Source organism: Streptomyces sp. NPDC057137, from assembly GCF_042670825.1.
Taxonomy (GTDB): Bacteria; Actinomycetota; Actinomycetes; order Streptomycetales; family Streptomycetaceae; genus Streptomyces.
Genome location: NZ_JBHUUW010000014.1, coordinates 56,059 through 113,729, shown reverse-complemented (window position 1 = coordinate 113,729; position 57,671 = coordinate 56,059). Strand labels below are relative to the sequence as shown.

Below are 57,671 nucleotides of genomic sequence, written 5' to 3'. Positions count from 1 at the left end.
AGGTCTTCACCGACGCGCAGTGGGAAGTCCCCCGCATGCTGGCCGCGATGCGCGACGCGGACGACGTGTTCTACGACGGGGTCAGCCAGATCCGCATGCCCCGCTGGTCCAGCGGCCGGGTCGCGCTGGTGGGCGACGCCGCGTACGCCCCCTCGTTCCTCACCGGCCAGGGCACCAGCCTCGCGCTGGTCGGCGCGTACATGCTCGCCGCCTCCCTGCCCGACCGGGACCACACCGCGGGCTTCGCCGCCTACGAACACGACACCCGCGAGTTCGTGACCCTGAACCAGGACCTGGTCGGCGAGGGCGGCGCCACCCTCTTCCCGACCACGGCCGAGGCCCTGGACCAGCGCAACGAAAAGCTCCGCAACCTCCGCACCATCCCCACGCCGCCGGGCCGCCCGGCCCACTCGGCCCTCACCCTGCCGCAACTGACGCCGAGTTGAGCAGCGGGACAGATCGACCCGAGATGGCGCCGTCGGCACCGCACTGCCCCCGCACCCCACTGCCCCCGCACCGCACCGCCCCGCACCGCGCGAGGCGTCATCCCGGCGCAGGTCGCTTCAGGGCTTTCTGGCAACCGCCCCGTACATGGCGATGTCGCGGCCGTCGATGCCGGCCTGTTCAGGGCCGGGGTGCCAGGTGTGCACCTGGGTGACTCCTGGCTCCTGTAGTTCCAGTCCCTCGAAGAACGACGTGGCGGTGGGGAGATCGCGTAGCGCCATGGGCATGTTCTGCTGCCGGTATTCCTCTGCCACCCGGTTGACCTCCTCGGGTGCGAAGTCGGCGGTGCCGATGGTCATCGCCAGATAGCTGCCGGACGGCAGCGGTTCCAGCAGCCGCTTGACCAGGCGCCGGTCGTCCGGAGGCATGATGAAGTGCAGGATGCCGATCAGCATCAGGCCGACGGGCCGGTTCAGATCGATGAGGTCACGGAACTCGGGGCTGTCCAGAATGGTGTCGGGGTCGTGCATGTCGGCGTCCACGTACGCGGTCGCCCCTTCGGCCGAGCTCTGCAGCAGCGCGCGGGCGTGGGCGAGGACGACGGGGTCGTTGTCGACGTAGACCACATGTGATTCCGGCGCGACCTCCTGCACGATCTCATGCAGGTTGGGCGAGGTCGGCAGACCGGTCCCGACGTCGAGGAACTGGCGGATGCCGCGCTCCTCGGCGAGGAAGCGGCCGGCGCGGTGCATGAATCGGCGGTTCTCCATCATGTGGACGGGCAGGGCGGGCCAGTGCCGGCACATGGCGTCACCCGCTTCGACATCAACGGGATAGTGATCCTTGCCGCCCAGAATGTAGTCGTACACCCGGGCGGAGTGGGCGCGCGAGGTGGCAAGTCCGCTCTGTCGGTCGTGCGGAGCATTCATACGGCGCCTCTTTCGGTCAAGGACGGCTCGTCAACGGTATGAACGTGGTGTTCCGGCCGCAAGCCAAACAGCGGGAACAACGGGTACAGCGGGAACAGCGGGATGAGGACGCGTTCGGCGAGCCGGCCAGGCCGACCGGCCGCTCTGCGTATCCCTGTATCCCTGGAACCGGAGGCAAGGCCCTCGGTAGGGCGGGGTATCACCGCTCCCTCCGGGCTTGCAGAGCGATGACGGCGATGTCGTCCCAGCGGTTCTGGACGGGCGGCAGGAGCCCTCGGATCAGGGTCAGCTGGGATACCCCCTTTCGGACCAGTGCGTCGGTCTGCTCACGCAGGCGCCGGAGACCGTCACCGATGTCCGTGCCCGGCACTTCCACGAGTCCGTCGGTGTAGAGCACCAGGGTGTCGCCCTCCCGGATGACCGCGTGGAGGTCGGTACGGGGGAGGGCCTCGCCGACGCAGAGCGGCGGGTCCGCGGCCGTGAGGTCGTGCAGGTACCGCGATGGCGCGTCGGCCGGGATCAGCAGGGGCGGAGGGTGGCCGGCGTTGGACAGAGCGATGTGCCAGGCATCGTCCGCCTGCCGGTGCAGGACCGCGTGCACCGCCGTGACCATCGACGGGCTGTCGAGCGCCTGCACGATGCGGTCGAGTCGGCTCAAGGTGGCCGCCGGGCTGGCGGCCGGGCCGCTGTCGTAGGCGAGCCCCCTCAGCATGCTGTTGACACGCCCCATCGCGGTGGCCGCGTCCAAGTCGTGACCCGCGATGTCGCCGATGGACAGGGCGAGTGAGTCGGCCGAGAGCCGGACGGCGTCGTACCAGTCCCCGCCGACCTCGGCGGCCGAGTCGGCCGGATGGTAGAGCGCCGTGATGACGAGACCTTCGACGGACGGCGGGACGGCCAGGAAGGACTGCTGCAGTACGAGGGCCATGTCGCGGATGCTCTGCAGTTCCATCGTCCGGCGCAGGGGTCCGCTCATCTGCTGGAAGACATCCTGCAGCAGGTAGAGGTCGGCCTCGTCCGAGGGCGGGTTGCCCCGGCAGGTCGCTGTGGTCGCCAGCGCGACAGTCCGGCCGTCCACCACGACGGGCAGCAGCGCCACGCTTGTCGCGTCAGCCTCCCGCAGCCACCGGACGGAGACCTTGGAAAGACTGTCTTCGGGCGGCCCTCCAGGCGGGAAGGTCAGCAGCCCTGCCTCCTGACTCTCGATGGCCTTTCGCACGGCCGGCCCCAGCAGGAAGTCCTTGTCCAACGGATGCATGGGAGGCAGCCCGGGGGCAAGCCCCACCCGCTCTGCCGTCGCCGCGGCCGGTACGCCCTCGGAAGTCCGAAACGCAGCTTCGGCGTCGCCCCGTACCTGGAAGACGGCGACGGCGTCGGCAAGTTCAGGCACGACGGCCGCCGCGGTGGTCAGAAAGGCCTCGGACAGGTTGTGCGCGGCCGGTACCGGTGCCATACGAGCCAGCAGCTTCTCCCGCATGCGGGCGCGCCAGTGGGCCTCGGCGTCGGCGGCGGTACCGACCCACTCCACTCCCCCGGCCCGGTCCAGGACAGGTGTGGCGATGATCTTGATGTGACGGAAACGGTCGGGGGCGTCCTCAAGCCGTACTCGTACGATCGTGTCGAGGGGGGACCGCTGCTGAGTGGCCTTGCGCCACGCCCGCTGGAACCAGTCCCGGTCCTTCGGATGCACCGCGTCCATCCATGAGCTCTCACCGTCGGGGTGCCACAGCCTCTCCGGCATCCCGCTGCCCATCAACAGAGTGACGACCCCGTCGGGCGACATCGTCCAGACCGACTGCGGTACGGCGCCCAGGAGCGCTTCGTACCGTCTGAGGAGAGATCCTTCATTCACCGCCCCCTCCCCGCTGCCGGGCCGACGACCGCACGGAGCCGCCATGATCGGCGGCTCCTTCGGCCCGGACCCGCCGGACAGGACCCGGCACCGACACGGCTGCCCCCCGTCACCGCCTCGTGACAGCCCTGCAGGCCCGGCTCCGCACCGAACACCAGCGGATCATCGCCTCTCATGCTTCGATCATCCCCCGCATGCGGGACAACAGCACGCCCTGGCCCCTCGCTCACATGGCCATGCCTTCGTGGCCAGGCGCGGCCCTCCGGTGCCCTGGTGCCCCGGATGCGACCGGGCAGATCGAACTCGGGTCTGTCGCAATCACAGAGCCGCCCTGCGCCGCGAGACGCTCACGAAGCGCCGCGGTCACCTGTACCGGACCACGAGGGATACGGGGTGCGGGGAGAGCCGGCCGCCGGAGGGGGAGTGACACCGCCCGTCACCGGCTCCGTGACCTGCACGGATGGCTCGGCCGCGAAGCCCAGACGGCCCCGGGTGACGGCCAGCACGATGAGCGCCGCCGTGACGGCGGCCATCAGGAACGCCTGGGAACCCTGCTTGTCCGTCAGCGTCGGGAACATGTCGGCCCAGGCCATGGAGAAGAAGTTGTTGACGCTGGTGTGCAGCAGCATGACCAGCGGCATGCTCTCGCCCGAGCGGTTGAACACCCACGTCATGACGGCGCTGAAGGCGAGCGCGGTGACCATGAACTCCACCACGCTCATCGGGTCGTGCCGCCCGCCGCCCCAGTCGGTCAGGAACAGCGGCAGGTGCCACGCGCCCCACAGGACGCCGACGACGAGGGTCGCGACCAGCGGGCCGTAGCGGTTCTGCATCCGGGGCATGGCGAACTCGCGCCAGCCGGGCTCCTCTGCGAGGCCGGTCGTGATCATCTGGACCAGCAGGCCGGGCAGGTACATGGCGAACACCATGGCGCCGGGGAGTACGGGTGCGGTGTCCGTCAGCGCGGCGGAGGCGAGGGTCAGCGCGGCGGGGACCGAGACCATCACCAGCAGATACCACTGCCAGCCGACCCGGAGCTTGGTCATCCGGGCCCGCCAGTTCCGCAGCCCCTGACGGCCCTCGGTCAGGGAGGTGATCAGCAGGGCCGAGCAGATCGGGCCGAGGTACGCGCCCGGCAGGACGCCCAGGATCTGGCCCGAGCCGCCGGAGCCGAAGTCGTGGTGCCAGACACCCAGCCCGTTCTCCGACAGGATGTACGGCGCCCAGGCCAGCCAGCTCAGTGCGTACGCGAGGATGAAGAACCAGGTCAGCGGGGCGCGTTGGAAGGCGCCTCGGATGCCTGAGGTGGTCTGGACGGTCACCGCGTGTCCTCTCGGATGGGGCTGGTGTGGTGCGTCCAGCACACCAGCCCCGGGGCCGCGGATCATTCCCGTCGGCACCCTGAAAGGGGGTACAGCAGGCTGTACTCAGACCGGGCTCCGGGTGTCCTGGCGGGAGCGCGTGAACAGCCGCGCGAGGACCTTGCACGGACACGCTGGAGCATCCCGGATGCCGAGGGGCTCACCGGCCTTCAGCGCGTGGCGATCCCCGGGGCGGGTGCCCGGCCGGGCCGCGGGACGGTCGGGCCGCGGGACGGTCGGGCCGAGGCCCGCGCTGGTAAGGTTGGGTCACGCTTGCAGAGAGCCTGGGCCCGTGCCGGACAAGGCACGGGCCCAGGTCCGTTCAGGGCGCCGAGACGAGGAACCCCCAATGAAGGCGAAGCAGTCGGCCTCCGGTCGCTCCGGACCAGGCAGGTCCGACCAGGGGAGGGCCCCGCGGGGCGAGCTCTCGGTGCCGGGGACACCGGTGCCCGGCCTCCCGCCGGCCGGCTCCTTCGCGGAGCTGGAACTGCCGGTCGAGCTGATGGGGGTGCTGGCGGGGCTCGGGATACGGGAGCCGTTCCCGATCCAGGCGGCCACCCTGCCGAGCGCGCTGGCCGGCCGGGATGTCCTCGGCCGCGCGCGGACCGGCTCGGGGAAGACCCTCGCCTTCGGGCTCGCGCTCCTCGCACGTACGGCGGGGCGGCGCGCCGAACCGAAGCACCCTCTCGCGCTGGTCCTGGTGCCGACGAGGGAACTCGCGCAGCAGGTGAGCGAGGCGCTGGCTCCCTTCGCGGAGGCCCTCGGGCTGCGCTCGGCGACTGTGGTCGGCGGGCTGGCGATCAACCGGCAGGTGGCGGCGCTCCGGGCGGGTGTCGAGGTCCTGGTGGCGACGCCGGGACGGCTGGCCGATCTCGTCGCCCGGCGGGACTGTCACCTGGACCGGGTGCGGATCGCGGTGCTGGACGAGGCGGACCAGATGTGCGACATGGGTTTCCTGCCGCAGGTCACGGAGACCCTGGACCGGACGCCCCCCGGCGGGCAGCGGATGCTGTTCTCCGCGACGCTCGACCGCAACGTCGATCAACTGGTCAGGCAGTATCTGAGTGACCCGGTGTTCGCCGCGGTCGACCGGGCGGAGGGCTCGGTCGCGACGATGGAGCACCACGTACTGAACGTCCATCCCGCCGACAAGTACGTGACAGCCACCGAGATCGCGGCTCGGGACGGGCGGGTGCTGATGTTCCTGGACACCAAGCACGGTGTGGACCAGTTCACCCGCCACTTGCGGAGCAGCGGCATACGGGCGGGTGCTCTGCACAGCGGGAAGTCACAGCCGCAGCGCACGCACACGCTGGCCCAGTTCAAGGACGGGGAGATCACGGTGCTGGTGGCCACCAACGTCGCTGCCCGTGGCATCGACGTCGAGCACCTGGACCTCGTCGTCAACGTGGATCCGCCCTCCGATCCCAAGGACTACCTCCACCGCGGCGGACGCACCGCGCGTGCCGGGGAGTCCGGCAGCGTGGTCACGCTGGTCACGCCCGGCCAGCGCCGGGACGTGAACCGGATGATGTCGGATGCCGGGATCCGGCCCACGGTCGCGCAGGTTCGCTCCGGCGAGGAGAGGCTGACCAGCATCACAGGCGCGAAGCGCCCGCCGGTGCAGGACGGGGCGAAGACCGGCAACGCGGCGTTCCGGGGTCTGGGTACCCGCGCGGGCCGCCCGCCGAAGGAATCCCGCAAGGCCGCGGAGGCGCGCACGATGGCGGAGGCCCGCAAGGCGGCCCGAGCGCGCAGGGCGCACTGACGGGCGGTACGGCCGTCGCGGTCGGGAGACACGTCGGGAGACACAAGGAGGCACCCGCTGCCTCGCATCGAGTGGAGCGTCAAGGAGTGCCGATGGCGAGCAGGGTCCAACGCCCCCATGAGGAAGCCGAGTTCGAGTTCATCCTGGCGAGGGCGGACGTGCCGGTGCTCGCGTACTTCCACGGGGTGTGGCCCAAGGCCGCGGCAGCCTGCAAGGAAATGGATGCCCTGGTGCGGGAGGTGGCCGACGTCTACCAGGGCCGACTGATCGTCGTGCGGGCCGACATCGCAAGGTGCCCCGGCCCCGTACGGCGTTACGGCGTCACCGGCGCGCCCTCCTTCGTGCTGATCCACCGGGGCGAGGCGATGGCGGCGGCCGGGAGCGGTCCGATGTCGAGGGCAGCGCTCGGGGAGTTCCTGGACGCCCACCTGTGAGCAGGCCGCACACCGGCCGGCGAGCACTCGACGCTGGAGCGGCAGAAGGAGGTCGCGGCCGCACTCGACGCCCGCGTGCGCGCGGAGCGGCATGACGTGGCCGACGGCGAGGCAGGTGGTGCGGAAGTGGTGCGCCGGGCCTGACGCTGGATTGACCGATCGTTCTGGACTGACGTGACGTGACGTGGCGTCAGCTCACGAACCGGCGAATCGCCACGTAGAGTGCTCGGTTCTGTCCGCTCGGCGGCGGGGTTGGAGCGACCCCAGAATAGCTTCCCAGCAGCGGTGTTGGGTGCATGCGGATGCTTGTGCCGCGATCAACAGTCGCGACGTTCAGTGATTTCGGAACGGCCGAAGGTATGGCGCACGTCACACGGAGTTGACCGCTGTTCTCGGCACTTACCGGCACGTTGTGGCACAAGGTTCCCTCAGTCGTCTCCGCCAGTTGCCGGTGCCCGCCCCACGATGTCGGACAGGGGTCCTCGGTAGGTGGTGCCGAGCTTGTTGACCACGCCCACCGTGGGGCCTGGGCCGTTCTTGAGGCGGCTCACGTAGTTCTCGGGCAGCAGTACGCGGTCGCCGACTTCGAGCGGGTCGTTCCCGCGCCGGCGGAATCCGTACCCACCGACCTCGACAGCCTGGCAGCCGTTGACCTCGTACGCGCGCTGCGCCCCGATCTCCGGCGTAGCAGTCCCCTCGGTTGTTCCTACTGTGTGGCGTCGCAGGTCTCGCAGCGGCTTACGGCCGCCCGCTGGGTGTTGCCCTGCGTGGCACAGGGCTCGTAGGAGGGCGAGAGACGGCGCCATGCTCCCGGTGAAGGGGTGAGCACCCAGCCGTAAACGGGTGGCCGGATGTCGGTCGGGACGATGTGCGTACAGCCGGGAAGGTGGGCCTTGCCACTGGCGTGGATGATGATCGCGGCCGCCGGCCACTCGTCCCATTCGCCGGTGGACGCACTGCTGCGAGTCGCGCGCGGAGCGCAGTCCGCGCAGTTGTGCATCTCATGGCGTTCGCAGTACCGCATCGTCCTCACCCTGCTCGGTCCGGCAATACAGACTAGGGCGCTTGGCCAATCGCCGAGGCGTTAAGCCGGAATTGCTACGCCCGGCCCCTTGTGTTCGCCTTGTGCTTCGCCCGTCACGGCCCGTCAGGCTGGTGCCGGTGCGAGTCACCAGGGTCCGGCGGCCGCCCGCAGGGTGAGCCCGACGCCGACGAGCAGGACGAGGGTGGAGGTCGCCACCGGGCCCCAACGGGCCAGTTTCCGCAGCCCCTTCCACCGGGTGGCGGCAGCGGCGCGCGTGCTGCGCTCGACGCGGTCGCGCAGGCGGACCAGGAGGAGTCCGGCCAGGGTGAGCGTGCCGGCCATGCCGAGCCCGTAGCCGAGGACGAGCAGCACGCCGAAGGCGGTACGGCCCAGGGCGACGGCGCCGAGGAGGACGACGAGGGCCGAGGGGCTGGGGACGAGGCCGCCGGCGATGCCCATGCCGATGAGTCCACCACGGGTCGCGGTGGCGGGGTGGGAGTGGTCGTGGCCGTGCTCGTGGGCGTCGTGAGCGGGGTGGGTGTGGGTGTGCGGTTCGGTCTGGACGGGGCTGAGTACGGCGACGGTGGACGAACCGTCACCGTGCGGATGGGGATGGGGATGGGGATGCGGGTGATCGTGACCGTGCTCCCCGTGAGCGTGCTCGTGAGGCCCATGCCCGTGATGGTGGTGGTGGCCGTGCGTGGGCCGGCCCTGTACGGCGGAGCGCAGCAGCCACAGCCCGATCCCCGTGACCAGCAGTCCGCTGGCCAGCCCGAGCCACGTGAGCACGGTCTCCCCGGCGAGTGTCGTGGCCACCGGCAACAGCAGCCCGAGGGCGAGCACCCCGGCGGTATGGGTGAGGGTGACGGTCGCGCCGACGGTCACCGCGTCGCGCGGGGTACCGCGCCGGCCCGCCAGGTAGGCGGCCATGATGGTCTTGCCGTGGCCGGGCATGGCCGCGTGCGAGGCGCCGAGCACCACGGCGAGCAGCAGGGCCAACAGCCCGACCGGGACGGTGAGTTCGCGCGTACCGACGAGTGAGTCGAAGACGCCGGACACCTTGTCCAGCGCGGCCGTGACGGGACCGGGGACCCAGTTCGCGCCGGGCAGCGCGGCGGCCCCCGTCGCACCCCCGCCCGACCCGCCCGGTTCCGTGCGCAGGGTGGCGGACCGTTGGTCGAGCGGGGACGCCAGCGGGTCGGTCGGATACCGGCGCAGTTCGTCGGTGGCGGACTCGGCCGGCACGTCGCTGGTCTTCAGCGTGACGCCGCTGCCCCGCGCGGTGATCTCCTGCCAGCCGATCCGGCGGCTGTCGTAGGCGGTGCGTACGGTGACGTCCGCCGGTCGTCGCAGATCCGTCGGCGCGGTGAGCGCGCACCGGAGCCGGCTCGTAGGGAGCCCGGCCTCGCCGGGGCGATACGTGAAGCCGCTGTCCCGGACGGTGAATACGAGCGCCGTACCGCCGTTCTTGACGCGCAGTCCGTCGGCGGCGGTCGCACAGGCCGTACGGGCGTAGTCCCGCGCCTCGTCGGTGTTCACTGCGCCGCTGCCGTCGCGGTCGACGCCCGGCAGCTCTTGGGCGGCGGCGATCTCGGCGCGGTCGACGACGAGGAGGGCGTCGACGCGGTCGGTGTGGAGCGTGAGACCGGTGTGGTGGTTGACCGTGAAGTTGCCCAGTGGATGCGCGGAGGCGGCGGGCGCGGTGGCGCCCCCGGCGACGGCCGTGGCGGTCAGCAGGAGCCCGACGGCGAGCGTGCGGCGCGACGTGAGATTCATGAGGCACCGTCGATTCGGTCCAGGCTTCGGTCCAGGATTCGGTCGAGGGCGGTCCGGGCGCGCGGTGCGTGCAGCGGGTGGAAGCGCGGGTCGACGGACAGGGCCCGTTCGAGGTCCTTCCGTGCCGCCGACGCGTCGCCGAGCGCGTCGTGGATCATCGCGCGGTGGTAGCGGTAGAGCGCGCTGCGCGTCCCGAGGGACAGCGCGCGGTCGGCGTACGCCAGGGCTTCGGCGTCCCGCCCCGCGCGGTGCAACGCCCAGGCGTAGGCGTCCTGTACGGCGATGAACGGCCGCGTCTCGACGGCGGTGCGCCCCATCGTGACGGCCCGCTTCGCGTCGCCGTGATCGGCCTCGAAGAGGATCGCGTCCGTGTCGGCCGGGGCACCGGAGGCCCGGCGTACCTGCTCCTGGGCTCGCAGGATGCCGTACTGCGTACGGGCCTCCGCGTCCCGTCCGAGGGACTGCTGGAGTTCGCCGAGGCCGAGGACGTACTGCGGCAGCGGGACGATCGCGACGGCGGCCGTGTAGTCGGCGACAGCCTGCCGGTCGTGGCCGAGCGCGGCGTGCGCGCGGGCGCGCGCCTCCAGCAGCGGCGCGTCGTCCTTCGCACCGCGAAGACCGGCCGACGCCTCCCGCAGCGCGGTCGCGGCGTCGCCCGACTCCTGCGCGAGCGTGGCGAGATGGACCCGGGCGAAAGCCTGGTCGGACGGCGAGGCCGCGTCGTCCAGCGCGCGCTTCATGAGCGCGCGGGCGCGCGGGATGTCGCCGCGCAGCTCCCAGGTGTAGGAGGCGCGGGCGAGCGAGGAGGTGTCGGGGCGCAGGTCGGTCATGCGCTGTACGGCGCGGTACGACTCCTCGTACCGCCCGAGCTGTGTGTACGCGTCGGCGAGTACCCCCTGCGCGGCGGCGTTCGACGGGTTGTTCGTGGCGGCCTTGCGGCCCCAGGTCAGCGCGGTGGCGAAGTCGTGGCGGGCGGCGGCGAGCGCGCCCATGCCGGTCTCGGCCTGGTAGTTGTCACGCGGCTGGACCTTCAGGGACCTGCGGAGTGCGGACTCGGCCTTGGCGTAGAGGGCGGGGTCGGCGGTGGTACGCCCCTGCTGGACGTACGCCATGCCGAGTGCCGCCCAGCCGACGGGGTTCTCCGGCAGTCTGCGCAGGTCTGCTTGCAGCGCGTCGATCGATCCGCGCGGTGAACTTGCCCCGGGCCGCTCGTCCTTGGAGGTGGCGGGGTCCTGGTTCAGCGGCGAAAGACCGACCGTTCCGGCGATGAACAGCGCGGCGCCCAGGGCCACGGTGACGGCGGCGGCGCGCAGCCTTCTGCGGCCGGGGGGAGAGGAGTTGGGGTCGGTGGCCTGATCCGGGGCCGGGTCGGGGGTGCCGGTCTGCTGGGGCACGGTCCTCCTCGCGGAGCGCGTACAGATGTGGGGGTGGGGTCCTGTGTCTGTGCGTGCGCGGTGTCGCGCATGGCGGCCGGGCGGGGGCGGGGCCCCCCGTCCGGCCAGAGGCGGACCGGTGGTCGGCCGGTCGTCCTTCGGTCAGTCGGTGCTTCGGTGCTTCGGTGCATCACCGCGGCGCCGCGGCGTACGGGCGCGACGTCGTGGTGTCGGTTCAGCTGTTCGCTCAGGCGGTGCTGGTGTTCCTGCGGCGCCACAGGCGGAAGCCGCCGGTGCCGAGCAGCAGGGCGCCCACGCCGCCGATGGCTACGGCGTTCGTGGGGTCGAGGGCGGTGGACGCCTGATCGGCGTCGGCCGCGCGGTTCTTGGCGCCCGACTTCGTGCCCGACTTCGTGCCCGACTTCGTGGTGCTGGGGAGCGCCAGGTACGGGAAGGTCTTCCCGAAGCCGACGTCGTTGGTGTCGACCTTGTCGCCCGCGGCCAGCGCGGGAACGAGCTTGCCGGTCTGCGCGGCGCCCTCGACGGCCTGGAGCGAGATGTCGATCGCGTCGTCGGCGAGCCGGCGTCCGTTGGGGAAGCCGGCCAGGTCACCGGCGAGCACGCCGAGCCGCTGCGGCTTGTTGGCAGGCTTGACGCCCATGTTGAGCCGCAGTTCCTCGGCCGGGAAGATCTGGCCGGGGTCGGCGTCCTTGTTGAGCCGGTGCGCGTTCAGGTCGGCCTTGATCGGCCCGCACGCCTTGCAGATACCGGTCAGGTAGATCTCGGCGAGGTCGTCGCGGGGCGTCTTGGGTGCGGGGATCCCGTACACCTGCTGGATCAGCTTCGGCAGGATCGGGTCGTAGACCTTGTCCACCACGGGCTGCACCGTGCGGTCCTGGTCCGGCGAGATCGAGTTGAAGGCGTCCTTGTACTTGAGCGGTACGACGACCTCGTTGACCAGCGGGTTGCCGAGACGCGAGACCTGCCGGAGGCTGTCGCGCGTCTTCTTCCGGTCCCCCATGACGTCCGCGCCCTCGCGGTCCGTGGTGGACCACACGCCGACGACCGGGTTACGGGCGGCGTCGCCGCGCAGGGCCAGGAACTTCTTGGGCACCTGGAGGGCGACCGAGTTGACGTTGTAGCCGGCGAGGGTGTCCTGGCCGCGCTCGCTGAGGTCGCCGCCGTACAGCAGGTCGAAGACCCGCAGATCGGCGAAGAACGGGTCCTCGGCCTGGCCCGCGAACGCCTTCGCGCCGCCGGGAACCTGCCGGACGGCCTGGCCGCGCAGAGCGCCGTAGTTGGGCATCGACGCCTTGCCGACGCGCGACGGCGCGACAGGGGCGTTCCGCAGCAGCGTGCGAGTGCTGCCGCCCTCGGTGACCGTCAGGTCGTACGTCTGACGGAAGTTGAGGTTCGGGTCGTCGATCTTGCGGACCGGACCGGTGTTGTACAGGAACTGGTTCTCGGCGTCCCGTACCTCGTTGCGGAAGCGCCAGGTGTACGTGACGTCGGCGACGCCGTCACCGGTGTTGTCGATCTTGACGTTGTAGCGGGCGTCGTCCGCGAACGCGTAGAAGTTCGGGCCGCCGTTGGGCTCCTCGAACGGGATCCAGTTCGCGACCAGGGTCACGGTGTCGGAGCGGTCCGGGCTCGTGAACGCGTACACGTCCGTGTTGTCGGCCCGCGGATCACCGGCGGTCATCGGGGCCTCGCGGTGACTGGACGCGGCGCTGATGCCGGGCGCGAGGCTGAGCACGGCCAGCCCGGTGGCGAGCGCGCCGGCGCCGAGCACGACCAGGGACTGATCGAGCGTGCGCCGCGAACGCGGCCGTGCGGAAGTGGTCTTCAAAGGTGTTCCTCTCGTCTGCGAACCCGCCTCCGGGCGTGGGGCGGGGCCGCACGACAGGAGGCGGGAGTCAGCTGGCTGGTGTGATCGCCCGACCCGGCGTCCGGGACGCCGGTACGCGTCCGGACGGCTGCCACGAAGACACGGGGTCCGGGCGCCTTCGCCGATCGGGGAGCACTGCGCACCGGGAGTCCGGCACGCAGAAGGCAGACAAGCATGAGGAACAGGAAGTAATTGCCCATTTCGCCGGGCCCCGCGCCTCAGGCGCGCGGAGGACCGACACGAAACCCCAGGTGACGCGCCATTGAGGGCAGGTCGAACCGGGGCGCGGAACGCGGCACGACACGAGAAGGCCCGTTAGCCCGATCGATGGCCCGCGGCCCCAGGCCGAGCCCGGCAACAAGAAAGGCCCCGGTCGCCGACCAAGGCCTTCGTCGTGGAGCGGGTGACGAGAATCGAACTCGCGCTCTGAGCTTGGGAAGCTCATGTTCTACCATTAAACTACACCCGCGCGGAGCGCCCGTGATCACCGGCGCTTCCGTGGACACTCTACCCCATTGTCGACTCTCGGTGCTCGACGCGGCTGTCGGTCCCGGCAGTTGGGGCGTAGCGTGCGTCGTCGGAGTGCCGCTTGGATGGCTGTCCCGTTGATCCCCTAATGTGTGGGCTCGTCCGCGTTTTTGGGGAAGGGACCTGATGGACTTGATGGAGCGCACCGTCGTCCGCTGTGCCGAAGGGCATGTTTTCAGTACTGCGTCGTTCCCGATGCAGCAGCTTGACGCCGGGCGGCTCGGGCCCGGGCGGCTTATTCGGTGTCCGCGTTGTGCTCGGTTGCGGCATGCCGTGCCCGTGGAGGTCGGGCGGCGCTGACGTAGGTGGTCGGTAGGGGCGCGCGGGTTGCCCGAGTTGGGGTGGGCCCGCGCGTTCTGCGTATCCTCGGGGCGTGCTTCTCTCTGACAAGGACATCCGGGCCGAGATCGATTCCGGGCGCGTGCGTATCGACCCTTACGACGAATCGATGGTGCAGCCGTCGAGCATCGACGTGCGGCTCGACCGGTTCTTCCGCGTGTTCGAGAACCACCGCTATCCACACATCGACCCCGCCGTCGAGCAGACCGATCTGACGCGGAAGGTCGAGCCGGCCGGGGACGAGGCGTTCATCCTGCACCCGGGGGAGTTCGTGCTCGCCTCGTCGTACGAGGTCATCTCGCTGCCCGACGACATCGCCTCCCGGCTGGAGGGGAAGTCGAGTCTCGGGCGTCTCGGGCTCGTCACGCACTCCACCGCCGGGTTCATCGACCCCGGCTTCTCCGGGCACGTGACCCTGGAGCTGTCGAATCTCGCGACGCTGCCCATCAAGCTCTGGCCGGGCATGAAGATCGGGCAGTTGTGTCTGTTCCGGCTCAGCTCGCCGGCGGAGTTCCCGTACGGCTCCGAGCGCTACGGGTCGCGTTACCAGGGGCAGCGCGGGCCCACCGCCTCCCGGTCGTTCCTCAACTTCCACCGGACGCAGGTGTGAAGGACGTGGACGACATACGGGAGAACCTGACGTACGAGCGCTTCGGCGTCGCCGTACGGGAGTTGGCGCAGGCCGTGGCCGACGACGGGTACGAGCCCGATGTCGTCCTGAGCATCGCCCGCGGCGGGGTGTTCGTCGCCGGCGGGCTCGCCTACGCCCTCGACTGCAAGAACATCCATCTGGTGAATGTGGAGTTCTACACGGGAGTTGGTACGACTCTCGCGATGCCGGTCATGCTGGCGCCGGTGCCGAACGTGGTCGACTTCTCCAACAAGAGGATCCTCATCGCCGACGACGTCGCCGACACCGGGCGCACCCTCAAACTCGTCCACGATTTCTGTCTCGATCACGTCGCCGAGGTCCGCAGCGCCGTCATCTACGAGAAGACGCACTCGCTGGTGAAATGCGAGTACGTCTGGAAGCGCACCGACGAGTGGATCAACTTCCCCTGGAGCGTCGAGGCTCCCGTCGTGCGGCGCACCGGGCAGATACTCGATTCGTAAGGCCTGAGAGACCCCCAGGGCCCCGCCGTCTCACGGGACGGCGGGGCCCGGTGCCGTATCGGTCAGATCGTGCCCAGCTTGATCAGCGACAGCAGCGCGACCAGCTGGATCGCCGACGCGCCCAGCGCCTTCGGCCACGGCAGGTCGTGCGACCTGCTCACCATCACCGTGAACAGCGCGCCCGCCGCGACCCAGGTGACCCAGCCGAGGATCTGCACCAGGGAGTTCTCGCCGCCCAGGAAGAGCGCGAAGACCAGGCGCGGTGCGTCCGTGACCGACATGATCAGCATCGAGAGGCCGACCGTCGGCTGCCAGGCGCCGTCGCCGCCGAGCTGACGGGCCATGGTGTGGGTGACCGCGCCCAGGATCAGACCGCCGATCACGAAGGCCACGGCCGTCGTCAGGACGTACGGGATGGCCGTCGAGAGGGTGGCGTTGATCGCCTCCTCGCGGGCGCCGTCGAAGCCGAAGATGGCGAGCAGGCCGTAGAGGAACGTCACGACCAGCGCCGGGCCCCAGACCGGGTAGTCGCGCATCTGCCAGAACGTCGCGTTCGGGCGCAGCACGATGCCGCTCAGCAGCTGCTTCCAGTGCAGGCGCGGTCCGGACGGGGCGGGCGCCGCGCCCGCGTGGTACGTCGCGCCGTCGCCGTAGCCGCTCTCGTCCACGCTGAACTGCTGCGTGTGACCAGGGTTGTTGGCGTACGGGTCGTGGCCGCCGTCACCGCCGTGCTGCTGGTTGTACGGGTCGCCGAAGTACTCGGGCTCGCCGTGTCCGCCCTGCTGCCCGCCGTGTCCGCCCGGTCCGGGGTAGCCGTAACCGCCCTGTTGGGGGCCGGGGTGTCCGGCGCCCGTCGGGGGCCACTGCTGCTGCGGAGGGCCCGGCTGTCTGCCGTACGGGGGTGCCGGCTGCCCGCCTCCGTACTGCGGAGGGGGCGCCGCCTGCCGTCCGTACGGCTGCTGCTGCGGGTCCTGCTGACGTGTGCGGTTGTCCCGGCCGCGTCCGATCCTGAATCCAGCCACGTCACCGAACGTACCCGCTTCGGGCGGGCCCGGGGCTGGAGGAGCTGGAACAGGCCAGCCTTTGCGGCCGAGCTGTGACATCCCCTAAGGGGACCCTGGGGGGCTTGCCGCAGGGTCGACGTGGCGTACGCCCGTCCGACTACTTGAGGAAGATCGACGTGCTGAAGGTGAGTGCCGGGCGTCCCGCCGCCTTCCCGGCCTTCCCACCCTTCCCCGACGGGTACAGCGCGATCAGATCCTTCTCCTCGCCCTGGTGCGTGCGCGTCACGGTGAAGTCCGTCGACTCCAGGAGGTCCGTCGTGGGCTCGCCGTCCGCGCCCGGCAGTTTCGGCGCGGGCGGGAGCGCGACCGCCTTGAAGGTGTACGTGCCGCCCGCCTCGTCCGGTCCCTGCGGGCCGCCCAGCAGCAGCTTGCCCTTGGCGGCCTTGCCGGGTTCGTGGGTGCGGGTGGCGTGCACGAGGTCGTCGTAGCCGTCGGCGTCCGTGTCCGCCTTGCCCGTGGGGGCGTAGAGGACGGGGCCGCCGCCGGGGATCGGGGCCGTCGCGGCCTTGGGGGCGCCCGCGCGGCTGAACGGGCCGCGCAGGTAGCTGACCCGGCCCGCGCTCGCGGAGACGGCGAGGTCCGGCTTGCCGTCGCCGTCGAAGTCGCCGCACACCGGGTGGTCGGGCCAGTCGTCGCCGTAGCGCGCCTTGGCGGGGATCTTCAGGACGACCGCCTTGCCCGTGATGCCGTCCGGGCCGCCGAAGAGCAGTTGGAGGGGCACGGGCGGGCGGCCGAGGCCGTCGTACGGCGGGTCCGTGCTCACGATCAGATCGGCGAAGCCGTCCCCGTCCAGGTCGCAGCTCGCCGCCGCGTCGAAGGCGGCCGGAAGGACGCCGTCGGTGGCCGCGCCGTTGGCGGCGGGGCTCAGCGTCTGGCGTACGGCGGGGTCGACGCCGCGCGGTGAGTCGGAGCCGTACACGATGCCGATGCCCGCGTCGTCGCCCTGGACCGCGTCGGGGGCCTTGACCAGGTCGTTCAGGACGAGGTCGCGGAGGCCGTCGCCGTTGAAGTCGGCCGGGACCTCGCTGCCGTCGCCGCGCGGGACGGGGCGCTTCGGTACGGAGGCGTGGCCGGCGAGGGGCGCGGTGTCGCCGTTCTTGGCCTCGCCGCCGGACTCTCCGTCCGAGCCGCTGCAGCCCGTCAGCAGCAGGGCCAGCGCCGTACAGAGGCCGGCGGCGGTCATCACCGCTGTCGTCGCGCCGGTGCCACCGGTACGTATCCGCACGGCCTCATCCACCTACTTCTGTCCCGTTACTTCTGTCCGGTTACTTCTGTCCGGTCACCTGACATCGCTGCCACATGATGCTCCAGTTCGCGCGTTGCGGTAAGGAAACGGACCGATCGCGATCACAGCCCGATCGTCCCGAGCAAGCAAAAGAAAGCCGGACCCGCCCCCGAGGCAGGTCCGGCCGTCCTTCTTGAGGAGGCGATACGTCACGAGGCGTTACGCCACGAGGCGCTACGTCGCCGGCTCCGGTTCCGGCTCGGCCGCCGGCTCCGGGGAGTCCTCCGGGTCCGCCGGTGTCCGCACCGAGTCGAGCAGCAGCTGCGCCACGTCCACGACCTGGAGCGATTCCTTCGCCTGGCCGTCGTTCTTCTTGCCGTTGATCGAGTCGGTCAGCATCACGAGGCAGAACGGGCACGCCGTCGACACGATGTCCGGATTCAGCGAAAGCGCCTCGTCCACCCGCTCGTTGTTGATGCGCTTGCCGATCCGCTCCTCCATCCACATCCGCGCGCCGCCCGCGCCGCAGCAGAAGCCGCGCTCCTTGTGGCGGTGCATCTCCTCGTTACGGAGGCCGGGCACCTTCGCGATGATCTCGCGCGGCGGCGTGTAGACCTTGTTGTGCCGGCCCAGGTAGCAGGGGTCGTGGTAGGTGATCAGACCCTCGACCGGGGTCACCGGGACCAGCTTCTCCTCGTCGACGAGATGCTGGAGCAGCTGGGTGTGGTGGATGACCTCGTACTCGCCGCCGAGCTGCGGGTACTCGTTGGCGATGGTGTTGAAGCAGTGCGGGCAGGTCGCGACGATCTTCTTCGAGGACTTCGGCTTGCGCGTCGACTCGTCTTCGTCGTCCTCGCCGTACGCCATGTTCAGCATCGCGACGTTCTCCTGGCCGAGCTGCTGGAACAGCGGCTCGTTGCCCAGGCGGCGGGCCGAGTCGCCCGTGCACTTCTCGTCGCCGCCCATGATCGCGAACTTCACACCCGCGATGTGCAGCAGTTCGGCGAAGGCCTTCGTGGTCTTCTTGGCGCGGTCTTCGAGCGCGCCCGCGCAGCCGACCCAGTACAGATAGTCGACCTCGGAGAGGTCCTCGACGTCCTGGCCGACGACCGGCACCTCGAAGTCGACCTCCTTCGTCCACTCCAGGCGCTGCTTCTTCTGCAGCCCCCAGGGGTTGCCCTTCTTCTCCAGGTTCTTGAGCATCGTCCCGGCCTCGGAGGGGAACGAACTCTCGATCATCACCTGGTAGCGGCGCATGTCGACGATGTGGTCGATGTGCTCGATGTCGACCGGGCACTGCTCGACACACGCGCCGCACGTGGTGCAGGACCACAGGACGTCCGGGTCGATGACGCCGTTCTCCTCCAGCGTCCCGATCAGCGGGCGCTCGGCCTCCGCGAGGGCGGCGGCGGGCACGTCCTTCAACGCCTCCGCCGACGCCTTCTCCTCGCCCTCCATGGTCTTGCCGCCGCCGGCCAGCAGATACGGCGCCTTGGCGTGCGCGTGGTCGCGCAGCGACATGATCAGGAGCTTCGGCGAGAGCGGCTTGCCGGTGTTCCAGGCGGGGCACTGCGACTGGCAGCGACCGCACTCGGTGCACGTGGAGAAGTCGAGGATGCCCTTCCAGGAGAACTGCTCGACCTGCGAGACGCCGAAGACGTCGTCGTCCCCCGGGTCCTCGAAGTCGATCTCCTTGCCGCCCGACACCATCGGCCTGAGCGCGCCCAGCGCCGTACCGCCGTCGGACTCGCGCTTGAACCAGATGTTCGGGAAGGCGAGGAAGCGGTGCCAGGCGACGCCCATGGTGGTGTTGAGGCCCAGGGTGATCGCCCAGATCATCGTCACGCCGAGCTTGATCATGGCGGTCAGATAGACCAGGTTCTGCAGCGTGCCGAGGCTGAGGTCCTTGAAGGCCAGGACCAGCGGATACGAGACCCAGTACGCCGCGTCGTAGCTCTCGACGTGGTGCAGGGCGCCTTCGAGGCCACGCAGGATCAGGATCGCGAGGCCGATGGTGAGGATCACGTACTCGACGAAGTACGCCTGCCAGGCCGTCGAGCCGGCGAAGCGCGACTTGCGGCCGGCCCGCGAGGGCAGGTTGAGCAGCCGGATCGCGATCAGTACGAGGATGCCGACGGTCGTGGCCAGCGCGATGAACTCGATGTAGATCTCGTACGGCAGGAAGGTGCCGATCCACGGGATGATCCAGTCGGCCTGGAACAGCTGGCCGTACGCGTTGACGATCGTCAGTCCGAGCGTCAGGAAGCCGATGGCGACGAACCAGTGCGCGAAGCCGACGACGCCCCAGCGGTTCATCCGCGTGTGGCCGAGGAACTCCTTGGCCAGGGTGATCGTGCGCGCTCTGGGGTCGTCGGTGCGGCTGCCGGCCGGGACGGGCGAGCCGAGCTTCACGAACCGGTAGATCTCGGCGACGGCTCGGGCGATGAGCGCGACGCCGACCACGGTCAGCACCAGCGACACGATGATCGCGGCGAGTTGCATTGGGGGCTCCTCGGGCCTGCGAGGGTGGGAAGAACAGCACCACGGCAGTGGTACTGGCAGTGACCACCAGTGGTGGCTACTACCGAGGGTGCTACTAAGCGGTAACTTAATCGGTTTGTGCTGAGGGTACCCAGTTATCCCGCCGCACTGTAGCCGCGCGGTCGGTGATCTGTGTCGCTGAGGTGACCCTGAGCGGGGATCCGTGGCGCGGCGGCGCCCGCGCCGTACGGGGCGGCCGCGACGGCCGGTGTGCGGACGAGGATCGCCAGGTCGAGGCCGATCCAGTGGTGCTCCACGTAGTGCTGATCGAGCAGCGCGGGCTCGTCCCACGGCCACGGGGAGCGGCGGCGCACCTGGGCGAGGCCGGTGAGCCCCGGCCGTACGAACTGCCGCCAGGGCGCGGCGGTCCTGGGGTCGCCGGGCGCCAGCGGCGCGGGGCCGACGAGGGACATCTCGCCCCGTACGACATGGGGCAGGCGTGACAGCAGGTCGAGCCGGTGGCGGCGGGTGGCCAGTGAGTGGACGGTGAACACGCGGCCGTCCAGACCGACGCGGCGCTCGTGGGTGAAGGCGCCGCCGGGGTGCCGGGCGGACAGCGTGAGGGTGGCGGCGACGGCGGCCAGCAGGGGCGCCGTCAGCATCAGTAGGAGGGCGCCGAGCGTCAGGTCGAGCAGGCGCTTGGGGTCCAGATCCAGGACCGAATCCAGGACCCGACCCGGGGCCCGACCCAGGACCCGACTTGTGACCCGACCCGGGACCCGATCCAGGTCCGGACGCAGGTTCGGAACCACAGGACCTCCCTGACCGTTGTAGGCGACATCGGGGCTTTTGCGTAACGCTTGCCGACCGATGGTGTCGTAGTAGGTGAGAGAAGTTCCGAAGGCGCGCGGACCTGCGGGAACCGCGCCGTTTCCCTGCTGTTCCCGGAAGTCGGGCCGCACGATAGTTGAGTCTGCTCGACTCAGCTCTGTTGACGCATGAGGATCAGTCGTGCATCCTTGAGTCTGTTCCACTCAAGTCAGCTGGAGGAATCGAAATGGCACGTGCGGTCGGCATCGACCTGGGCACGACTAACTCCGTCGTCAGCGTTCTCGAAGGCGGCGAGCCCACCGTCATCACCAACGCCGAAGGCGCCAGGACCACGCCGTCCGTCGTCGCCTTCGCCAAGAACGGCGAGGTGCTCGTCGGAGAGGTCGCCAAGCGCCAGGCAGTCACGAACGTCGACAGGACCATCCGGTCGGTCAAGCGCCACATGGGCACCGACTGGAAGATCAATCTCGACGGCAAGGACTTCAACCCGCAGCAGATGTCCGCGTTCGTCCTTCAGAAGCTGAAGCGCGACGCGGAGTCCTACCTCGGTGAGAAGGTCGTGGACGCGGTCATCACCGTCCCGGCGTACTTCAACGACTCCGAGCGCCAGGCCACGAAGGAGGCCGGCGAGATCGCGGGCCTCAACGTCCTGCGTATCGTCAACGAGCCGACGGCCGCCGCGCTGGCGTACGGGCTCGACAAGGACGACCAGACGATCCTCGTCTTCGACCTCGGCGGCGGCACCTTCGACGTGTCGCTCCTGGAGATCGGTGACGGCGTCGTCGAGGTGAAGGCCACCAACGGTGACAACCACCTCGGTGGTGACGACTGGGACCAGCGTGTCGTCGACTACCTGGTGAAGCAGTTCGCCAACGGTCACGGCGTGGACCTGGCCAAGGACAAGATGGCTCTCCAGCGTCTCCGCGAGGCCGCGGAGAAGGCGAAGATCGAGCTGTCGTCCTCCACCGAGACCACGATCAACCTGCCGTACATCACGGCGTCCGCCGAAGGCCCGCTGCACCTGGACGAGAAGCTCACGCGCTCGCAGTTCCAGCAGCTCACGGCCGACCTGCTGGAGCGCTGCAAGACCCCGTTCCACAACGTCATCAAGGACGCCGGTATCGCGCTGTCCGAGATCGACCACGTGGTCCTGGTCGGTGGCTCCACGCGTATGCCCGCCGTCGCCGAGATCGTCAAGGAGCTCACCGGCGGCCGTGACGCCAACAAGGGCGTCAACCCGGACGAGGTCGTGGCCATCGGTGCCGCGCTCCAGGCCGGTGTCCTCAAGGGCGAGGTCAAGGACGTCCTGCTGCTCGACGTCACCCCGCTGTCTCTTGGTATCGAGACCAAGGGCGGCATCATGACCAAGCTCATCGAGCGCAACACGACGATCCCGACGAAGCGCTCCGAGATCTTCACGACGGCCGAGGACAACCAGCCGTCGGTGCAGATCCAGGTCTACCAGGGCGAGCGCGAGATCGCGGCGTACAACAAGAAGCTCGGAATGTTCGAGCTGACCGGTCTGCCGCCCGCCCCGCGCGGTGTGCCGCAGATCGAGGTCGCCTTCGACATCGACGCCAACGGCATCATGCACGTGGCCGCGAAGGACCTCGGCACCGGCAAGGAGCAGAAGATGACCGTCACCGGTGGCTCCTCGCTGCCGAAGGACGAGGTCAACCGGATGCGCGAAGAGGCCGAGCAGTACGCGGACGAGGACCACCGCCGTCGCGAGGCCGCCGAGACCCGCAACCAGGCCGAACAGCTCGTCTACCAGACGGAGAAGTTCCTCAAGGACAACGAGGACAAGGTCCCCGGTGACGTGAAGGAAGAGGTCGAGACCTCCATCGGCGAGCTGAAGGAGAAGCTCAAGGGTGAGGACACGGCCGAGATCCGCACGGCGACGGAGAAGGTCGCGGCCGTCTCGCAGAAGCTCGGCCAGGCGATGTACGCCAACGCGCAGGCCGACGGCGCCGGCAACGACGCCCCGGGCACGGAGCAGGCCGGTCCCGCCGGCGGCACCGACGGCGCGGACGACGTCGTGGACGCCGAGATCGTCGACGACGAGAAGCCCAAGAAGGACGGTGCCGCGTGACGGAGGAGACTCCGGGCTTCGAAGAGGAGCCCGACGTCCCTTCAGGCGCCACCCCCGAAGACGCCGCGCCGAAGGCCGCCGAGCCGGACTCCGCCAAGGAGCCGGGCCCGGCGGCCCCCCCGGCAGGGGACGTACAGCAAGACGCGACACAGACCGCGCTGATCGCTCAGCTGGACCAGGTCCGTATGGCGCTCAGTGAGCGCACGGCAGACCTCCAGCGGCTTCAGGCCGAGTATCAGAACTACCGCCGCCGGGTCGAGCGGGACCGGGTCACGGTCAAGGAGATCGCTGTCGCGAGCCTCCTGACCGAGCTGCTGCCCGTGCTCGACGACATCGGGCGCGCCCGGGAGCACGCCGAGCTGGTGGGCGGGTTCAAGTCGGTGGCGGAATCGCTGGAGACGGTGGCCGCGAAGATGGGCCTCCAGCAGTTCGGCAAGGAGGGCGAGCCCTTCGACCCGACGATCCACGAGGCCCTGATGCACAGCTACGCACCGGATGTCACCGAGGACACGTGCGTCGCGATCCTGCAGCCTGGGTACCGGTTCGGCGAGCGGACCATCAGGCCCGCGCGCGTCGCCGTGGCGGAGCCCCAGCCGGGGGCCCAGCCCGGGGAGAAGGCATCGAGTGCCGACGAGCCGGACACGGACGAGGAGAGCGGTGGCCCGGACGAGGGCTGACGTGCGGACCGGCGGTTCGGGACGTGCCGACGGCGGTACGGATGGGCAGTACGCATGACAGGCAGTACGCATGCGGCACGCATGACGGGCAGTGAGGAGGGACGTCGGGAATGAGTACCAAGGACTTCGTGGAGAAGGACTACTACAAGGTTCTCGGCGTCCCCAAGGACGCCACCGAGGCCGAGATCAAGAAGGCGTACCGGAAGCTCGCCCGCGAGTTCCACCCGGACGCCAACAAGGGCGACGCCAAGGCCGAGGAGCGCTTCAAGGAGATCTCCGAGGCCAACGACGTGCTCGGCGACCCCAAGCGGCGCAAGGAGTACGACGAGGCGCGCTCGCTCTTCGGCAACGGGGGCGGCTTCCGGGCCGGCCCCGGCGCCGGTGGCAACGGCGGGTCCTTCAACTTCGACCTGGGCGACCTCTTCGGAGGCGGCCCCCAGGGCGGCGGAGGGACGCAGGGCGGCCAGGGTGGCGCCGGCGGCTTCGGCGGCGGACTCGGGGACGTGTTCGGCGGCCTCTTCAACAGAGGCGGTCCCGGCACCGGTACACGTACCCAGCCGCGCCGCGGCCAGGACATCGAGTCCGAGGTGACGCTCAGCTTCACCGAGGCGGTCGACGGGGCCACGGTCCCGCTGCGGATGTCCAGCCAGGCGCCCTGCAAGGCGTGTTCGGGCACCGGCGACAAGAACGGCTCGCCGCGGGTCTGCCCGACCTGCGTCGGCACCGGACAGGTGTCGCGCGGCACGGGCGGCGGCTTCTCGCTGACCGACCCGTGCGTGGACTGCAAGGGCCGTGGGCTGATCGCCCAGGACCCCTGCGACGTCTGCAAGGGCAGCGGCCGTGCCAGGTCCTCGAAGACCATGCAGGTCCGCATCCCGGCGGGCGTCAGCGACGGCCAGCGGATCCGGCTGCGCGGCAAGGGCGCTCCCGGCGAGCGCGGCGGTCCGGCGGGCGATCTGTACGTGGTGGTCCACGTCGGCGCGCACCCGGTCTTCGGCCGCAAGGACGACAACCTCACCGTCACCGTGCCGGTCACCTTCGTGGAGGCGGCGCTCGGCGGCGAGGTCAAGGTCCCGACGCTGGGTGGTCCCCCCGTCACCCTGAAACTGCCCGCGGGCACGCCCAACGGCCGTACGATGCGCGCCCGGGGGAAGGGTGCCGTACGTAAGGACGGCAGCCGTGGCGACCTCCTGGTCACCGTCGAGGTGGTCGTCCCCAAGGATCTCGGCGCCGAGGCCCGTGACGCGCTGGAGAGTTACCGGAAGGCGACCGTGGGGGAGAACCCGCGGGACGAGCTGTTCCAGGCAGCGAAGGGAGCGTGACTCCAATGGACGGGGTCGGGCGGCGTCGACCGCACTCATCGTTCAACCGAGCCTTTGAGCTGACCGAAGAGTCACCGGTGTACGTCATCTCGGTGGCGGCTCAGCTGTCCGGGCTGCATCCGCAGACGCTGCGCCAGTACGACCGGCTGGGCCTGGTCTCGCCGGACCGTACGGCGGGCCGCGGCAGGCGTTACTCGGCGCGCGACATCGAACTGCTCCGCCAGGTGCAGCAGTTGTCGCAGGACGAGGGCATCAACCTGGCGGGCATCAAGCGCATCATCGAGCTGGAGAACCAGGTCGCGGCGCTTCAGTCGCGCGTGGCCGAACTCGGCGCGGCGGTGGACGGCGCGGCGGCGGCGATGCGCCAGCGCGAGGCCCAGGTCCACGCGTCGTACCGGCGGGACCTGGTGCCGTACCAGGACATACAGCAGACGAGCGCGCTGGTGGTGTGGCGGCCGAAGCCGAAGCTGTCGTCGGACTAGTCGCTCGGCTGCGGGACGACTGTCTTCCCGCAGCGGGCCATGAGCCCGTCGTCCCCGGAGGATTCCGGGGACGACGGGCTTTTGTTCTGCTCCGGGACCAGCCCGACTCGCTACGGTAAGTCGCAGCACGATCGCTCTTAGCGCACGATTGTGCCCGCTTGTGTCCTGGTTTAACACCCTCCGCTTTCTGCAGTGCAGCAAGATGACGGTGGTGTGCGAGTTGCTCCTGGGAGAGCCTGAACGCGGCAAGTGACTCACCGGAAGACACCAGGAAATTCTGGTGAACTCCGGTTGATTTCAGCTGCCTTGGCGATGCCGCCGGTTCCCTCCGGAATCGGCGGAACAGGCTCTGAGAGGGAATCCCATGGAATGGAAGAAGAAGTCCGCGTCCGTATTTTCGGCCCTGGCGATAGCCGGCGCCGGGATGATGGCCGCGGCGCCTCCGGCCGCGGCGGCGCCCGGGGACTGTCCGGCGGCGAGACTCTGTATCTACGACGGCACCAACTTCAGTGGTGACCGGATCACCAGCGCCAGCACCAACGCCTGTTTCACCCCCTGGGACACCGCCGCGTTCGGTTCCATCCACTCCTACGTCAACAACGGGCCGGTGACCGCCAGGGTCTTCGACCAGGTCGGCACCCTGGTCCGTACGATGCCGGCCGGTGGGTTCAGCAGCAACATCGGCACTCCCGTCGGCGGAGGGTCGTCCGACCACGTCTGCCTGGGGAACGCGCGCCCCTGAACCGCCTGCTGGTGAGCTGACAGAAGCTGCGACGCCGCGTCCCGTTTCCGGGGCGCGGCGTCTGCCTTTCCCGGTGCGCCAGGAACTCCGTGCCGAGGTGGAAGTTCTCAGTGGGGGGCCACCGACGGGCTGCCCGTTTCGGGTTCGACCAGGTCGGACTGGACGAGCAGGGCGCCGAGGTGGGTGCGGCTGGAGGCGTTGAGGGCCTGCATCAGTTTGGCTATGTGGGAGCGGCAGGTGCGGACGCTGATGCCCATTCTGCGGGCCACGGCCTCGTCGGTGGTTCCCTCGACGAGGAGCCGGGCGATGCTGCGCTGGACGGCGGTGACGGAGGTGTCAGGAGAGACGGCGGGCGGGCGCTCGGTCATGGGGGTGGCCTGGGACCAGAGGACCTCGTAGACCTGGACAAGATAGGTGATCAGGGCCGGGTGCCGGATCTCCAGGGCCGTATGGCGGTTGGCGCTGGCAGGGATGAAGGCCACGGCGCGGTCGACGATGATCAGGCGCTCGACGGTCTGCTCGACCGTGCGCACCTCCAGCCGGTCGGCCGGCACGTGCTCCAGGTACTCCTTGATGTGCGGGCTGTAGCGCGCCGGATGCTGGTACAAGTGCCTTAATCGGGCGCCTCGTTCGATCGCGGCCAGGGAGCGGGACAGCCCCGCCATCATGAGTTTGCGCCCCCGGCTGAAGCCCGGCTGGACCGTCAGGATCTCCTGCGTCGCCGCGCGGGCGGCCTCGCCGACCTTCGCGTCGATCAGCACATGCCCGTCGAGCATGGTGATGGAGAGGTTGGGGTCCTCGGCGGCGACGGCGCTCAGCGGCGCCAGTGAGTTGACCAGGGAGGCGCTGAGTTCTACGCGTTCGTGGATCTCGCGCGTGATGGGCTGGAGGAGGTGCGCCAGGGCCGCGGACGGCAGCACCGGGGACATCCATGCCTCGTCCAGGGGGTCGGGGTGCAGCAGCGCCATGTCGACGAGACAGGGTGCCGGCGTCAGTGCGGCGCGAGTGATCCGCCCTCTGCGCAGCGCCTCGGTGTAGAGCCCGATCGCCGTCTCGCACAGCTCCCGGTCACCGTGAGGATGGTGCGTCTGATTCTCCATGGTTTCGTCTACTTTGACACCCCCCGTTTTGTGCAGTGCAGCAAGATGACGGTGGTGAAATCCTAGTCGGTCGAGGAGGGTTGGTGACGGTTGGGAGTGGCCAGCTCCTTGATCGCATCCCGGCCGTGGCCGCGTCTCCCCTCGATGCGGTCACGGTCTCCCTCCCCTCGATTTTCCTGGTCGTCCGCCCCGGATGTGATGTCTTCGGAAGGCTCAGTGGTCGTGGTCCAGAATGCCCGACTGGGCGATGAGATAGCCGAGTTGGGCACGGCTGCCGCTGCCGAGCGTGGTGCTGAGCTTGGCGATGTGCGCACGGCAGGTGCGGACGTTCATGCCCAGTCGGCGTGCGATCGCCTCGTCCACGTAGCCGTCGATGAGGAGTTTGGCGATGGAGCGCTGGATGCTGGTGATGCCGTCGATCTCCGGCGCGTACGACAACTGTTGGTCCCAGGGCGTGGCGTGGAGCCAGAACTGCTCGAAGACACCGACGAGATACTGCACGAGCCCTTCGTGGCGCAGCTCCAGCGCGATCCGGCGATCGCTGCGGGCGGGTACGAACGCCACTTTGCGGTCGACGATGATGAGGCGCTCGATGATCTCCTCAAGCGTTCGCACCTCCACTCCGTGCGGCGCGACCAGTTCTACGTAGGCCAGCGTGGCGGGGTGATGACGGGCGGTGTTCTGGTACAGGGTCCGCATCTTCACACCGCTGTCGATCAGGGGGCGGACCCGGCGCAGGGCCTCCTCCTGATGGCCCGGCTTCCGTCCGCTGCCGGGCTGGACCGTGAGCAGCTCCTCGGTGCACTCCGCGGTGACCCGGTCCAGGGTGGAGTTGATGAGGCTCAGCCCTTCCAGCACGGTGATCGCGTGCGTGGCTGACGGGTCCATGGCGGTGAGGGTCATGAACGGTTCGAAGGTCTCCGCCAGCGACATGGCGAGCTGCCGCCGCTCCTGGATCTCACGCTCAAGAGGATGCGTGAGCTGGTTGAGGGCGATCGTCGGGGACACGGGGCGGAGCCACAGGGGGTCGTCCGGATCCGGGCGCAGCAGTGCCAGAGCGAGCAGGCAGGGTGCGTTCTCCGCCTCTGTCCTGGACAGCCGGCCGGAACGTAGTGCCGCCGCGTAGAGGTTCTTGCCGGCTTCGCACAGTTCGCCCGGCCCATGCTTATGTCCGTCAATTCCCTGACTTGACTGCATTTGCCACCCCCTCAGGGTCCTGAATTACAGGAACATGATGCCCGTGCTCGCTGGTGGAAGCGTTCGGCGTGGGCCATCGTCTTAGTCGCGGGGGGAGGATAGTGATCAGAATGGGGTGGAGATCGTCCATGAAGAGGATGGCTCGCGCAATTTGCGTACTTGCTTTTGCGGTGGCCGTGACGGGTTCACTCGTCGCGGGTAGCGCGCCCTCGGCGGGCAGTGCGTCTGTGTCCGCTGTCAAGGCTCTGCCGGGCGATCCCTCCTGGGACAGCGCACCGGTGGACTTGGGCGCATGACTGTCCCGCCGGACGACAGGGTCTTTCGGCGTGAGATGGCCTCGGCCTACCGGTCCGGATGGCACTTCATCGATCTCGTCACGGCGATCCCACACCGTGGTGACTCGCTGATGGTCACCCTGTTCGGAGAGCCCGTGGTCGTCGTCCGCGAGGAGGACGAGGACGTCCGTGCCTACCGGTGTCTGAGGAAGCCTCGGGGGGCGCCGCAGCCCGTACGCTGCGCGATTCGGTACGACATGATTTTCGTCAATCTTGACCAGCGTGACCACCAGCTGGTCGAACCACAGACCATTTCCGCCACCCCCCGCAGTGCCTGAGCGATTCCCCCGTCGTAGTAGATCGCTCCGGCACTTCCCCCACACAGCGGCGCCATCGTGGACCTGAAACGCGATGGCGCCGCTGTGCTGCCCGCGTGCGGGGCGGCCGGGCGGTGCGCCGCGAGGTGGCCGGCCGGGGCGCGCGCCGCGGCGTGGCGGCCTGCGCGGTGGGCGGGTCATCCTCTGCCGAGCGTGCGGTCGACGGCGATCTCGATGACGATCCGGTCCGGATTGGGCCCCGGCGCGCGCTCGTAGCGGGCCGCGTAACGGCCTACGGCGTCCGCCACCCGATCGGGCTCCGTCCGCACCGTCGCGAGGCCCTCAAGCGTCGCCCAGCGCCTCCCGTGGACCTGGCAGACCGCGACCCGCCCTCCGTCGGGGCCCGCCGCCAGGATGTTGGCGACCTTGGTGGAGTGCTTGCCGGTGATGACACGTGCCAACCCGGTCTCCGGCTCGTACGTCACGCCCACCGGCACCACATGCGGCGTGCCGTCCGGCCGGAGCGTGGTCAGGGTGCACAGGTGGCGCTCCCGCCAGAAGGCGAGATAGTCGGCGTCGGGATCGCGTACGTCTTGGGCCATGCCGGAAGAATAGGCGCGTAATGGCCTCGAAGGTGTGGCGCGGCGGGAGTTGATCGGTCCGTCCGGTGCGTCGCCTTGGGGCGTGAGCCACGCTTGAGTGGAATAGACTCAACTTTGCGTACGTCGGGTGGGTCAGGTTCTTACGGGACGGACCCCGCGCCAAGGAGGAGAGACCGCACGTGGACGCCGAGCTGACGAACAAGAGCAAGGCCGCGCTCAACGCCGCCACCGACCGCGCGGTGTCGGCGGGCCATGCCGACCTGACCCCCGCGCACCTGCTCCTCGCACTGCTCGAGGGCGAGGACAACGAGAACATCACCGACCTGCTCGTCGCGGTGGACGCCGACCAGGCTGAGGTACGGTCCGGGGCGGAGCGCCTGCTGGCCGCGCAGCCCAGCGTCAGAGGCACCACCGTCGCGCCGCCGGGGCCCGACCGCGCGCTGCTCGCCGTCATCTCCGACGGTGCCAGGCGGGCGAAGAAGCTGGGCGACGACTACCTCTCGACCGAGCACCTGCTCATCGGGATCGCGGCCGAGGGCGGCAAGGCCGGCGAGGTGCTGGACCGGCAGGGGGCCGGTGCGAAGAAGCTGCTGGCCGCGTTCGAGAAGGCAAGGGGAGGACGCCGGGTGACCACACCCGACCCGGAGGGCCAGTACAAGGCCCTGGAGAAGTTCGGCACCGACTTCACGGCCGCCGCGCGTGAGGGCAAGCTGGACCCGGTCATCGGCCGTGACCAGGAGATCCGCCGTGTGGTGCAGGTGCTGTCGCGCCGTACGAAGAACAACCCTGTACTGATCGGTGAGCCCGGCGTCGGCAAGACGGCCGTCGTGGAAGGGCTCGCGCAGCGCATCGTCAAGGGCGACGTGCCGGAGTCCCTGAAGAACAAGAAGCTGGTCTCCCTCGACCTGGGCGCGATGGTCGCGGGCGCCAAGTACCGCGGTGAGTTCGAGGAGCGGCTGAAGACCGTCCTGTCCGAGATCAAGGAGAGCGACGGGCAGATCATCACGTTCATCGACGAGCTGCACACCGTCGTGGGCGCGGGCGCCGGCGGCGACTCCGCCATGGACGCGGGCAACATGCTCAAGCCCATGCTGGCGCGCGGCGAGCTGCGCATGGTCGGCGCGACGACCCTGGACGAGTACCGGGAGCGCATCGAGAAGGACGCGGCGCTGGAGCGGCGCTTCCAGCAGGTGCTGGTCGCCGAGCCGAACGTCGAGGACACCATCGCGATCCTGCGCGGCCTCAAGGGCCGGTACGAGGCGCACCACAAGGTGCAGATCGCGGACGCGGCGCTGGTGGCCGCCGCCGCGCTCTCCGACCGCTACATCACCTCGCGCTTCCTGCCCGACAAGGCCATCGACCTCGTCGACGAGGCCGCGTCCCGCCTCCGTATGGAGATCGACTCCTCGCCCGTCGAGATCGACGAGCTGCAGAGGACGGTCGACCGCCTCCGTATGGAGGAGCTGGCGCTGAAGAACGAGTCGGACCTCGCGTCCAAGCAGCGTCTGGAGAAGCTGCGCCGCGACCTCGCCGACCGCGAGGAGGAGCTGCGCGGGCTCGACGCGCGCTGGCAGAAGGAGAAGCAGGGCCTCAACCGGGTCGGTGAGCTGAAGGAGAAGCTGGACGAGCTGCGCGGACAGGCGGAGCGCGCGCGGCGCGACCAGGACCTCGACACCGCGTCCAAGCTGCTGTACGGCGAGATCCCCGCCGTGGAGCAGGAGTTGGCGGCGGCGGCCGAGGCGGAGCAGGAAGCCGCCAAGGACACCATGGTCAAGGACGAGGTGGGCGAGGACGACATCGCCGACGTCGTCGGGTCGTGGACCGGGATCCCGGCCGGGCGGCTGCTGGAGGGCGAGACGCGCAAGCTCCTCCGTATGGAGGCCGAGCTGGGCCGGCGGCTGATCGGTCAGACGGAGGCGGTCGGGGCGGTCTCGGACGCGGTACGGCGCACCCGCGCGGGCATCGCGGACCCGGACCGGCCCACCGGCTCGTTCCTCTTCCTCGGACCGACCGGCGTCGGCAAGACCGAACTGGCCAAGGCGCTGGCCGACTTCCTCTTCGACGACGAGCGCGCCATGGTTCGCATCGACATGAGCGAGTACGGCGAGAAGCACTCCGTCGCGCGCCTCGTCGGGGCGCCGCCCGGCTACGTCGGTTACGAGGAGGGCGGCCAGCTCACCGAGGCGGTCCGCCGCAGGCCGTACAGCGTGGTCCTGCTGGACGAGGTCGAGAAGGCGCACCCGGAGGTCTTCGACATCCTGCTCCAGGTCCTCGACGACGGACGTCTCACCGACGGCCAGGGGCGGACGGTGGACTTCCGCAACACCATCCTGATCCTCACGTCGAACCTCGGCAGTCAGTACCTGGTCGACCCGATCCCCTCGGCGGAGACGAAGAAGCAGCAGGTCCTGGAGGCCGTACGGGCCTCGTTCAAGCCGGAGTTCCTGAACCGGCTGGACGATCTCGTGGTCTTCTCCGCCCTCTCCAAGGAGGAGCTGGCCAAGATCGCCGACCTGCAGATCGCCCTCCTCGCCAAGCGCCTGGCGGACCGCCGACTCACCCTGGACATCACCCCGGAGGCGCTGGCCTGGCTCGCCGACAAGGGCAACGACCCGGCGTACGGCGCGCGGCCGCTGCGCCGGCTGATCCAGACGGCGATCGGCGACCGGCTGGCGAAGGAGATCCTCGCGGGTGAGGTCGTGGACGGCGACACGGTGCGGGTGGACCGGGCGGGGGACGAGCTGATCGTGGGGCGGGCGACGGGTGGGCAGGAGCAGGCGGCGCCTTCTTTGGAGAAGACGCCGTAGCACCCCCGCCTGGCCGACCCGGAGGCCCGTCACCGACGCGGTGGCGGGCCCGCGCCCGATTGGGGACGGGGCGCAGGGTTTCCGGCGGGGGATCGCGGCTAGGGTCGTTGTCAGACAACGGCATGCCATCCTCAGGAGAATCCAGCGATGACCATCGACCCGTCCTCGATTCCGAACTTCGGGGCCCAGCCCCAACCGCAGGCTGCGGGAACGGCGGGCCCTGTCGTCCCCGACCAGGATCTGGTCAAGCAGCTCCTCGACCAGATGGAGCTGAAGTACGTCGTCGACGACGAGGGTGACCTCGCGGCGCCGTGGGAGGAATTCCGTACGTACTTCATGTTCCGCGGCGAGGGCGACCAGCAGGTCTTCTCGGTGCGGACCTTCTACGACCGGCCGCACGCCCTTGAGGACAAGCCGAAGATCCTCGACGCGATCGACGACTGGAACCGCCGCACGCTGTGGCCCAAGGTCTACAGCCACGTGCACGAGGAGGAGGACGGCCCCACGACCGTCCGGCTCATCGGCGAGGCCCAGATGCTGATCGGTACCGGGGTCAGCCTGGAGCACTTCGTGTCGTCGACCGTCAGCTGGGTGCGGGCGTCGATCGAGTTCGACAAGTGGATCGTGGAGACCTTCGGGCTGACGCCGGCGGAGGAGAAGCCCGCCGACGAGGCCTGAGCCGGTCTGTGCGGCGCCGTGGCCCCGCCTACAGCGGCATCGGTGCCAGCGTCAGCAGGTACGTCCCGTAGGCGCACGACAGCCCGGCGAGGGCCGCGATCAGTACGATCGCCGCTCTCGGCCGGGCTTTCGTCAGCGCGCACGCGAGCGGGAGCAGCAGGGGGAACGCGGGCAGCAGGAAGCGCGGCTTGGATTCGAAGAAGCCGCCGCCGCCGACCGTGATCAGCAGCAGGACGCCCGTGTACACGAGCAGGGGCAGCGGGGGCCGGTTCTCCCGGTCCAGGACGAGCAGCGCGAACAGCAGTACGGCCGCGCCGACGATCAACACGGTGCCGGTGGTGGCGAGTTCGGCGGGGCGCAGGACGATGTCCCGTACGTGGCTCAGGGCGTCGGCGCCGAAGTCGAAGCGGGACCTCCAGCCGCTCTGCACGGCGAAGTAACCGGCGAGCGGATCACCGACGCGTACGCCGACCCAGAGCAGATAGCCGCCCCAGCCGAGCGGCGCGACGACGGCTGCCGCCCAGAGCCGCCAGGGGGCGTGCGCGCGGCGCTTCCACAGCTCGTACGCCACCGCGACGCACACCGCCGCGGCGATCGCGACCCCGTTGGGCCGGGCCAGGCCCGCGAGCCCGGCCAGCGAGCCCGCCCACAGCCAGCGGCCGGTGAGCACCGCGTACAGGGCGACGGCGGCGAGCGCGGTGAGCAGCGGTTCCGTGTACGCGATGGAGAACACGACCGCGTGGGGCAGCAGCCCCCACAGGAGCACGAGGAGCGTGGCGGTGGTGCGGCCGTGGAGGCGTTCGCCGAGGAGGTAGATGCCGAGGGCGGCGGCAGCGGCGGCGGCCCAGGAGATCAGCAGGGCGGCGGTGCCGCCGCCGATCGGGAACACGGTGGTGACCGCGCGTACGAGACCGGGGTAGAGCGGGAAGAACGCGAGGTCGCTGTGGACGGCGCCGTCGCTGAAGTACAGCGTGTGGCCGTAGCCCTGGGACGCGATCCGCGTGTACCAGGTGGAGTCCCAGGTGTGGGTGAGGAGTTGGCGCGGGGAGCGGCCGATGTGCTCGGCCCACAGGCACAGGGCCAGCAGCCCGGTGAGCCGGGCGGCGGCGAACAGCCCGAGCGCGGGGGCGGCGCGGCGCAGGGCGGCGGCGAGACGGGTGGCGCGGCGGCGCGGGGCGACGGAGATGAACGTGACGGCCGGTGGCGCGGCCGATCTGGCGGCGGCCGGGATGGTGGCGGCCTTCCCGGTGGCGGTCGGGGCGGCGTGGGTCGGGGTGGCGTCGGCGGTGTCGAGCGTGTCGGCGGACAGGGGGCACCTCCGGGCGCGCGTGATCGGTCGAGCCGACCCTCCGTGCCGCCCGCGGACCGCGCGACCGGAGGCCCGCCGACCGGGTACGAAGCGGCGCCGTACGAGGGGTGTGCGGGGCGGGGCGGCGTGTCGGCGTGACAGGGCGCGTGGCGGGTGGGTGGACCGGCGGGGTCACGGGCGACCGCGGCGCGCCGGCAGCGGCCCTCAGTCCGTCGGACACGGCCTGGGCCGTGTCCGACAAATCCCGCCCGGCGCGCGGCGCCCGGTACGCACGCTCTTCCTCGTAGCCGTTCGGGCACGGGAGGTGCCCCCCCGGGTTGTCGTCGGTCGCCCACGTACGGCCGGGCCGTCCGCAACGCCGATCCTCGCCTTGCGGTCGCACGCACCGACGAGACAACGGCCGCTCCGTAGGGCGGGGCCTGCGGCGGCTGGTGCGGTGCGTCGCAAGGCGGAGGATCGGCCTCGTACTGGGCGTACTTGGCCGACTCCGACAACGCAGGGGGCACCCCCGTGGCCCCCTCGGGGCCTACGGGGGAGAGGTGCCGTGCCAGGCGTCGCGGGCCAGGCGGGACTTTGAAGACAGGACCTAGTCCCCCTTGCGGAAGATCTCCGACAGCCGGTCCCCGCTGTCCGGCGACAGCAGCCCCGGGCTCTCCGGACCTTGGAGGCCCACCAGCACCGCCAGGTCCCGGCCGTGTACGTCCACCGCCGACTCCACCAGTGACGCCAGTGCCTCCACCGATTCGCGGGCGCGGGACCGGGCCACCGTCGCGCAGCCCGCCGCGATCAGGACGGCGGGCCACCACCAGACGGCGACGGCGAGATAGCCGAGCGACCACGCGCCGAGCCGGGCCGCCGCCGCGAAGGAGGTGCGGGCGGACTCGATCTGGCGTTGGGCCGGTTCGGTGAGGATCAGCCACAGGCGTGGCCAGACGGCGGCGAGGTCGATGCCGTACGCCGCGTGGACCCGCCACGCCGCCGCCGCGAGGCGGTCGCCGTACCAGGTGGGGCGGGTCGGTGGGACGAGGGCGATACGGTCGCGGGCCCGGGTGAGGCGTTCGATCTCGGCGGCCGGGGTGGCCGGGTCGCGGATCGCGTCGGTCCGTTCGCGGTCGAGGCGCTGCCAGGCCGTGTGACGGCGGTACTGGAGGCGGCGTTCGAGGGGGAAGCGGCTCTCGCGCAGCCAGAAGCTCTCGACGGCGGCCCCGAGGAACTGCGCGGCCAGCGACAGCGCCGCGGACAGCAGCAGGACGGCGGCCACCGCGACCGCCGCCGTGCCGGTGCGGTCCATGACGGGCCGGGCGGTCAGGTCGTCGAGGGCCTGGCTCAGCCGGTGGATGTCGTGCCAGTGGGTGTGCCCGAGGGTCGTGCCGGCGGCGAGGACGCCCAGGAAGAGCGCGCCGGGCAGTACGAGGAGGTTGAGCCACCGCTCGGTGAGTTTCGTGCCGAGCGTGACCAGGAGCGGGTTCACCGGCGCGGGTACGTCGAGAGCCCCGGGCTCATACCGTGGAGTCCCCGCGCAGGCGCTCCTTGCGCATCCGTACGCCGTTGACCGCGCACGCGGGCGCCGGCCGCAGGTCCTTGGCGGGTTCGCGGCGGGTGCAGGGCACCGTACCGGGACAGAGCGCGACCTTGATCATCGGGCGGACGCCGGGCAGGGTGGCGCCGGGCGAGCCGAGGAATTCGCCCCGCCGGGTGCCGAGCCCCCGCGAGTCGCCCGCCCGGCGCAGCGCCTCGTCCACCGCCTCGAAGGCGGCGTCCAGTTGAGCCGGGTCGACGGCGCCCGCCGTCAGCAGCCGTCTCGCCCGCTCGACCGTCTCCGCGACCTGGGCGTCGCTGCTCCGCAGTCCGTCCGGGGCGTTGAGCAGCAGGCACAGAGCCGCGATGGAGTCGGCGCGTCGGCGCTCCCCGGGCGCGCCGTCTGATGCGGTCATGGCGTCAAGTGTGCCTCGGGCAGACACTCTTGGCTCGCACTTGACCACAATGAGTCAGCGGGACGGATCAGTGGCGGGGCGAGCAGGGGGAGGGCGTAAGGGTGAGCGTGACGAGTCGGGAGCGGCTCCTGACCGCGGTGGCCGAGCGGCTGGCGCGGGTCGATCAACAGGCCGACGGGACACTGCTGTTCGGCGCCAGGGCCGACGCCGAACTGGGGGCGTTGCTGCGCGGCTGCGACCTGGGCACCGACATGGAGGCCCGGTATGTGGCCGGTTGGCTGTTCTGGTACCGCTGTCTCTCGCTCGGCGAGGGGCATGGCGCGGAGGAGGGCAGTTGCGCGGGGATGCTGCTGTACCCCGTCTGGGTGCGTGATCGGGACGCCGTACCACCGGAGTTGGCGGGATTCTGGGCCGCCCAGCCGCCGGAGTCCTGGCCGGATCCGGCGAGCGCGGACGGGCCGGAGGAGTGGAGCGTGGTGTGCATGGCCGCCACGGCGGTCGGGCAGGGTCGTCAACTGCCAGGGGCTCCACCGGACATGGCGAAGGCGTTCGACCTGCCGGGCAGCACGCCCGACATCGTACGGGCGCAGGCGATCGGCGCGGGACGGCTCGCCGTGCTCGCCACCGACGAGGACGACCCGGAACTCGCCATCCGGGTCGGCTGGCTGTCCGAGGCGATGGCCGCGGCGGCCCGCGCCCGGGACGACGACGAACTGCTGCGGGAGTCGGTGCGCCTTGCCGACGACGTGTTACGGCTCCAGCGCCGCGCCGTGCGGCTCACTCCGGCCGGCGATCCCAACCGCCTGCCACGGCTGAGCAATCACGGGCTGTCGCTCGTCGCGCGCTACGAGCGGACCTCCGATCCGGAGGACCTGGACGAGGCGATCGGGATCGCCCGCGACGTCGTGGACCAGGCGGCCCAAGCGGCCCAGGTGGCCCGGGCCGCCCAGACGGACGAGCACGACCCCGACCTCCCTCGCTACCGGAGCCTCCTGGCGCGCGCGTCGGCCCTGCGGCTCGACCGGTCGGGCGGTGCGGTCGAGGAGTTCGACGAGGTGGTCGAGCTGTACCGGCGAGCCGCGCCCGGCGACCCGAACGGGCCGGGCTCCGGGCTGGCGAATCTCGGCGGCGCGCTCCTCAAGCGGTACGAGGTGACCGGCGCGCTGCCGGACGTGGAGGAGGCGATCACCGTGCTGTACCGGTCGCGCCGGGAGATGTGGACCGAGCCGCACGAGCGGTCGCGGGCGGACGAGCAGCTGGGATTGGCCCTGCGCGCGCGGCACGCGCGACTCGGAGACGTGGCCGACCTGGAGGAGGCACGGCGACTGCTCGGCGGCGCCGCGCCGCCGGACGCCGGCGAGACGACGGGCCGCGCGCTCCAGAGGATGGTCAACTCCGCGCTGGAGCTGCGTGGGCGGTACGAGCGGGGCCTGGGCGATCCGGACGATCTCCGCACGGCGGCGGCCCGGCTGCGCGAGGCGCTCGCGATGCTCCCCGCCGGTCACGCGGCGAAGCCGGCCGTACTCAACAACCTCGGCAGTGTCCTGGTCTCCAGCCATCAACACTCCTCCGACATGGGCGAGTTGACCGAGGCGGTCGACGCGCTGCGTGAGTCCGTACGGGAGACAGCGGCCGGACACCACCAACTCGCCGGCCGGCTGATCAACCTCAGCGGCGCACTGATGCTCCGTCACAACCGGCTCCAGGACTCGGCGGATCTCGCCGAGTCGCTGGACTGCCGCCGGCGCGCCGCGGCGCTGCCCGGCACCTCTCCCGTGAAGCGCGCCGCGATCCTGTCCGCGACGGGCGCCGCTCTGATGCGTACCGCCGACCGGACAAGGGACCCGGTCGCCGCCGATCAGGCGGTGGAGCACATCAGGGCGGCGCTGGAGTTGACCGGCGCGACCGATCCGCTGCTGTGGCAAAGGCAGTTGGCGCTCTCGATCACCCTGCTGCGGCGCTTCGAGATCACCCTCGGCCGCCGCGATCTGCGGGAGGCGCGGACGCTCGCGGACGCGGTGCTCGCCGCGCTGCCCGAGGGATCGCCACGACGGGCCAACGCCCTGATGGTGGCCGCCGCCGCCCACGGGGCCTCGCTGCGGACCGCGCTGTCGTCGAACGCGCGGGAAGAGGTGGTCCAACTGCTGCGCGAGGCCGTCGATGTCACCCCGCCGGATCACCCGAACCTCACGATGCGGCTGTCCGCGCTCGGTACGGCCCTGGCCGAACGGTACGGGCGTACGCACGCGGAGGACGATCTCAAGCAGGCCGCCGGGGCCTTCCGCGAGGCGGCGCTCGAACCGCAGTGCCCGCCGTCCGAACGGCTTGAGGCCGCCTGGCGGTGGGCCCGTGCCGGGCTGGACCTCGGACGGCCGGATCTCGCGCTGAAGGGGTACGTTGTCGCCGTCGACCTGATGCCGCTCCTCTCGCCGCGCCATCTCCTGCGCGACGACCAGGAGTTCCGGCTCGCGGAGACGACGGGGCTGGGGGCGGAGGCCGCCGCCTGCGCCGTCCGGTGCGGAGAGCCGGGGCTCGCGGTACGGCTGCTGGAGCAGGCGCGCGGCGTGCTGCTGGCGCAGGCCTTCGACGCGAACAGTGACCTGACGGAACTGGCCCGCAAGGCACCCGAGTTGGCGGGCAGGCTGGTCAGGCTGCGGGACGGACTCGACGAGTCCACAGGCGCGTTGGAGCCCGAGCCCGAGCCGGAGCCGGAGCCGGAGCCGGAGCCGGAGGAGGTGGGGGTGGCGGAGAGCGATGCCCCCGCCAGCGACCGACGGCAGCGGCTGACCGCCCAGTGGGACGAGCTGACCGCACAGATCCGCGCCGAGCAGCCGGAGTTGCGCCTCTTCCGCTCCGTACGCGACTGGGACGAGGCCGAGTTGTACGCGACGGCCGCGCACGGCCCCGTCGTCCTGGTGCATGTGCCGCGCGCCGACAGTGGCGGCGGCGCCGGGACCCCGGCCGGCGGCGCGCTCGTCGTGACCGGGCGGTCCGTCGAGGCCGTACCGCTGCCCCTGCTCACCGCACCGGCGGTCACCGAGCGCACCGAGCGTTTCCACGACGCGCTCGCGCGGCTGAACGCGCCCGGGAGCGGCCACGAGGAAGCGCTGCGGGCCCAGGGCGAGGTGCGGTCCACGCTGGACTGGCTCTGGTCGGCCGTCACCGGCCCCGTGCTCGACCGGCTGGGCCTCGGCGTTCCCCCGGAGGGGGAGGAGCTGCCGCGCGTCTGGTGGTCGCCGGGCGGGCTGCTCGGCACGCTGCCCCTGCACGCTGCCGCGCCGGACGGCACCGGGCCCGGCGCCCTCGACCGGGTGGTCTCCTCGTACGCCCCCACGCTCCGTACGCTCCACCACGCCCGCACCCGTGTCCCGGCCCGCATCCCCTCACGCGCCTACGCGCGACAGCCCGCCGCCGACGCACGCAAGGGAGCGGGCGCCCGCAGGGACGACTCCATGCTGATCGTCGCGGTCCCGGAGGCGGCCGGACAGCCCGCGCTGCACGGCGCGCGCGAGGAGGCCGAGTGGCTGGCGGAACGGCTGCCGTACGCCACGGTCCTCGCCGACGGCGCGGCGACCCGCGCCGCGGTCGAGGCCCGGCTGCGCGACCACGCGCACGCGCACTTCGCGTGCCACGCCGTCAGCGATCCGCTGCGCCCGTCGGCCGGCCGGATGGTGCTGCACGGCCCGCCCGAGGCGTCGCCGACGATCCGCGATCTCGCCCGGCTGCGCCTGCCCGGCGCACGCCTGGCCTACCTGTCGGCGTGCGACACCATGCGTATCGGCGCCGAACTCGCCGACGAGTCCGTGCACATCGCGAGCGCCTTCCAGATGGCGGGCTTCCCGCATGTCGTGGGCTCGCTCTGGCAGGTGGACGACACGGTCGGGACCCGGATCGCCCGCCGGGTGTACGAGCAGTTGGACACGGCGTCCTCCCTCTCCGTGGAGAACACGGCGCGCGCCCTGCACCGCGCGGTGTGCGAGGTGCGCGCCGACTACCCCCGTACGCCGAGCCTCTGGGCGTGCCAGGTCCACGCGGGGCCGTGACGGCCGGCCCCGGAGATCACCCCGCCAGCGTCTTCAGCCGGGTCGCCGCGTCCGCCAGGACCTCCGTGCGCTTGCAGAACGCGAAGCGTACGAAGGGCGCGCCCTGTTCGCGGTGGTCGTAGAACACGGCGTTCGGTACGGCCACCACCCCGCACCGCTCCGGCAGCGCGCGGCAGAAGGCGAAGCCGTCGCTCTCGCCGAGCGGGCGGATGTCGGTGGTGACGAAGTACGTGCCCGCCGGCCGGTAGACCTCGAAGCCGGCCGCGGCGAGCCCCGCCGACAGCACGTCGCGCTTGGTCCGCAGATCGTCGCGCAGCTCGTCGAAGTAGCTGTCCGGCAGCCGCAGCGCCTCGGCGACGGCGTACTGGAAGGGGCCCGCCGAGACGTACGTCAGGAACTGCTTCGCCGCCCTGACCGTGGTCACCAGTTCCGGCGTGGCCGTCACCCAGCCGACCTTCCAGCCGGTGAACGAGAACGTCTTGCCCGCCGAGGAGATGGTGACCGTGCGCTCGCGCATCCCCGGGAAGGACGCGAGGGGCAGATGCTTGCCGTCGAAGACCAGGTGCTCGTACACCTCGTCGGTGACGACCAGCAGATCCCGCTCGACGGCGAGCGCGGCCACGGCCGCCAGCTCCTCGCGGGTGAGGACCGTGCCGGTCGGGTTGTGCGGGGTGTTGAGGAGGATCAGCCGGGTGCGCGGGGTGACGGCGTCGCGCAGTTCGTCCAGGTCCAGGTGGTACGCGCCGTCGCGGGGGCGCAGCGTGACGGGGACGCGGGTGCCGCCCGCCAGGGCGATGGAGGCGGCGTACGAGTCGTAGTACGGCTCCAGGGCGATGACCTCGTCGCCGGGCTCGACGAGGGCCAGCAGCGACGCGGCGATGGCCTCGGTGGCGCCCGCCGTGACCAGGACCTCGGTGTCGGGGTCGTACGTCAGGCCGTACCGCTTCTGCTGGTGGTCGGCGATCGCGGTGCGCAGCTCGGGGACGCCGGGGCCGGGCGGGTACTGGTTGCCGCGGCCGTCGCGCAGCGCCCGTACCGCCGCCTCCCTGACCTCCTCGGGGCCGTCGGTGTCGGGAAAGCCCTGGCCCAGGTTGATCGCGCCGGTCCGGACGGCCAGTGCCGACATCTCGGCGAAGATCGTCGTCCCGAACTCCGCGAGGCGTCGGTTGAGCAGGGGGCGGTGGTGTGGCGGGGGAGTTGCGGGGTTCGTGGCGGTCATGGCGGCCATCCTGCGCCGAAGCTCTGGACTTGCTCAAGTTCGCTTTGGGCTCGCGGGGCGGGGGGCATTCCCCAGTCACACAAGAAGACGGCACGAAAGCCGATCACTGGCGAAGCCGGTCCCGCGACGGCGCGGGGGCGTCGCTTCGGGGGAACAGAAAGACGGTGGGGACGATGGGCGTTGTGGGGCTGGCCTTCGGGTTTCTCGCACTGTTGGTTGTCGGGTTCCTGTTCGCAATGGGGGCCTATGCGAAGCACCTGGGTGCGCGGAACCGGAACCGCGGTGTACGTCTCTACGGCAGCCGCCGGTCCGGCGCGGCCGGCAGTGGCGGTGGCGACGGCGGTGGCGGGAGCTGGTACTCCAGTGGGGACAGTGGCGGTTCGTCGTCCTGCGGAGGCGGTTCGTCCTCCTGTGGTGGCGGTTCGTCGTCCTGCGGTGGGGGCGGCGGAGGGTGCGGCGGCGGAGGCAGCTGACACGGGGCAGCTGGTCCGTGGTTGATCGAAGGTGCCCGGCGGAAGTGAACTTCCGCCGGGCACCTTCGTGTTGGCGCCGTGGTGAGCCGGTGCTGAGCGGGTGCTGAGCCGGTGCTCAGCCGGTGACGGGTCTGTGGTGAACCGATGAGCGGTTTTTCATTGAACAGTTGAACTGGGGTGCCCCCGAGGGGATGGAAACCCCGTCAAGTTGGGTAAAAACGCTGTGAGCGCCCCTTACTTCGTGATTCTCTCGCTGTTGAGATTTTCCAGCCCCCGGACCTTGGGCCTCGAACCTCGGACCTTCTGTGCGGAGCCGAGCAGACGATCTCCTCCTGCCGTCGATCCTCAGCTCTCAGCCCTCAGTTCACGTTCTCAATTCCCCGTTCACAGCTCTCAGTTCACAGCTCTCAGTTCATTTCGATCATCCTCCGGGACGCCACCCGGTCCACTTTGCCAAGCGTGTTTGCGGAGCCGACCCATGCTCAGAACCCTCAATACCGCCTACACCGACACCCGCGCCGCCGATCTGGCCTGGGCGTTGGGGCGCGAGCCGCTGCCCGCCCTCGCCGTCCTCGATCTCGAACTCACCGGCGCCAAGGTCCAGATGAGGCTTCTCGGCGCCTCCCATCAGGTGCTTCTCGAGGAGGCGCAAGGCAGTTGCTCCGAGACGGTGGCCTGCATTCCCGGCAGCAGTACGCCGCTGCCGCTCGGGGTCGCCGAGCGCGTGGGGGAATGGGAGTACGAATTCGCCGCGCGCGTCGAGACGTTGTCGCAGGGCTCGTTCGCGGGGCGCGCGCAGGAACTGCTCGCGCTGGTCGCCGACCATCCGAACGGGCTCGCGGGCACCTTCCCGGGTGAACCGCACGCGTTCACGGCAATGCTCGTGCAGCGGCACGAGGGGCAGGTGTCCTGGCGGACCTGGCACGCGTATCCGCAGGAGGGGGCGCTGGTGGTGACCCGGACACGGGTGGGGGTGCGGGTGCCGGCCGCGCTGTAGCCGGGGTCGGGGCGGGGCCGGGGGCGTGGCGCGGCGCGGCGTGGTGTGGCGTGAAAACGTCAACAGAACGGGTGCGTACGCCGGTTACCACCCTTGTGGGTGACAAGCCGCACGGAAGTCGTGACGTAGCGTTACTGGAATGATCGACCAGTCTGTGGTCGCGCCGCCGGACAGCGCGGCGCGACTGCCCGTCCGACCGAGCGCGGGTCGCTTCCTGATCCTCGCCGTGGTCTTCGTGTGCGCCGCGTGCGGACTGGTGTACGAGCTGGAGCTGGTCGCCCTCGCGTCGTATCTCATCGGGGACTCCGTCACGCAGGCGTCGGTGGTCCTGTCCCTGATGGTCTTCGCGATGGGCCTCGGCTCGCTGCTCGCGAAGCGGCTGCGCTGCCGGGCGGCCGTCGGATTCGGTCTGGTGGAGGCGGCGCTCGCGCTGCTCGGGGGCCTCTCGGCGCTGGTGCTCTACGCGACGTTCGCCTGGATGGGCGAGTCGCGGTACGCGCTGATCGGCTTCTCGCTCGCCATCGGGGTCCTCATCGGCGCGGAGATCCCGCTGCTGATGACGCTCATCCAGCGGGTGTCGCGCCAGGACGCGGGCGGGACCGTCGCCGATCTCTTCGCCGCGGACTATGTGGGCGCGCTGGTCGGCGGGCTCGCGTTCCCGTTCCTGCTGCTGCCGTGGTTCGGACAGCTGACGGGCGCGCTGCTGACCGGCGCGGTCAATGTGGTGGCGGGCGGCGCGCTCGTGCTCTGGGTCTTCGGACGCGACCTGACGGGCCGTGAGCGAGGGCTGCTGCTCCTGGTGAACGTGCTGGTGCTGGCCGTGCTGGGCACCGCCGCCGTCATGGTGGACGACTTCGAGCGGGCCGCGAGGCGCGCGGTGTACGGGGACGGGGTGCGGGTCGCCGTCCAGACCGACGTCCAGGAGGTCGTCCTCACGGGCGGGCGTGACGAGCCGCTGGACCTGTATCTGGACGGGCGGCTGCGGGTCAGCGAGCGCGACGAGTTCCGGTACCACGAAGCGCTGGTGCATCCCGCGATGAGCGGGAGGCACGCGCGCGTGCTGATCCTGGGCGGCGGCGACGGGCTCGCGGCGCGCGAGGTCCTGCGCTACGGGGACGTCCGTTCGGTCACGCTCGTGGAGATGGACCCCGGCGTCGCGCGCCTGGCCCGCACGGATCCGGCGCTGGCGGGGCTGAACGGGCATGTGTACGACGACCCGCGATTCCGGGTGGAGTACGCGGACGCGTTCGCGTGGCTGCGGGGGGCGGCGGAGGCGGGGGCGTACGACGTGGTCATCTCGGACCTGCCGAATCCCGGGATCACCCCGAGCACGAAGCTCTACTCGGAGGAGTTCTACGGGCTCGCCTCCCGGGTGCTCGCCAAGGGCGGGCGGCTGGCGGTGCACGCGGGTCCGCCGGCGTCCCGGCCGCGTACGTACTGGACGGTGGACGCGACGCTGCGGGCGGCCGGCTTCGGTACGAGTCCGTACAGCGCGACGGGGCGGGTGGCCGGGTTCGGGGCGGGGCCGGACCGGGTGCGCGACGGGAAGGGCGCGGACGAGGAGGACTGGGGGTTCCTCCTGGCCGCCGTCGGCCGGGCGCCGAGGGTGGGGCTCTCCCCGGAAGCGCCCCCGCTGCGCTCGCTGGCGGCGCCGGTGCTCGAAGCGGGCGTCCTCGGGGCGGAGCGCACCCGGTTGCGCGATCTGCCGCCGTCGACGCTGGTGCATCCGCGGTACGCGGGCTGACGGGCGGCGACCGTCCTTACGGGTCGGGTTGTGCGCGGAGAGGCGCCTGAGGCGGCGGGGCTGAGTAGGCTCGGATCCCATGGAGCATGAGGTGTTCATTCCGGTTCCGGCTGAGACCCTCCGCGAGGCGTTGCGGGACCACGCCCGCGTCGCGCGCTGCGTCCCCGGACTCCAACAGGACGCGGACGCGTCGGCGCGCCCGCTCTCGGGCCGGCTGAAGGTCCGCGTCGGCGGCCACACGATCACGTACCGCGGCGCGCTGACGCTCACGGAGCGGGCGGGCGGCTTCACGGCGAAGGGCGAGGGCGCGGAGGTACGCGGTACGGGCTCCGCCAAGGTGTCCGTCCGCGTCAGGCTGACGGAGACGGGTGAGGGTACGACGGTCGCGTTCACGTCGACGTGGACGCCGACGTCGGACGGCCGCCTGTCCGGCATCGCCGCGTCGACGTCGGAGGCGACGGCCCGCAGACTGCTGGACCGCTTCGTCGCGGCGCTGGCGCAGCCGGGTGCCGCGCCTGGCGGTGCGGAGGCGGAAGGCACGGCGGAGAGCCCTGGCGCCGCCGGCGTTGCGGGCGAGGGCGTCGGGCGGGACGGCACCGGCGTTGCGGACGCGGGCGTCGGGCGGGACGGGGACGTACCCGCTTCGGATGCGGCGTCCGCCGGCGGGGCGCATGCCGCTGATGCGGCGGCGCCTGCTGATCGACCGGCGGGGAGCCCCGCCGGGGGGCCGGGCCGGACCGGACCGACCTCGGACGGAGCCTCTGCCGCTGAACCACGGGGCGGCGATCGGGCTCCGGGCGACGGGTCGGACTCCGGCGGGTCTGACCGTGGGTCGGACCAAGAAGTGACGGCTGCGGGAGCCACCCCCACCTCCACCCCCGGCGCCGACCGGCTTCCGGAAGACGCACCGGACGTCGACGCGGAGGCTGCGGAGTCTTCGGACGCCGCGCCCGCCGGTGACGAGGCGTCGGCAGGCGCGAGCTCCGACCCAGACCCCGACCCCGACCCCGCCCCCGACACCACCCCCGAGGTCCCCGACCCGGACGACCCCGAGCTGACCGAGCCCGCCGGCTTCGACGTTCCCGTGCCGCCGTCCGCCCTCGACGCGTCCGCCGGGTTCGGGGTCACCGCCTCCGGGGACGGGGACTTCCTCGTACCGCTCGATCCGCCCGCCGAGGCCGCCCATGCCCGGCGGACCATGATCGGGCGCAGCGCCGAGGAGGTCGATCACGCGCCGCCCCGCGGGCGTTACGCGCCCGAGCAGGCACCCGACGCCGGGGGCGCCGGTGCCGCGTTGCGGTGGGTGGCGCCCGCCGCCGCGCTCGCCATCGCGGGCGCCGTCGTCGTGGGGCGCGCGCTGCGGCGCAGGCGTTGAGCCGGGCCGTGCCGCCCCGCGCCGGTTAGGGTCATGGCGTGAGTACGGACACGGACCAGAAGCGCGAGATCCGACTGGCGGCCGGCGACGCCGAGTTGACCATCCATCCGGCGAACGGCTGCCGCGTCGCGAGCCTGCGCGTCGGCGGTACCGAACTGCTGCGGCAGGGCGACCGCTACGGCTGCTTCCCGATGGTGCCCTGGTGCGGCCGGACCGGGGAGGGACGGTTCCGCAACGGCGGCGTCACCCACCAACTGCCGCTCAACTCCCCGCCGCACGCCATCCACGGCACCGGCCGCGACACCTCCTGGCGTACGGCCCGCAAGGGCGAGAGCGAGGCGGCGTTCACGTACGAGCTGGCCGACCCCTGGCCGTACACCGGCCGCGTCACGCAGCTGTTCGAGCTGACCGACGACTCGCTGACGCTGACGCTGGGCGTCGAGACGTACGACGACTCCTTCCCCGCCCAGGCGGGCTGGCACCCGTGGTTCCTGCGCCACCTCGACGGCGGTACGGCCGAAGAGGACGCCGTACGCCTCGACTTCGCGGCTGCCGCCGCGTGGCAGGAGGAGCGCGGCGCGGACCATCTGCCGACCGGGCGCCGTATCGACCCCCGGCCCGGCCCGTGGGACGACTGCTTCGGGATGCCCGACGGCGTCGAGGCGACGCTGACCTGGCCGGGGCGGCTCGAACTCAAGGTGACCAGCACCGCCGAGTGGGCCGTCATCTACGACGAGCAGGCCGAGGCGGTCTGCGTGGAACCGCAGACCGGCCCGCCGAACGGGCTCAACACGGCGCCGCGCCTGGTCACCCCCATCGACCCCCTGGAGATCCGGGCGACCTGGAGCTGGCGCCGGCTCTGAGAAGCCCCCGTGAGCCGGGCCGTAAGCTCAGGGCCATGACTGACGTACGCGCTGAGCTGCTCCAGCAGATCAAGGACAAGGCCGTCGTGCACGGCAAAGTGACCCTCTCGTCCGGCATCGAGGCCGACTGGTACATCGATCTGCGCCGCATCACGCTGGACGGGCAGGCCGCCCCGCTGGTCGGGCAGGTCATGCTCGACACCGCCGCGGCCGCCGGTCTCGACTACGACTGCGTGGGCGGCCTGACCCTCGGCGCGGACCCCGTCGCGACGTCGATGCTGCACGCGTCCGCCGCGCGGGGCGCGAGCCTGGACGCGTTCGTCGTACGCAAGCAGGGCAAGGCCCACGGCATGCAGCGGCGCATCGAGGGCACCGACGTGAAGGGCCGCCGCTGTCTGGTCGTGGAGGACGTGTCGACGACCGGCGGGTCCCCGCTGACCGCCGTCGAGGCCGTGCGTGAGGCCGGCGGCGAGGTCGTCGCCGTCGCCGTCATCGTCGACCGGGGCGCCGCAGGGGCCGTCGAGGCCGCAGGGGTCCGGTACGTCAGCGCGTACACCCTGCCGGACCTCGGGCTGGCCTGAGCCCGGACTGAGCCCGGCCCGGGTCCGGCCCTGGTCCGGACTGGGCCTCACCGTACGGAAAAGGATCTGGAAGGATGAGGGCGACAATGACGTCGCCCCCAGGTCAGGGACAAAGCACCTCACACCCGCACATCACAAGGAGCGGCCCGATGCCCATCGCAACCCCCGAGGTCTACGCCGAGATGCTCGACCGGGCGAAGGCAGGCAAGTTCGCCTACCCGGCCATCAACGTGACCTCGTCCCAGACTCTGCACGCCGCGCTGCGCGGCTTCGCGGAGGCCGAGAGCGACGGCATCATCCAGATGTCCACCGGTGGTGCGGAGTTCCTCGGCGGCCAGTACAACAAGGACATGGTGACGGGCGCCGTCGCGCTGGCGGAGTTCGCGCACATCGTGGCCGCGAAGTACGACATCACGGTCGCGCTGCACACCGACCACTGCCCCAAGGGCATGCTGGACACCTACGTGCGTCCGCTCCTCGACGTCTCCGCCGAGCGCGTCAAGGCCGGCCGGAACCCGCTCTTCCAGTCGCACATGTGGGACGGCTCCGCCGAGACCCTCGCCGACAACCTCACCATCGGTGAGGCGCTGCTCGCGCAGGCCGCCGCCGCGAAGATCATCCTTGAGGTCGAGATCACCCCGACCGGCGGCGAGGAGGACGGCGTCACGCACGAGATCAACGACTCCCTCTACACGACCGTCGACGACGCGCTGCGCACCGCCGAGGCCCTGGGCCTGGGCGACAAGGGCCGTTACCTGCTGGCCGCGTCGTTCGGCAACGTGCACGGCGTCTACAAGCCGGGCAACGTCGTGCTCCGTCCGGAGCTGCTGAAGGACCTGCAGGAGGGCGTGGCGGCGAAGTACGGCAAGCCCGCCGGCAGCCAGCCGTTCGACTTCGTCTTCCACGGCGGCTCCGGCTCCTCCGCCGAGGAGATCGCGACGGCGCTGGAGAACGGCGTCGTGAAGATGAACCTCGACACCGACACCCAGTACGCCTTCACGCGGCCGGTCGCCGACCACGTACTGAAGAACTACGACGGTGTGCTGAAGGTCGACGGCGAGGTCGGCTCCAAGAAGACCTACGACCCGCGCACCTGGGGCAAGCTGGCCGAGGCGGGCATGGCGAAGCGCGTGACCGAGGCGTGCGGTGCGCTGCGCTCCACGGGCACCAAGCTCAAGTAGGCAACTGCCGTACGCACAGCGGGCCCGGTACCTCTTGAGGTGCCGGGCCCGTGTGCTGTTCGCATTGCTGTTCGCATTGCTGTTCGCATTGCTGTTCCGAGCCGAGGAGGATCGAGACACTGTGGATCCTGGTTACGACTTCGACACCCCCGTCGACCGCCGCGGCACCTGGAGCGTCCAGTGGGACGGCGTCGCCGACCGCTTCGGCGTGGACGGGCTGCTCCCCTTCACCATCTCCGACATGGACTTCGCCTGCGCGCCCGAGGTGCTCGCCGCGCTCCAGGCGCGCATCGCGCACGGCGTCCTCGGTTACACGGACTGGCGCCACGAGGACTTCCTGTCGGCGCTGCGGCACTGGTTCGCCACGCGCTACGACACCGATCTGGACACCGACCGCGTGGTGTACGCGCCGTCCGTGCTCAGCCAGGTGTCGCAGCTGCTGCGGATGTGGTCCGCCCCCGGCGACGGCGTGGTCGTCCACACCCCCACGTACGACGGCTTCCGCAAGGCGGTCACCGGGCTCGGCCGCGAGCTGCGCGGGGTGCCGGTGGGGGACACGGCGGCGCTGGAGCGGGAGCTGGCGCGCGGCGACAGCAAGGTGCTGATCCTGTGCTCGCCGCACAACCCGACGGGGCGGGTGTGGACGGAGAGCGAGCTGACGGAGTTCGCCGGTCTCGCGGCGGCGTACGGGGTGGCGGTGATCAGCGACGAGATCCACGCCGACTTCGTGCACCCCGAATTCGTTCCGGCGGGCCGCCGCCATCTGCCGTGGACCCGGTTCGGCACGGGCCGGTGGGCCATCGTCACCTCGGCGTCGAAGTCCTTCAACTTCCCGGCGCTCAGCGGCTCGTACGGCATCATCGGCGACCCGGACGACCACGCGGAGTTCCTGCGCCGGATGCTGACGGCCGAAGGGCTCGCCTCCCCGGCCGTCCTCGCGCTGACGGCCCACATCACCGCGTACCGCGAGGGCGCGCCCTGGCTGGACGCGCTCAACGCGTACGTCGTGGGCAACCTCCGCATGCTCGCCGCCCGCCTCGACGCGGCCTTCCCCGCGCTGGGGTGGCGTCCGCCGGAGGCCGGTTATCTGGCCTGGATAGACCTGCGGGCGCTGGGCGTGGACGACGACGCGCTCCAGCGGGAGCTGATCGAGCGCGAGAAGGTGGCGATCATGCCGGGCACGACGTACGGCTGCGAGGGTTACGTACGGCTCAACGTCGGCTGCCCGCGCGCCAAGGCGGAACAGGGCACCGACGCGTTGATCCGTGCGCTCCGCCGGCTTACTTCCTGATACTCGTAACTGCCTTCACGGAAGGGGGAGTTCGGCGAGCATCACCGCGAAGACGGGCGAGTCGGGGAACGGTTGGCGCTCGCCCACCTTGCGGTAGCCCCACGACTCGTACAGGGCCTGGACCTTGGGGTGCCGGGTGTCGACCAGCAGGACGGCCAGGTCCTCCTCCCGTGTCCGCAACAGTGCGCGGGACAGCCGTTCGGCGGCGCCCGTCCCGCGCCAGGTGGGGTGGACCGCCAGTTCGGAGAAGGAGTATGTACGGGTCCTCTCCGGCGCCGGGTCCAGGTGTTCACGCCACCATTCGCGGCCCTCTGTCGCCGGGGCGCCGTAGGCGAAGCCGACAGGCTTGTCGTCGTCGTAGCCCACCACACATGAGAAGCCCGGGTGACTGCCCCAGTGGTCCACGAACCAGGGGAAGCGCTGGTTGAACTCGTCGTCCAACTCCTCCGCGTACGCGGAGGCGTGGAGATCGAGGAGCGTCTGCCGGATTCGCGGGAGATCGGCGTGTGCGTAGTCGCGGATGTCGAGGTCCGTGGTGCCCGTCATGTACGGCTCCGTTCGAGGCGGTAGCGGTCCGACCACTGGCGTGAGGTTTTTGAGCCGGGGGCGGACGTGGTCAGGGCGCGCTGGAAGTGGTCGAGCCGCGACCGCAGGCGGCCGGGCAGGGCCTGGTCGGGCAGTAGGCCGAAGACCGTGTCGGCCGTGGCGCAGGCTTGGCCGATGTCTCCTTGGCGGAGCTGTGCGAGGGCGAGCTGTGTGGTGGCCATCGCGCGGTTCCTGCGGAGCGCGTCGGGGATACGGGACAGGGCCTGGTGAGAAGCGGCCTCGGCCTGGTCCGGATCTCCGGTGGCGTTCATGACGACGGCGGTGATCGCGCTCAGCTCCCCCGGCCCGTAGAAGGCGATCCAGTTCGGTCGTGCGAAGTTGGACCCCTCAGCTCTGCCGAGGGCGTCCTCGGCGCGGCCCAAGGCCCGCAGAGCGGCCGGACGATCGCGGAGATGCGTGTGATTGATGGCCGCGCGGGCGTGTGCGAGTGAGGCGAACATCGGATCACGGCGGGTGATGGTGGTCGCCAGTGCCGCGTCCGTCGAGTCCGCCGCCTGATGGAAGTCATGACGCTGCCGGCAGAGCATCGCGTACATGTTCCACACCTGGAAAAGCGCCACGGGATCCCGTGCCATACCCGCGAGATGGAGCGCTCTCGCCAAATGCGTCTGGGTGTGATCCAGCCGATGGGCGTCCAGCGCGGACCACGCGGCGATCCCGGTGTAGTCGGCCGCGATGGCGAAGAGGCGTCGGCGGATGCGCTGGGTGGCGGCCTGATCTCGTAGCTCCAGTGTCCGCTTGGCGCCCGAGAGCGCCAGCTGTTCCAACTCGCCGTGACCGCCTTGGCTCTGGTCCAGTTGTACGAGGTCGCTCAGTCCTTCACGGAGGCGGATCACGTCCGAGGAGCCGACCATCGAGGGGCGGGCAGTGATGAGCGGCGCGGCGGCGGCCGTCCCGGCGGCGGCGGTGACGAAGTCGCGGCGTCTCACGGGCTGCTCACCTTCGTTCGTGTCGCTCTGTCGGCACGCCGGGGCAACGAAACCCAGTTCGCCCGCCGAGCGCCCGAAGAGTGCGGTCAACGCCTCCCGCTGCCGGGCGTGCGGCCAACGGGTCCTTCCGGTAAGCCAGTTGCGTACCGTCCGGTCGCTGACCGTCCCTTCGTGGCCTCTGTTCCAGAGGTAGGTGTTCACGGCATCGGCGAGTTCGGCCTGGGTGAATCCGGTCTCATTCACGGCGTGGCTCAGACTTACGTTGCCCGTCACCCGTCAACCGTAGCCAGGTGGCCGAGTGGTGGGACCGGCTACCGGGGAAATTTCCGGTGAGGGGGGACGTACAGCGCCTCGATACTTCCGCCCGGTCGGCGGGCCGGGGCAGTTGAATGAGTCGTGTCACTTCTGTACGAGCAGTGACACGACCTGAGAAGGAGAGCCACATGGCAGACGACGGGAAGGACGGGAAGCACGGCGGCCCGCCCTCCGACAAGCCGTGGACGCCCCCGGCACCTTCGGAGCCCAGCCCCGACGGGTCCGGGCCCAAGAAGTGAGTTCCGGTGGGGACCCGCGTCACGGTTACGCCGCGCTCGTCGCGGCGCTCGCCGGGCGCGGGCTTCTTGATCCGGTCTGGCGCCGGGTGTGGGAGGCGCTGCCCCGGCATCGGTTCATCCCTTCGAGGATCTGGCGGCAGGGGCCGGAACGCTGCGAGCCCGTGGCCGTGGGGGACGAGTGGTGGAGCCTGGTCCACAGTGACGAACCCGTGGTCGTCCAGGTCGACGACGGGGCGGAGAACGGGCCCGGTGTGGCCACCTCGTCCAACTCCATGCCCAGCATGGTCGCGACGATGCTCGGCCTCCTCCAGGTGCGCGACGGCGAGCGCGTCCTGGAGATCGGCACCGCGACCGGGCATGTTGCCGCGCTCCTTTCCAAGCGTCTCGGCGACCGGGGCCGGGGTGTCCACAGCATCGAGGTCGACCCCGCCATGGCCGCCATGGCGGCCACCCACCTGGGCGACACCGGATACGAACCGCACCTCCGAGTCGGTGACGGTGAGCGCGGTTGGCCCGGAGGGGAGCCCTTCGACCGGATCGTGGTCACCTGCTCGTTGCGCCGGGTGCCGTACGCCTTCGTCGAGCAGGTACGGCCCGGCGGCACTGTCGTGGCGCCGCTGTATCGGGACTTCTGGAGCGGCGCTCTGGTCCAGCTGGTCGTGGGCGCCGACGGTGCCGCGCGGGGCCGGTTCCGCGGCGGTGCGTCGTACATGCCGATCCGGGCACAACGTACGGAGGTGGCCACCGCGGTCGACTCCGGCACCGCCCGCTCCCGGGAAGCCGGGCTCGACCCCGACGAACTGCTGTCCCTGGGCTTCGCCCTGTACGCCGGTGCCCGGCTGCCGGGCGTGTGGATGCGGCACTCCAGGATCGACGGCACCGTCCACGTGTGGGCACGCGGTGAGGACGGCTCCGCCACATCCACCGCCACCGGCGAGGACGTGTGGCAGTACGGACCGCGCGATCTGTGGGCGGACATCGAGGAGGTGCACCGCGAGTACACGGCGGCCGGCAGCCCGCACCACGAGGACTTCGGACTCACCGTCACCGCCGAGGGTCAGAGCGTGTGGCTGAGGGAGCCGGGCGCGATCGTGAAAGCGCTCGCGTAAGTCGGGCATCCGCACCGGCCAAGGTGGATGATGCCCCCATGGACATCAGGCTGGGCACGGCCTCCGGCCGGTGGATCGTACTGACGACAGTTCTCGGTTCCAGCATGGCGCTGCTCGACTCGACCGTCGTCAATGTCGCCCTGCCGCACATCGGTGACGATCTCCACGCGAACCTGGCCGACCTGCAGTGGACGGTCAACGCGTACATGCTCACGCTCGCCGGGCTGATCCTGCTGGGCGGGTCGCTCGGGGACCGGTACGGGCGGCGGCGGATCTTTGTGCTGGGCACCGTGTGGTTCGCGCTCGGGTCGCTGCTGTGCGGGGTCGCGCCCAGCGCCGAGGTGCTGATCCTGGCGCGGGCGCTCCAGGGGGTGGGCGGGGCGCTGCTGGTGCCCGGGTCGCTCGCGCTGATCCAGGCCAGCTTCCATCCGGACGACCGGGCGCGGGCCGTGGGGCTGTGGTCCGGGCTCGGGGGTGTCGGGGCGGCCGTGGGGCCGTTCCTGGGCGGGTTCCTGGTGGACGGGCCCGGCTGGCGGTGGGTCTTCCTGCTGAACGTGCCGCTGGCCGCGATCTGTGTGCCGGTGGCGCTGCGGCACGTACCGGAGTCGCGGGATCCGGCGGCGCACGGCCGGTTCGACGTGCTCGGCGCGGTGCTGGGCGCCGTGGCGCTGGGGCTGGTGACGTACGCGCTGATCGCGAAGGTGTGGTGGGCCGGGGCCGCGGGGGTGCTGGTGGGTGTGTGGTTCGTGCTGCTGGAGCGGCGGCGGCCCGATCCGATGCTGCCGCCGTCGATCTTCGCCTCGCGGCAGTTCACGTCGGTCAACGTGGTGACGCTGTGCGTGTACGCGGCGTTCGGCGGGTTCTTCTTCCTGGCGTCGTTGCAGCTCCAGGTCGTCGCGGGCTACTCGGCGCTCGGCGCCGGGACGGCGCTGCTGCCGACGACCGTGCTGATGCTGCTGTTCTCCGCCAGGTCGGGCGAGCTGGGCGCGCGGATCGGGCCGCGGATCCCGCTCACGGTGGGGCCGCTGCTGTGCGCCGGCGGGCTGCTGCTGATGCTGCGGGTGGGCGGCGGGGCGGACGCGTCGTACGTACGGGACGTACTGCCCGCGCTGGTGGTGATGGGGCTCGGCATGGTGACGCTGGTCGCGCCGCTGACCGCGACGGTCCTGGCGTCCGTCGACAACTCCCGGGCGGGGCTGGCGAGTGGCATCAACAACGCGGCGGCGCGCGCGGCGGGTCTGCTCGCGGTGGCCGCGCTGCCGCTGCTGGCGGGCATGGGGCCGGAGGTGTACCGCTCGTCGACACAGTTCGACGCGGCGTTCCACCGGGCCATGCCCATGTGCGCGGGGGTGCTGGTGCTGGCGTCGCTGATCGCCTGGGCGACGGTGCGCACGACGCGGCCCGCCGACGACAAGACCGCCGAGAGCGCGCCCAGCCTGCCCCAGTGCAAGGTCAACTGCGGGCTCTCGTCGCCGCCGCTGGAGCCGACGACGGTACGCAGGGGGCTGGGCGAAGGGGCGGGAGGGGGCGCGTGATTGCCGAGGTGAGGGCGGGCGATTGCCGGTGGCAAACCCGCTCCACTGCCACAGAATCCGGCGCGACCTGGGACACTCGGAACCATGGCCATCCATAAAGACCTTCTCGGGGGACCGCCCCCCACGCACCTGCCCGACGACCCCGAACCGCGCGAGCTTCTCGCGAACGGGACGGCGCCCGCCGACGTCGCGGCGAAGTACCCGACCTCGTCGCTCGCGTGGGCCCAGCTCGCCGACGACGCGTTCGAGAACGGCCGGGTCGTGGAGTCGTACGCGTACGCCCGTACCGGCTACCACCGCGGCCTCGACTCCCTGCGCCGTAGCGGCTGGAAGGGGCACGGCCCGGTGCCGTGGGAGCACGAGCCGAACCGCGGCTTCCTGCGCGCCCTGCACGCTCTCGCCCGCGCCGCGCAGGCGATCGGCGAGGAGGACGAGTACGAGCGCTGCTCCGGCTTCCTGCGGGACTCCTCGGCGGCGGCGGCCGACACCCTCGGCTGAGTTCGCGCGCGTCGGGTTCCTCGCCCGCTTGCCGGCTTGCCGCGTCTTCGTCGCAGGTCCGTGGCCGTCCGAAAGGCTACGGACCTGCGCTGCGCGGTCGATACGATCGCACACGCCATCGAATCCGGTACGAGGCCCCGGCACCCTCTCCCCGTTGACTCCGGTCGAAGCAGGGGAGAAGTCCGTCTTGGGCAAGCGTGTCGTAGCCCGTCGCCGTCCGTTCGCCCGCCCCGTGCTCCTCGGTGTGTGTCTGATCGCCGTCTTCGTCGGTGGCGGCGCGTTCCTCGCGGGTTGGCCGGGGAGCGGGCCTGCGGCCGACGCCAAGGGCGCCAAGGCCTCGGCGCCCACGACCGAGGCGTCGGAAGCGTCCGAGCCGCCCGCCGCGTCGCCCAGTCCCAGCGGCAGTGTCAGTCCCAGCCCTCGTGCCTCCGCCGATTCGACGCGTCGTATCCCCATACCCGACAACGGCCCCGGCGACTTCACGACCGCCCGCTCCGCCGGTTCGCCGGTCGGCTCCGGCGACACCGTGCGCCGCTACAAGGTCCAGGTCGAGAAGGGCATCCAGCTCTCCGAGCGGCAGGCCGCCGTCGAGATCGAGACAATCCTGGCGCACCCCCAAGGCTGGACCTCCGACGGCCGTAACTCCTTCCAGCTCGTCGGCTCGGGACCGTCCGACTTCGACGTCAAGATAGCGACGCCGGGCACGGTGGACCGGATCTGCGGCGCCGCCGGCCTGCTCACGCGGGGCGAGGTGAACTGCACCGTCGGCCGCACCGTCGTGGTGAATCTCAAGCGGTGGGTGCTGGGGTCCGAGCAGTTCGACGGCCCGGTCACCGAGTACCGCGCGCTGATCATCAATCACGAGGTCGGCCACCGTCTCGGCCGGGGTCATGTCACCTGCGGCGGTGCCGGAAAGCCCGCGCCGGCGATGATGCAGCAGATCAAGGGCCTGTACGGCTGCCGTGCGAATGCATGGCCGTACGCGGAGAACGGGACGTACATCACAGGTCCGGCGGTGCCGTGAAGTCGGGATTATGATGCGAACAGGGGACCGGAGCTCCGATGCCGATTGGAAGGGGCGGACCGCTACCCGGTAGCAATATCGAGGAGACAGAGATGTCGCAGCACCCCGATGCCTCCGGAGCCGGTTCGGACACCCCGAACCTCGACTTCGCGGGTACGACCCCGTACGAGGACTACGTCCAGGCGGACGTCCTCACCCATCTTCAGCACCCGATGTCCGACGACCCGGGCGAGATGGTCTTCCTGGTGACCACCCAGGTGATGGAGCTGTGGTTCACCGTCATCGTCCACGAGTGGGAGACCGCGTCGCGCGCGCTGCGCGAGAACCGGCTGCCGGTCGCGATCGACGCGCTGAAGCGCTCGGTGCGCGAGTTCGAGGCGCTGAACGCGTCGTGGACGCCGCTGAGCCAGCTGACCCCCGCGCAGTTCAACTCGTACCGCAGCGCGCTCGGTGACGGCTCCGGCTTCCAGTCGGCGATGTACCGGCGGATGGAGTTCCTGCTCGGCGACAAGTCGGCTTCCATGCTCGTACCGCACCGGGGCGCGCCGCGTGTGCACGCGGAGTTGGAGAAGGCGCTTCAGGAGCCGAGCCTGTACGACGAGGTGCTGAGCCTGCTGTCGCGGCGCGGGCTGCCGGTGCCGGCGTCGGCGCTGAACCGGGACTTCACGCAGAAGTACGAGCCGTCGACGGTGGTCGAGGAGATCTGGGCCCGGGTCTACGCGGAGCCCGACCAGAACGGTGAAGTCATCAGGCTGGGCGAGGCGTTGACGGACGTCGCCGAGCTGGTGTGGCGCTGGCGCAACGACCATCTCGTTGCGACGCGGCGCGCGATGGGGTCCAAGACCGGGACGGGCGGGTCCGCCGGGGTCGCGTGGCTGGAGAAGCGGGCGCAGAAGAACGTGTTCCCGGAGCTGTGGACGGCGCGCAGCCATGTCTGAGGTGTTGGCCAAGCAGGCCGCCGAACTTGACGCGGACGACCAACTGGCCTCGCGCCGCGAGCTGTTCGCGCTCGACGACGACTCCGTCTACCTGGACGGCAACTCGCTCGGCGCGCTGCCCCGCCACGTACCCGAGCGGGTCCAGGACGTCATCACCCGGCAGTGGGGCGAGCTGCGCATCCGCTCCTGGACCGAGGGTGGCTGGTGGACCGCGCCGGAGCGGATCGGCGACCGGATCGCGCCGCTGGTCGGCGCGGCACCCGGCCGGATCGTGGTCGGCGACTCCACAAGTGTCAACGTCTTCAAGGCGGTTGTGGCGGCGGCCCGGCTGGCCGGGGAGGGCCGCGACGAACTCCTCGTGGACGCCGAGACGTTCCCCACGGACGGGTACATCGCGGAGTCGGCGGCGCGGATGACCGGCCTGCGACTGGTGCCGGTGTCTCCCGGAGACGTATCGACCGCTGTCGGCTCGCGTACGGCCGCCGCGCTCGTCAACCACGTCGACTTCCGTACGGGCAGGCTCCACGACCTGCCCGGCATCACGGCGGCCCTGCACGACGCGGGCGCGCTGGCGATCTGGGACGTGTGCCACAGCGCCGGCGCGCTGCCGGTGGGGCTGGACGCGCACGGGGTCGACCTGGCGGTCGGCTGTACGTACAAGTACCTGAACGGCGGGCCGGGTTCACCGGCCTTCCTGTACGTCTCCGAGCGCCACCAGGCGGCCTTCGACTCCCCGCTGCCGGGTTG

General features: G+C 70.9%; 47 protein-coding genes and 1 tRNA gene (2 of these 48 only partly in view). 27 read left to right on the top strand and 21 right to left on the bottom strand.

Going from position 1 to position 57,671, the window contains the following annotated elements; genetic code table 11:
- Positions 1-446, top strand: partial view of an FAD-dependent monooxygenase gene (locus ACFT9I_RS14825; protein WP_382564202.1) — the 3' portion only. Its footprint begins 772 nt before the window's first position; the window shows 446 of its 1,218 coding nt (coding positions 773-1,218); its start codon lies off the left edge, out of view; it ends in the stop codon at positions 444-446.
- A gap of 117 nt (positions 447-563) precedes the next feature.
- On the opposite strand, the gene ACFT9I_RS14820 is transcribed toward ACFT9I_RS14825, so the two are convergent.
- The 3 genes from ACFT9I_RS14820 to ACFT9I_RS14810 all read right to left on the bottom strand — a co-directional run bounded on the left by ACFT9I_RS14820 (position 564) and on the right by ACFT9I_RS14810 (position 4,547).
- Entirely contained in the window at positions 564-1,373 is an 810-nt protein-coding gene (locus ACFT9I_RS14820) for an SAM-dependent methyltransferase (protein ID WP_382564200.1), read from the bottom strand.
- 199 nt (positions 1,374-1,572) lie between these two features.
- Entirely contained in the window at positions 1,573-3,225 is a 1,653-nt protein-coding gene (locus ACFT9I_RS14815; RefSeq protein ID WP_382564198.1) for a SpoIIE family protein phosphatase, read from the bottom strand.
- Positions 3,226-3,572: 347 nt separating this feature from the next.
- The gene (locus tag ACFT9I_RS14810; RefSeq protein WP_382564196.1) at positions 3,573-4,547 is read right to left on the bottom strand and encodes a CPBP family intramembrane glutamic endopeptidase; all 975 of its coding nucleotides are present in this window, start codon (positions 4,545-4,547) and stop codon (positions 3,573-3,575) included.
- A gap of 388 nt (positions 4,548-4,935) precedes the next feature.
- On the opposite strand from ACFT9I_RS14810, the gene ACFT9I_RS14805 reads away from it, so the two are divergent.
- The gene (locus ACFT9I_RS14805; RefSeq protein WP_382564194.1) at positions 4,936-6,354 is read left to right on the top strand and encodes a DEAD/DEAH box helicase; all 1,419 of its coding nucleotides are present in this window, start codon (positions 4,936-4,938) and stop codon (positions 6,352-6,354) included.
- Positions 6,355-6,446: 92 nt separating this feature from the next.
- Positions 6,447-6,788 (top strand): thioredoxin family protein, encoded by a 342-nt coding sequence (locus ACFT9I_RS14800; RefSeq protein WP_382564192.1) that lies wholly within the window; start codon positions 6,447-6,449, stop codon positions 6,786-6,788.
- A gap of 428 nt (positions 6,789-7,216) precedes the next feature.
- Here the strand turns inward: ACFT9I_RS14800 and ACFT9I_RS14795 are convergent, their stop codons facing one another.
- From ACFT9I_RS14795 to ACFT9I_RS14775, 5 genes are all read right to left on the bottom strand, one after another.
- Positions 7,217-7,594, bottom strand: a complete 378-nt coding sequence (locus ACFT9I_RS14795) for a hypothetical protein (protein ID WP_382564191.1) — start codon at positions 7,592-7,594, stop codon at positions 7,217-7,219.
- Positions 7,595-7,956: 362 nt separating this feature from the next.
- Positions 7,957-9,588, bottom strand: a complete 1,632-nt coding sequence (locus ACFT9I_RS14790; protein ID WP_382564189.1) for a nickel/cobalt transporter — start codon at positions 9,586-9,588, stop codon at positions 7,957-7,959.
- Positions 9,585-10,982, bottom strand: a complete 1,398-nt coding sequence (locus tag ACFT9I_RS14785; RefSeq protein WP_382564187.1) for a tetratricopeptide repeat protein — start codon at positions 10,980-10,982, stop codon at positions 9,585-9,587. Before ACFT9I_RS14785 ends, ACFT9I_RS14790 begins: the two co-directional genes overlap by 4 nt.
- A gap of 226 nt (positions 10,983-11,208) precedes the next feature.
- Entirely contained in the window at positions 11,209-12,810 is a 1,602-nt protein-coding gene (locus ACFT9I_RS14780) for a DUF4331 domain-containing protein (protein ID WP_382564186.1), read from the bottom strand.
- A gap of 434 nt (positions 12,811-13,244) precedes the next feature.
- Positions 13,245-13,318: transfer RNA gene (locus ACFT9I_RS14775), tRNA-Gly, on the bottom strand.
- Positions 13,319-13,750: 432 nt separating this feature from the next.
- On the opposite strand from ACFT9I_RS14775, the gene dcd reads away from it, so the two are divergent.
- Together dcd and ACFT9I_RS14765 are read left to right on the top strand one after the other, a co-directional pair.
- Positions 13,751-14,326, top strand: coding sequence for a dCTP deaminase (gene dcd, locus ACFT9I_RS14770; protein ID WP_356587497.1), 576 nt, complete (start codon positions 13,751-13,753; stop codon positions 14,324-14,326).
- A 5-nt stretch (positions 14,327-14,331) separates the two neighbouring features.
- Complete coding sequence (locus ACFT9I_RS14765; protein WP_382564185.1) at positions 14,332-14,829, top strand: phosphoribosyltransferase; 498 nt, start codon at positions 14,332-14,334, stop codon at positions 14,827-14,829.
- Between the two features lie 62 nt (positions 14,830-14,891).
- Here the strand turns inward: ACFT9I_RS14765 and ACFT9I_RS14760 are convergent, their stop codons facing one another.
- The 4 genes from ACFT9I_RS14760 to ACFT9I_RS14745 form a co-directional block, all read right to left on the bottom strand.
- Entirely contained in the window at positions 14,892-15,851 is a 960-nt protein-coding gene (locus ACFT9I_RS14760) for a Yip1 family protein (RefSeq protein WP_382564184.1), read from the bottom strand.
- A 139-nt stretch (positions 15,852-15,990) separates the two neighbouring features.
- Positions 15,991-17,076, bottom strand: a complete 1,086-nt coding sequence (locus ACFT9I_RS14755) for an FG-GAP repeat domain-containing protein (RefSeq protein WP_382564301.1) — start codon at positions 17,074-17,076, stop codon at positions 15,991-15,993.
- A gap of 276 nt (positions 17,077-17,352) precedes the next feature.
- Positions 17,353-19,620: a heterodisulfide reductase-related iron-sulfur binding cluster gene (locus ACFT9I_RS14750; RefSeq protein ID WP_382564183.1), complete on the bottom strand. Its 2,268-nt coding sequence runs from the start codon at positions 19,618-19,620 to the stop codon at positions 17,353-17,355.
- 134 nt (positions 19,621-19,754) lie between these two features.
- Complete coding sequence (locus ACFT9I_RS14745) at positions 19,755-20,261, bottom strand: sugar transferase (protein ID WP_382564181.1); 507 nt, start codon at positions 20,259-20,261, stop codon at positions 19,755-19,757.
- A gap of 395 nt (positions 20,262-20,656) precedes the next feature.
- Between ACFT9I_RS14745 and dnaK the strand changes: the two genes are divergently transcribed.
- The 5 genes from dnaK to ACFT9I_RS14720 all read left to right on the top strand — a co-directional run bounded on the left by dnaK (position 20,657) and on the right by ACFT9I_RS14720 (position 25,745).
- A complete protein-coding gene (gene dnaK / locus ACFT9I_RS14740) occupies positions 20,657-22,522 on the top strand; it encodes a molecular chaperone DnaK (RefSeq protein ID WP_382564179.1) in 1,866 nt (621 codons plus the stop codon).
- A complete protein-coding gene (grpE, locus tag ACFT9I_RS14735) occupies positions 22,519-23,199 on the top strand; it encodes a nucleotide exchange factor GrpE (RefSeq protein WP_382564178.1) in 681 nt (226 codons plus the stop codon). Before dnaK ends, grpE begins: the two co-directional genes overlap by 4 nt.
- A gap of 110 nt (positions 23,200-23,309) precedes the next feature.
- On the top strand, positions 23,310-24,521 hold the full coding sequence (gene dnaJ, locus ACFT9I_RS14730; RefSeq protein ID WP_382564177.1) for a molecular chaperone DnaJ: 1,212 nt from the start codon (positions 23,310-23,312) through the stop codon (positions 24,519-24,521).
- A 5-nt stretch (positions 24,522-24,526) separates the two neighbouring features.
- Positions 24,527-25,003 (top strand): heat shock protein transcriptional repressor HspR, encoded by a 477-nt coding sequence (locus ACFT9I_RS14725; protein WP_382564175.1) that lies wholly within the window; start codon positions 24,527-24,529, stop codon positions 25,001-25,003.
- 364 nt (positions 25,004-25,367) lie between these two features.
- Positions 25,368-25,745, top strand: coding sequence for a peptidase inhibitor family I36 protein (locus tag ACFT9I_RS14720; protein WP_382564174.1), 378 nt, complete (start codon positions 25,368-25,370; stop codon positions 25,743-25,745).
- 107 nt (positions 25,746-25,852) lie between these two features.
- Here the strand turns inward: ACFT9I_RS14720 and ACFT9I_RS14715 are convergent, their stop codons facing one another.
- Complete coding sequence (locus ACFT9I_RS14715; RefSeq protein ID WP_382564172.1) at positions 25,853-26,845, bottom strand: LuxR C-terminal-related transcriptional regulator; 993 nt, start codon at positions 26,843-26,845, stop codon at positions 25,853-25,855.
- Between the two features lie 213 nt (positions 26,846-27,058).
- On the bottom strand, positions 27,059-28,042 hold the full coding sequence (locus tag ACFT9I_RS14710) for a helix-turn-helix transcriptional regulator (RefSeq protein WP_382564171.1): 984 nt from the start codon (positions 28,040-28,042) through the stop codon (positions 27,059-27,061).
- A gap of 292 nt (positions 28,043-28,334) precedes the next feature.
- On the opposite strand from ACFT9I_RS14710, the gene ACFT9I_RS14705 reads away from it, so the two are divergent.
- The gene (locus ACFT9I_RS14705) at positions 28,335-28,655 is read left to right on the top strand and encodes a hypothetical protein (protein WP_023539836.1); all 321 of its coding nucleotides are present in this window, start codon (positions 28,335-28,337) and stop codon (positions 28,653-28,655) included.
- A 176-nt stretch (positions 28,656-28,831) separates the two neighbouring features.
- Here the strand turns inward: ACFT9I_RS14705 and ACFT9I_RS14700 are convergent, their stop codons facing one another.
- Entirely contained in the window at positions 28,832-29,236 is a 405-nt protein-coding gene (locus ACFT9I_RS14700) for a pyridoxamine 5'-phosphate oxidase family protein (RefSeq protein ID WP_382564168.1), read from the bottom strand.
- A 179-nt stretch (positions 29,237-29,415) separates the two neighbouring features.
- On the opposite strand from ACFT9I_RS14700, the gene clpB reads away from it, so the two are divergent.
- Both clpB and ACFT9I_RS14690 read left to right on the top strand, forming a co-directional pair.
- Positions 29,416-32,043 carry an ATP-dependent chaperone ClpB gene (clpB, locus tag ACFT9I_RS14695; RefSeq protein WP_382564167.1) on the top strand — a complete coding sequence of 876 codons (2,628 nt, stop codon included), beginning with the start codon at positions 29,416-29,418 and terminating at the stop codon, positions 32,041-32,043.
- 147 nt (positions 32,044-32,190) lie between these two features.
- Positions 32,191-32,721 (top strand): YbjN domain-containing protein, encoded by a 531-nt coding sequence (locus ACFT9I_RS14690; RefSeq protein ID WP_382564165.1) that lies wholly within the window; start codon positions 32,191-32,193, stop codon positions 32,719-32,721.
- A 28-nt stretch (positions 32,722-32,749) separates the two neighbouring features.
- On the opposite strand, the gene ACFT9I_RS14685 is transcribed toward ACFT9I_RS14690, so the two are convergent.
- The 3 genes from ACFT9I_RS14685 to ACFT9I_RS14675 form a co-directional block, all read right to left on the bottom strand.
- A complete protein-coding gene (locus tag ACFT9I_RS14685; protein ID WP_382564300.1) occupies positions 32,750-33,907 on the bottom strand; it encodes a hypothetical protein in 1,158 nt (385 codons plus the stop codon).
- A gap of 709 nt (positions 33,908-34,616) precedes the next feature.
- Entirely contained in the window at positions 34,617-35,501 is an 885-nt protein-coding gene (locus tag ACFT9I_RS14680; RefSeq protein ID WP_382564163.1) for a hypothetical protein, read from the bottom strand.
- A 28-nt stretch (positions 35,502-35,529) separates the two neighbouring features.
- Positions 35,530-35,964, bottom strand: coding sequence for a hypothetical protein (locus ACFT9I_RS14675; protein WP_382564161.1), 435 nt, complete (start codon positions 35,962-35,964; stop codon positions 35,530-35,532).
- Positions 35,965-36,065: 101 nt separating this feature from the next.
- Between ACFT9I_RS14675 and ACFT9I_RS14670 the strand changes: the two genes are divergently transcribed.
- Positions 36,066-40,007, top strand: a complete 3,942-nt coding sequence (locus ACFT9I_RS14670; protein ID WP_382564160.1) for a CHAT domain-containing protein — start codon at positions 36,066-36,068, stop codon at positions 40,005-40,007.
- 16 nt (positions 40,008-40,023) lie between these two features.
- Here the strand turns inward: ACFT9I_RS14670 and ACFT9I_RS14665 are convergent, their stop codons facing one another.
- A complete protein-coding gene (locus ACFT9I_RS14665; RefSeq protein WP_382564158.1) occupies positions 40,024-41,235 on the bottom strand; it encodes a pyridoxal phosphate-dependent aminotransferase in 1,212 nt (403 codons plus the stop codon).
- 942 nt (positions 41,236-42,177) lie between these two features.
- Between ACFT9I_RS14665 and ACFT9I_RS14660 the strand changes: the two genes are divergently transcribed.
- From ACFT9I_RS14660 to ACFT9I_RS14630, 7 genes are all read left to right on the top strand, one after another.
- Positions 42,178-42,696: a DUF2617 family protein gene (locus ACFT9I_RS14660; RefSeq protein WP_382564156.1), complete on the top strand. Its 519-nt coding sequence runs from the start codon at positions 42,178-42,180 to the stop codon at positions 42,694-42,696.
- Between the two features lie 139 nt (positions 42,697-42,835).
- On the top strand, positions 42,836-44,440 hold the full coding sequence (locus ACFT9I_RS14655) for a polyamine aminopropyltransferase (protein ID WP_382564154.1): 1,605 nt from the start codon (positions 42,836-42,838) through the stop codon (positions 44,438-44,440).
- A gap of 79 nt (positions 44,441-44,519) precedes the next feature.
- Positions 44,520-45,815, top strand: coding sequence for an SRPBCC family protein (locus ACFT9I_RS14650; RefSeq protein WP_382564153.1), 1,296 nt, complete (start codon positions 44,520-44,522; stop codon positions 45,813-45,815).
- Positions 45,816-45,853: 38 nt separating this feature from the next.
- A complete protein-coding gene (locus tag ACFT9I_RS14645) occupies positions 45,854-46,678 on the top strand; it encodes an aldose 1-epimerase (protein ID WP_382564151.1) in 825 nt (274 codons plus the stop codon).
- Between the two features lie 35 nt (positions 46,679-46,713).
- Positions 46,714-47,259 (top strand): orotate phosphoribosyltransferase, encoded by a 546-nt coding sequence (gene pyrE, locus ACFT9I_RS14640; RefSeq protein ID WP_382564150.1) that lies wholly within the window; start codon positions 46,714-46,716, stop codon positions 47,257-47,259.
- Positions 47,260-47,408: 149 nt separating this feature from the next.
- The gene (gene fbaA / locus ACFT9I_RS14635; protein ID WP_382564148.1) at positions 47,409-48,440 is read left to right on the top strand and encodes a class II fructose-bisphosphate aldolase; all 1,032 of its coding nucleotides are present in this window, start codon (positions 47,409-47,411) and stop codon (positions 48,438-48,440) included.
- 121 nt (positions 48,441-48,561) lie between these two features.
- On the top strand, positions 48,562-49,731 hold the full coding sequence (locus ACFT9I_RS14630; RefSeq protein WP_382564146.1) for a MalY/PatB family protein: 1,170 nt from the start codon (positions 48,562-48,564) through the stop codon (positions 49,729-49,731).
- 15 nt (positions 49,732-49,746) lie between these two features.
- Here the strand turns inward: ACFT9I_RS14630 and ACFT9I_RS14625 are convergent, their stop codons facing one another.
- Together ACFT9I_RS14625 and ACFT9I_RS14620 are read right to left on the bottom strand one after the other, a co-directional pair.
- Entirely contained in the window at positions 49,747-50,277 is a 531-nt protein-coding gene (locus ACFT9I_RS14625) for a GNAT family N-acetyltransferase (protein WP_382564144.1), read from the bottom strand.
- Positions 50,274-51,539 (bottom strand): XRE family transcriptional regulator, encoded by a 1,266-nt coding sequence (locus ACFT9I_RS14620; protein WP_382564142.1) that lies wholly within the window; start codon positions 51,537-51,539, stop codon positions 50,274-50,276. Before ACFT9I_RS14620 ends, ACFT9I_RS14625 begins: the two co-directional genes overlap by 4 nt.
- 277 nt (positions 51,540-51,816) lie before the next feature.
- On the opposite strand from ACFT9I_RS14620, the gene ACFT9I_RS14615 reads away from it, so the two are divergent.
- The 6 genes from ACFT9I_RS14615 to kynU form a co-directional block, all read left to right on the top strand.
- The gene (locus ACFT9I_RS14615) at positions 51,817-52,929 is read left to right on the top strand and encodes a methyltransferase (RefSeq protein WP_382564141.1); all 1,113 of its coding nucleotides are present in this window, start codon (positions 51,817-51,819) and stop codon (positions 52,927-52,929) included.
- Between the two features lie 38 nt (positions 52,930-52,967).
- On the top strand, positions 52,968-54,464 hold the full coding sequence (locus ACFT9I_RS14610) for an MFS transporter (RefSeq protein ID WP_382564140.1): 1,497 nt from the start codon (positions 52,968-52,970) through the stop codon (positions 54,462-54,464).
- Between the two features lie 84 nt (positions 54,465-54,548).
- Complete coding sequence (locus ACFT9I_RS14605) at positions 54,549-54,962, top strand: DUF3151 domain-containing protein (RefSeq protein ID WP_382564138.1); 414 nt, start codon at positions 54,549-54,551, stop codon at positions 54,960-54,962.
- A 187-nt stretch (positions 54,963-55,149) separates the two neighbouring features.
- Positions 55,150-55,986: a DUF3152 domain-containing protein gene (locus tag ACFT9I_RS14600; RefSeq protein WP_382564136.1), complete on the top strand. Its 837-nt coding sequence runs from the start codon at positions 55,150-55,152 to the stop codon at positions 55,984-55,986.
- 92 nt (positions 55,987-56,078) lie between these two features.
- Positions 56,079-56,924, top strand: a complete 846-nt coding sequence (locus tag ACFT9I_RS14595; RefSeq protein ID WP_382564134.1) for a tryptophan 2,3-dioxygenase family protein — start codon at positions 56,079-56,081, stop codon at positions 56,922-56,924.
- Positions 56,917-57,671: the 5' portion of a kynureninase gene (gene kynU / locus ACFT9I_RS14590; RefSeq protein WP_382564132.1), read on the top strand. 448 nt of this gene lie beyond the right edge of the window; the window shows 755 of its 1,203 coding nt (coding positions 1-755); its start codon is at positions 56,917-56,919; its stop codon lies off the right edge, out of view. The genes ACFT9I_RS14595 and kynU overlap by 8 nt, the downstream gene beginning before the upstream one ends.

Coding starts and splice junctions, on each gene's coding strand:
- ACFT9I_RS14675 (WP_382564161.1), bottom strand. CDS start 35,964: ATGACCGCATCAGACGGCGCGCCCGGGGAGCGCCGACGCGCCGACTCC.
- ACFT9I_RS14750 (WP_382564183.1), bottom strand. CDS start 19,620: ATGCAACTCGCCGCGATCATCGTGTCGCTGGTGCTGACCGTGGTCGGC.
- ACFT9I_RS14720 (WP_382564174.1), top strand. CDS start 25,368: ATGGAATGGAAGAAGAAGTCCGCGTCCGTATTTTCGGCCCTGGCGATA.
- fbaA (WP_382564148.1), top strand. CDS start 47,409: ATGCCCATCGCAACCCCCGAGGTCTACGCCGAGATGCTCGACCGGGCG.
- pyrE (WP_382564150.1), top strand. CDS start 46,714: ATGACTGACGTACGCGCTGAGCTGCTCCAGCAGATCAAGGACAAGGCC.
- ACFT9I_RS14605 (WP_382564138.1), top strand. CDS start 54,549: ATGGCCATCCATAAAGACCTTCTCGGGGGACCGCCCCCCACGCACCTG.
- ACFT9I_RS14805 (WP_382564194.1), top strand. CDS start 4,936: ATGAAGGCGAAGCAGTCGGCCTCCGGTCGCTCCGGACCAGGCAGGTCC.
- ACFT9I_RS14790 (WP_382564189.1), bottom strand. CDS start 9,588: ATGAATCTCACGTCGCGCCGCACGCTCGCCGTCGGGCTCCTGCTGACC.
- ACFT9I_RS14700 (WP_382564168.1), bottom strand. CDS start 29,236: ATGGCCCAAGACGTACGCGATCCCGACGCCGACTATCTCGCCTTCTGG.
- ACFT9I_RS14650 (WP_382564153.1), top strand. CDS start 44,520: ATGGAGCATGAGGTGTTCATTCCGGTTCCGGCTGAGACCCTCCGCGAG.
- dnaK (WP_382564179.1), top strand. CDS start 20,657: ATGGCACGTGCGGTCGGCATCGACCTGGGCACGACTAACTCCGTCGTC.
- ACFT9I_RS14745 (WP_382564181.1), bottom strand. CDS start 20,261: ATGCTGACGGCGCCCCTGCTGGCCGCCGTCGCCGCCACCCTCACGCTG.
- ACFT9I_RS14725 (WP_382564175.1), top strand. CDS start 24,527: ATGGACGGGGTCGGGCGGCGTCGACCGCACTCATCGTTCAACCGAGCC.
- ACFT9I_RS14690 (WP_382564165.1), top strand. CDS start 32,191: ATGACCATCGACCCGTCCTCGATTCCGAACTTCGGGGCCCAGCCCCAA.
- ACFT9I_RS14665 (WP_382564158.1), bottom strand. CDS start 41,235: ATGGCCGCCATGACCGCCACGAACCCCGCAACTCCCCCGCCACACCAC.
- dnaJ (WP_382564177.1), top strand. CDS start 23,310: ATGAGTACCAAGGACTTCGTGGAGAAGGACTACTACAAGGTTCTCGGC.
- ACFT9I_RS14705 (WP_023539836.1), top strand. CDS start 28,335: ATGACTGTCCCGCCGGACGACAGGGTCTTTCGGCGTGAGATGGCCTCG.
- ACFT9I_RS14655 (WP_382564154.1), top strand. CDS start 42,836: ATGATCGACCAGTCTGTGGTCGCGCCGCCGGACAGCGCGGCGCGACTG.
- ACFT9I_RS14820 (WP_382564200.1), bottom strand. CDS start 1,373: ATGAATGCTCCGCACGACCGACAGAGCGGACTTGCCACCTCGCGCGCC.
- ACFT9I_RS14610 (WP_382564140.1), top strand. CDS start 52,968: ATGGACATCAGGCTGGGCACGGCCTCCGGCCGGTGGATCGTACTGACG.
- ACFT9I_RS14625 (WP_382564144.1), bottom strand. CDS start 50,277: ATGACGGGCACCACGGACCTCGACATCCGCGACTACGCACACGCCGAT.
- ACFT9I_RS14800 (WP_382564192.1), top strand. CDS start 6,447: ATGGCGAGCAGGGTCCAACGCCCCCATGAGGAAGCCGAGTTCGAGTTC.
- ACFT9I_RS14710 (WP_382564171.1), bottom strand. CDS start 28,042: ATGCAGTCAAGTCAGGGAATTGACGGACATAAGCATGGGCCGGGCGAA.
- ACFT9I_RS14595 (WP_382564134.1), top strand. CDS start 56,079: ATGTCGCAGCACCCCGATGCCTCCGGAGCCGGTTCGGACACCCCGAAC.
- ACFT9I_RS14795 (WP_382564191.1), bottom strand. CDS start 7,594: ATGGCGCCGTCTCTCGCCCTCCTACGAGCCCTGTGCCACGCAGGGCAA.
- ACFT9I_RS14715 (WP_382564172.1), bottom strand. CDS start 26,845: ATGGAGAATCAGACGCACCATCCTCACGGTGACCGGGAGCTGTGCGAG.
- ACFT9I_RS14660 (WP_382564156.1), top strand. CDS start 42,178: ATGCTCAGAACCCTCAATACCGCCTACACCGACACCCGCGCCGCCGAT.
- ACFT9I_RS14755 (WP_382564301.1), bottom strand. CDS start 17,076: ATGACCGCCGCCGGCCTCTGTACGGCGCTGGCCCTGCTGCTGACGGGC.